The 55,889-nt window shown below is 68.4% G+C and carries 52 protein-coding genes and 3 tRNA genes (1 of these 55 only partly in view); 27 read left to right on the plus strand and 28 right to left on the minus strand.

Annotation, left to right across the window (positions count from 1 at the left end; all coding sequences use genetic code 11):
- The 10 genes from ACIQ6S_RS06120 to asnS form a co-directional block, all read right to left on the minus strand.
- Nucleotides 1–20 carry the 5' end (the start) of a 3-hydroxyanthranilate 3,4-dioxygenase gene (locus ACIQ6S_RS06120; RefSeq protein WP_397607583.1) on the minus strand. It extends 511 nt beyond the left edge of the window, so only the first 20 of its 531 coding nucleotides appear in the window; the start codon lies at nt 18–20; the stop codon falls past the left edge of the window.
- Between the two features lie 28 nt (nt 21–48).
- On the minus strand, nt 49–474 hold the full coding sequence (locus ACIQ6S_RS06125) for a RidA family protein (RefSeq protein WP_397607584.1): 426 nt from the start codon (nt 472–474) through the stop codon (nt 49–51).
- Complete coding sequence (can, locus tag ACIQ6S_RS06130; protein ID WP_297875049.1) at nt 471–1,127, minus strand: carbonate dehydratase; 657 nt, start codon at nt 1,125–1,127, stop codon at nt 471–473. Before can ends, ACIQ6S_RS06125 begins: the two co-directional genes overlap by 4 nt.
- Nucleotides 1,112–2,548, minus strand: coding sequence for an aldehyde dehydrogenase family protein (locus tag ACIQ6S_RS06135; RefSeq protein WP_397607585.1), 1,437 nt, complete (start codon nt 2,546–2,548; stop codon nt 1,112–1,114). Before ACIQ6S_RS06135 ends, can begins: the two co-directional genes overlap by 16 nt.
- A gap of 48 nt (nt 2,549–2,596) precedes the next feature.
- Nucleotides 2,597–3,388 carry an endonuclease VIII gene (gene nei, locus ACIQ6S_RS06140; protein WP_397607586.1) on the minus strand — a complete coding sequence of 264 codons (792 nt, stop codon included), beginning with the start codon at nt 3,386–3,388 and terminating at the stop codon, nt 2,597–2,599.
- A 45-nt stretch (nt 3,389–3,433) separates the two neighbouring features.
- Nucleotides 3,434–3,751, minus strand: a complete 318-nt coding sequence (locus tag ACIQ6S_RS06145; RefSeq protein WP_397607587.1) for a PilZ domain-containing protein — start codon at nt 3,749–3,751, stop codon at nt 3,434–3,436.
- A 23-nt stretch (nt 3,752–3,774) separates the two neighbouring features.
- Entirely contained in the window at nt 3,775–4,548 is a 774-nt protein-coding gene (locus ACIQ6S_RS06150) for an SDR family oxidoreductase (RefSeq protein WP_397607588.1), read from the minus strand.
- A complete protein-coding gene (locus tag ACIQ6S_RS06155) occupies nt 4,545–4,808 on the minus strand; it encodes a hypothetical protein (RefSeq protein WP_397607643.1) in 264 nt (87 codons plus the stop codon). Before ACIQ6S_RS06155 ends, ACIQ6S_RS06150 begins: the two co-directional genes overlap by 4 nt.
- 111 nt (nt 4,809–4,919) lie before the next feature.
- Nucleotides 4,920–5,213, minus strand: coding sequence for a hypothetical protein (locus ACIQ6S_RS06160; protein WP_397607589.1), 294 nt, complete (start codon nt 5,211–5,213; stop codon nt 4,920–4,922).
- Between the two features lie 24 nt (nt 5,214–5,237).
- Nucleotides 5,238–6,638 carry an asparagine--tRNA ligase gene (gene asnS / locus ACIQ6S_RS06165; RefSeq protein WP_397607590.1) on the minus strand — a complete coding sequence of 467 codons (1,401 nt, stop codon included), beginning with the start codon at nt 6,636–6,638 and terminating at the stop codon, nt 5,238–5,240.
- Between the two features lie 131 nt (nt 6,639–6,769).
- Between asnS and ACIQ6S_RS06170 the strand changes: the two genes are divergently transcribed.
- Nucleotides 6,770–7,111, plus strand: coding sequence for a HesB/IscA family protein (locus ACIQ6S_RS06170; RefSeq protein ID WP_397607591.1), 342 nt, complete (start codon nt 6,770–6,772; stop codon nt 7,109–7,111).
- A gap of 94 nt (nt 7,112–7,205) precedes the next feature.
- On the opposite strand, the gene ACIQ6S_RS06175 is transcribed toward ACIQ6S_RS06170, so the two are convergent.
- Nucleotides 7,206–8,504 carry a M12 family metallo-peptidase gene (locus ACIQ6S_RS06175; protein ID WP_397607592.1) on the minus strand — a complete coding sequence of 433 codons (1,299 nt, stop codon included), beginning with the start codon at nt 8,502–8,504 and terminating at the stop codon, nt 7,206–7,208.
- A gap of 322 nt (nt 8,505–8,826) precedes the next feature.
- Here ACIQ6S_RS06175 and rpsF point away from each other — a divergent pair, with 322 nt between their 5' ends.
- From rpsF to ACIQ6S_RS06195, 4 genes are all read left to right on the plus strand, one after another.
- The gene (rpsF, locus tag ACIQ6S_RS06180) at nt 8,827–9,237 is read left to right on the plus strand and encodes a 30S ribosomal protein S6 (RefSeq protein ID WP_397607593.1); all 411 of its coding nucleotides are present in this window, start codon (nt 8,827–8,829) and stop codon (nt 9,235–9,237) included.
- Complete coding sequence (gene rpsR, locus ACIQ6S_RS06185; protein ID WP_297867205.1) at nt 9,237–9,509, plus strand: 30S ribosomal protein S18; 273 nt, start codon at nt 9,237–9,239, stop codon at nt 9,507–9,509. The genes rpsF and rpsR overlap by 1 nt, the downstream gene beginning before the upstream one ends.
- Before the next feature lie 95 nt (nt 9,510–9,604).
- Nucleotides 9,605–10,054, plus strand: coding sequence for a 50S ribosomal protein L9 (rplI, locus tag ACIQ6S_RS06190; protein ID WP_397607594.1), 450 nt, complete (start codon nt 9,605–9,607; stop codon nt 10,052–10,054).
- A gap of 188 nt (nt 10,055–10,242) precedes the next feature.
- Nucleotides 10,243–11,634 (plus strand): replicative DNA helicase, encoded by a 1,392-nt coding sequence (locus ACIQ6S_RS06195; protein WP_297867207.1) that lies wholly within the window; start codon nt 10,243–10,245, stop codon nt 11,632–11,634.
- A gap of 14 nt (nt 11,635–11,648) precedes the next feature.
- Here the strand turns inward: ACIQ6S_RS06195 and alr are convergent, their stop codons facing one another.
- A complete protein-coding gene (alr, locus tag ACIQ6S_RS06200; protein ID WP_397607595.1) occupies nt 11,649–12,788 on the minus strand; it encodes an alanine racemase in 1,140 nt (379 codons plus the stop codon).
- Nucleotides 12,789–12,880: 92 nt separating this feature from the next.
- Here alr and ACIQ6S_RS06205 point away from each other — a divergent pair, with 92 nt between their 5' ends.
- The 12 genes from ACIQ6S_RS06205 (at nt 12,881) to ACIQ6S_RS06260 (ending at nt 24,395) form a co-directional block, all read left to right on the plus strand.
- A complete protein-coding gene (locus ACIQ6S_RS06205; RefSeq protein WP_397607596.1) occupies nt 12,881–14,479 on the plus strand; it encodes a cryptochrome/photolyase family protein in 1,599 nt (532 codons plus the stop codon).
- Nucleotides 14,476–15,237 (plus strand): SDR family NAD(P)-dependent oxidoreductase, encoded by a 762-nt coding sequence (locus tag ACIQ6S_RS06210; protein ID WP_397607597.1) that lies wholly within the window; start codon nt 14,476–14,478, stop codon nt 15,235–15,237. The genes ACIQ6S_RS06205 and ACIQ6S_RS06210 overlap by 4 nt, the downstream gene beginning before the upstream one ends.
- Nucleotides 15,234–16,673, plus strand: a complete 1,440-nt coding sequence (locus ACIQ6S_RS06215; protein ID WP_397607598.1) for a cryptochrome/photolyase family protein — start codon at nt 15,234–15,236, stop codon at nt 16,671–16,673. Before ACIQ6S_RS06210 ends, ACIQ6S_RS06215 begins: the two co-directional genes overlap by 4 nt.
- Before the next feature lie 37 nt (nt 16,674–16,710).
- The gene (locus ACIQ6S_RS06220; RefSeq protein WP_297867212.1) at nt 16,711–18,270 is read left to right on the plus strand and encodes a wax ester/triacylglycerol synthase family O-acyltransferase; all 1,560 of its coding nucleotides are present in this window, start codon (nt 16,711–16,713) and stop codon (nt 18,268–18,270) included.
- The gene (gene msrA / locus ACIQ6S_RS06225) at nt 18,271–18,906 is read left to right on the plus strand and encodes a peptide-methionine (S)-S-oxide reductase MsrA (RefSeq protein WP_397607599.1); all 636 of its coding nucleotides are present in this window, start codon (nt 18,271–18,273) and stop codon (nt 18,904–18,906) included.
- A gap of 24 nt (nt 18,907–18,930) precedes the next feature.
- On the plus strand, nt 18,931–21,546 hold the full coding sequence (locus tag ACIQ6S_RS06230; protein ID WP_397607600.1) for an EAL domain-containing protein: 2,616 nt from the start codon (nt 18,931–18,933) through the stop codon (nt 21,544–21,546).
- A complete protein-coding gene (locus ACIQ6S_RS06235) occupies nt 21,543–22,148 on the plus strand; it encodes a glutathione S-transferase N-terminal domain-containing protein (RefSeq protein WP_397607601.1) in 606 nt (201 codons plus the stop codon). The genes ACIQ6S_RS06230 and ACIQ6S_RS06235 overlap by 4 nt, the downstream gene beginning before the upstream one ends.
- A 300-nt stretch (nt 22,149–22,448) precedes the next feature.
- A tRNA-Val gene (locus ACIQ6S_RS06240) sits at nt 22,449–22,523 on the plus strand.
- Nucleotides 22,524–22,597: 74 nt separating this feature from the next.
- On the plus strand, nt 22,598–23,260 hold the full coding sequence (locus ACIQ6S_RS06245) for a 4'-phosphopantetheinyl transferase family protein (protein ID WP_397607602.1): 663 nt from the start codon (nt 22,598–22,600) through the stop codon (nt 23,258–23,260).
- Nucleotides 23,253–23,570: a GIY-YIG nuclease family protein gene (locus tag ACIQ6S_RS06250; protein ID WP_397607603.1), complete on the plus strand. Its 318-nt coding sequence runs from the start codon at nt 23,253–23,255 to the stop codon at nt 23,568–23,570. The genes ACIQ6S_RS06245 and ACIQ6S_RS06250 overlap by 8 nt, the downstream gene beginning before the upstream one ends.
- 4 nt (nt 23,571–23,574) lie before the next feature.
- Nucleotides 23,575–23,832, plus strand: a complete 258-nt coding sequence (locus ACIQ6S_RS06255; protein WP_397607604.1) for a hypothetical protein — start codon at nt 23,575–23,577, stop codon at nt 23,830–23,832.
- Between the two features lie 47 nt (nt 23,833–23,879).
- Nucleotides 23,880–24,395, plus strand: a complete 516-nt coding sequence (locus ACIQ6S_RS06260; RefSeq protein ID WP_397607605.1) for a YgjP-like metallopeptidase domain-containing protein — start codon at nt 23,880–23,882, stop codon at nt 24,393–24,395.
- Between the two features lie 82 nt (nt 24,396–24,477).
- Here the strand turns inward: ACIQ6S_RS06260 and ACIQ6S_RS06265 are convergent, their stop codons facing one another.
- The 3 genes from ACIQ6S_RS06265 to ACIQ6S_RS06275 form a co-directional block, all read right to left on the minus strand.
- Entirely contained in the window at nt 24,478–25,620 is a 1,143-nt protein-coding gene (locus tag ACIQ6S_RS06265; RefSeq protein ID WP_397607606.1) for an esterase/lipase family protein, read from the minus strand.
- Between the two features lie 111 nt (nt 25,621–25,731).
- Entirely contained in the window at nt 25,732–26,526 is a 795-nt protein-coding gene (locus ACIQ6S_RS06270) for an alpha/beta fold hydrolase (RefSeq protein WP_397607607.1), read from the minus strand.
- 61 nt (nt 26,527–26,587) lie between these two features.
- Nucleotides 26,588–26,971: a TlpA family protein disulfide reductase gene (locus tag ACIQ6S_RS06275; protein ID WP_397607608.1), complete on the minus strand. Its 384-nt coding sequence runs from the start codon at nt 26,969–26,971 to the stop codon at nt 26,588–26,590.
- 58 nt (nt 26,972–27,029) lie between these two features.
- Between ACIQ6S_RS06275 and ACIQ6S_RS06280 the strand changes: the two genes are divergently transcribed.
- Nucleotides 27,030–28,199, plus strand: coding sequence for a WD40/YVTN/BNR-like repeat-containing protein (locus ACIQ6S_RS06280; RefSeq protein WP_397607609.1), 1,170 nt, complete (start codon nt 27,030–27,032; stop codon nt 28,197–28,199).
- 94 nt (nt 28,200–28,293) lie between these two features.
- Here ACIQ6S_RS06280 and ACIQ6S_RS06285 read toward each other — a convergent pair whose 3' ends face one another.
- Nucleotides 28,294–28,896: a TetR/AcrR family transcriptional regulator gene (locus ACIQ6S_RS06285; RefSeq protein ID WP_397607610.1), complete on the minus strand. Its 603-nt coding sequence runs from the start codon at nt 28,894–28,896 to the stop codon at nt 28,294–28,296.
- A 61-nt stretch (nt 28,897–28,957) separates the two neighbouring features.
- On the opposite strand from ACIQ6S_RS06285, the gene ACIQ6S_RS06290 reads away from it, so the two are divergent.
- Together ACIQ6S_RS06290 and ACIQ6S_RS06295 are read left to right on the plus strand one after the other, a co-directional pair.
- Complete coding sequence (locus ACIQ6S_RS06290; RefSeq protein WP_397607611.1) at nt 28,958–30,031, plus strand: efflux RND transporter periplasmic adaptor subunit; 1,074 nt, start codon at nt 28,958–28,960, stop codon at nt 30,029–30,031.
- Complete coding sequence (locus tag ACIQ6S_RS06295) at nt 30,028–33,138, plus strand: efflux RND transporter permease subunit (RefSeq protein ID WP_397607612.1); 3,111 nt, start codon at nt 30,028–30,030, stop codon at nt 33,136–33,138. Before ACIQ6S_RS06290 ends, ACIQ6S_RS06295 begins: the two co-directional genes overlap by 4 nt.
- 61 nt (nt 33,139–33,199) lie before the next feature.
- On the opposite strand, the gene ACIQ6S_RS06300 is transcribed toward ACIQ6S_RS06295, so the two are convergent.
- Nucleotides 33,200–34,054 carry an NAD(P)H-binding protein gene (locus ACIQ6S_RS06300; RefSeq protein ID WP_397607613.1) on the minus strand — a complete coding sequence of 285 codons (855 nt, stop codon included), beginning with the start codon at nt 34,052–34,054 and terminating at the stop codon, nt 33,200–33,202.
- Between the two features lie 101 nt (nt 34,055–34,155).
- Between ACIQ6S_RS06300 and ACIQ6S_RS06305 the strand changes: the two genes are divergently transcribed.
- On the plus strand, nt 34,156–35,109 hold the full coding sequence (locus ACIQ6S_RS06305) for a LysR substrate-binding domain-containing protein (RefSeq protein ID WP_397607614.1): 954 nt from the start codon (nt 34,156–34,158) through the stop codon (nt 35,107–35,109).
- 134 nt (nt 35,110–35,243) lie between these two features.
- A complete protein-coding gene (locus ACIQ6S_RS06310) occupies nt 35,244–35,441 on the plus strand; it encodes a YjfB family protein (protein ID WP_397607615.1) in 198 nt (65 codons plus the stop codon).
- Here the strand turns inward: ACIQ6S_RS06310 and ACIQ6S_RS06315 are convergent.
- On the minus strand, nt 35,432–37,540 hold the full coding sequence (locus tag ACIQ6S_RS06315) for an FAD-dependent oxidoreductase (RefSeq protein WP_397607616.1): 2,109 nt from the start codon (nt 37,538–37,540) through the stop codon (nt 35,432–35,434). The two genes, ACIQ6S_RS06310 and ACIQ6S_RS06315, sit on opposite strands and share 10 nt — an antisense overlap.
- Nucleotides 37,541–37,546: 6 nt before the next feature.
- Complete coding sequence (locus tag ACIQ6S_RS06320; RefSeq protein WP_397607617.1) at nt 37,547–38,590, minus strand: aromatic ring-hydroxylating dioxygenase subunit alpha; 1,044 nt, start codon at nt 38,588–38,590, stop codon at nt 37,547–37,549.
- Nucleotides 38,591–38,702: 112 nt separating this feature from the next.
- Between ACIQ6S_RS06320 and ACIQ6S_RS06325 the strand changes: the two genes are divergently transcribed.
- Together ACIQ6S_RS06325 and ACIQ6S_RS06330 are read left to right on the plus strand one after the other, a co-directional pair.
- On the plus strand, nt 38,703–40,406 hold the full coding sequence (locus tag ACIQ6S_RS06325) for a tetratricopeptide repeat-containing sulfotransferase family protein (protein WP_397607618.1): 1,704 nt from the start codon (nt 38,703–38,705) through the stop codon (nt 40,404–40,406).
- A 53-nt stretch (nt 40,407–40,459) separates the two neighbouring features.
- Complete coding sequence (locus ACIQ6S_RS06330; protein ID WP_397607619.1) at nt 40,460–42,883, plus strand: TonB-dependent receptor; 2,424 nt, start codon at nt 40,460–40,462, stop codon at nt 42,881–42,883.
- Nucleotides 42,884–43,041: 158 nt separating this feature from the next.
- Here ACIQ6S_RS06330 and ACIQ6S_RS06335 read toward each other — a convergent pair.
- From ACIQ6S_RS06335 to ACIQ6S_RS06350, 4 genes are all read right to left on the minus strand, one after another.
- Nucleotides 43,042–43,117: transfer RNA gene (locus ACIQ6S_RS06335), tRNA-Glu, on the minus strand.
- A gap of 23 nt (nt 43,118–43,140) precedes the next feature.
- Nucleotides 43,141–43,216 (minus strand) — tRNA-Ala (locus ACIQ6S_RS06340).
- Nucleotides 43,217–43,262: 46 nt separating this feature from the next.
- Complete coding sequence (locus tag ACIQ6S_RS06345) at nt 43,263–43,763, minus strand: DUF1249 domain-containing protein (RefSeq protein ID WP_397607620.1); 501 nt, start codon at nt 43,761–43,763, stop codon at nt 43,263–43,265.
- 37 nt (nt 43,764–43,800) lie between these two features.
- Entirely contained in the window at nt 43,801–44,619 is an 819-nt protein-coding gene (locus tag ACIQ6S_RS06350) for a pyruvate, water dikinase regulatory protein (protein WP_397607621.1), read from the minus strand.
- A gap of 140 nt (nt 44,620–44,759) precedes the next feature.
- On the opposite strand from ACIQ6S_RS06350, the gene ppsA reads away from it, so the two are divergent.
- Nucleotides 44,760–47,147 (plus strand): phosphoenolpyruvate synthase, encoded by a 2,388-nt coding sequence (gene ppsA / locus ACIQ6S_RS06355; RefSeq protein WP_397607622.1) that lies wholly within the window; start codon nt 44,760–44,762, stop codon nt 47,145–47,147.
- Nucleotides 47,148–47,152: 5 nt separating this feature from the next.
- Nucleotides 47,153–48,079: a mechanosensitive ion channel family protein gene (locus tag ACIQ6S_RS06360; RefSeq protein ID WP_397607623.1), complete on the plus strand. Its 927-nt coding sequence runs from the start codon at nt 47,153–47,155 to the stop codon at nt 48,077–48,079.
- A gap of 33 nt (nt 48,080–48,112) precedes the next feature.
- Here ACIQ6S_RS06360 and ACIQ6S_RS06365 read toward each other — a convergent pair whose 3' ends face one another.
- Nucleotides 48,113–51,058 carry a two-component regulator propeller domain-containing protein gene (locus ACIQ6S_RS06365; protein ID WP_397607624.1) on the minus strand — a complete coding sequence of 982 codons (2,946 nt, stop codon included), beginning with the start codon at nt 51,056–51,058 and terminating at the stop codon, nt 48,113–48,115.
- 36 nt (nt 51,059–51,094) lie between these two features.
- A complete protein-coding gene (orn, locus tag ACIQ6S_RS06370) occupies nt 51,095–51,664 on the minus strand; it encodes an oligoribonuclease (protein WP_397607625.1) in 570 nt (189 codons plus the stop codon).
- A 123-nt stretch (nt 51,665–51,787) separates the two neighbouring features.
- On the opposite strand from orn, the gene ACIQ6S_RS06375 reads away from it, so the two are divergent.
- Entirely contained in the window at nt 51,788–52,261 is a 474-nt protein-coding gene (locus ACIQ6S_RS06375; protein WP_397607626.1) for a DUF2721 domain-containing protein, read from the plus strand.
- 1 nt (nt 52,262) lies between these two features.
- On the opposite strand, the gene tadA is transcribed toward ACIQ6S_RS06375, so the two are convergent.
- The 3 genes from tadA to guaB all read right to left on the minus strand — a co-directional run bounded on the left by tadA (nt 52,263) and on the right by guaB (nt 55,855).
- Nucleotides 52,263–52,739: a tRNA adenosine(34) deaminase TadA gene (gene tadA / locus ACIQ6S_RS06380; RefSeq protein ID WP_397607627.1), complete on the minus strand. Its 477-nt coding sequence runs from the start codon at nt 52,737–52,739 to the stop codon at nt 52,263–52,265.
- Between the two features lie 89 nt (nt 52,740–52,828).
- Complete coding sequence (gene guaA / locus ACIQ6S_RS06385) at nt 52,829–54,397, minus strand: glutamine-hydrolyzing GMP synthase (protein WP_297866258.1); 1,569 nt, start codon at nt 54,395–54,397, stop codon at nt 52,829–52,831.
- A 3-nt stretch (nt 54,398–54,400) separates the two neighbouring features.
- Nucleotides 54,401–55,855 (minus strand): IMP dehydrogenase, encoded by a 1,455-nt coding sequence (gene guaB / locus ACIQ6S_RS06390; protein WP_297866259.1) that lies wholly within the window; start codon nt 55,853–55,855, stop codon nt 54,401–54,403.
- Nucleotides 55,856–55,889: the final 34 nt, after the last annotated feature.

Consider the following 55,889-nt stretch of genomic DNA (forward strand, 5'->3'; position numbering starts at 1 on the left):
TTGAAGGCGTTGCCAAGCATCGTGGGACTCAGGGAGAAGAAGAGGGCATCAGCGGCGTGCAACGGCGACGCACTTCAGTTCGATGGCGATCGGCGTCGGCAGTGCGGTGATGCCGAGGGTGGTGCGGCACGGGGCGGTCTCGACGTCCGGGAAATACTCGGCCCATACCGCGTTGTAGGCCGGAAAATCACGCGCCATGTCGGTGAGGTAGACGGTGACGTCGACGAGGTCCTCCCAGCGCGCCCCGCTGGCCTCAAGCACGGATCGCACGTTCGCGAACACCGAGTGGCATTGGGCGACGATGTCGTACGCCACCAGGCGCCCGTCCGCATCCAACACGTTTCCGGGGACGCCATTCGTCGCCGGATCGCGTGGCCCGATGCCGGAGAGGAACAGCAGGTCGCCCACGCGCCGCGCATGCGGATAGCGGCCGACGGCCTTCGGTGCCGCGGCGGCGTGCACCGCCCCGCTCATGCCAGCACCTCGCGCTTCTGCAGGCGGGCGATGGCTTCGGCGTACGTGGGCTCGACCGCGTCGCCGCTGCGCACGTCCATCGCGAGCTCGCGCACTCGTCCGTCGTGCAGGCTGTACACCCAGCCGTGGACGGAGAGGTTCTGCCCACGCGCCCAAGCGTCCTGCACGATCGTGGTCTGGCACACGTTGCGGGTCTGCTCGATCACGTTCAGTTCGCAGAGTCGCGCATGGCGCAGCGATTCGAGCTCGCACTGGGCGAGGCTGCCCGCATGCTTGTCGGCCACGTCGCCGACGTGGCGGATCCAGTTGTCGGCGAGGCCCACGCGCTGCCCTTTGAGGGCGGCATGCACGCCACCGCAGCCGTAGTGGCCGACGACAAGGATGCAGCGCACCTTCAGCACGTCGACGGCGAACTGGATCACCGAGAGGCAGTTCAGGTCGGTGTGCACGACGACGTTGGCGATGTTGCGATGGACGAAGACTTCGCCGGGCAACAGGCCGCAGATCTGGTTGGCCGGCACGCGGGAATCGGAACAGCCGATCCAGAGGTACTCCGGCGCCTGTTGGCGGGAGAGGCGCTTGAAGAAATCGGGGTCTTCGGCCTTGACCTTGGCCGCCCACTCGCGATTGCTCTGGATCAGGTGGCCAGGCATACCGTCCTCGGTTCGGTGAAGAATCGCATCGCCTCCCAGCCGCCTTCGCGACCCACGCCGGACTGGCGGTTGCCGCCGAAGGGCACGCGCAGGTCGCGCTGCATCCAGGTGTTGATCCACACAAGGCCGACATCGAGCGAAGCGGCGACGCGGTGCGCGCGGGCGAGGTCGTTCGTGAGCACCGTTGCGGCCAAGCCATAGGGCGTGGCGTTCGCCATAGCGAGCGCGTCGGCCTCATCATCGAACGCATGCAGGGTGAGCACGGGGCCGAAGATCTCCTCGGTCGCGCAGCGGCTGCCGATGCCGACGCCGTCGACCACGGCCGGCGCCTGCCACCAGCCGGCGGGGTCGGCGCTGTCGAGCACGCGGCCTTGCGCCAGCACGGCTCCGCCTTCTTCGGCGGCGAGTGCCAGGTAGGCGCGCACTTTCGTGGCCTGCACCGCCGAGGCCAGGGGGCCGATCCGCGCCACGGCATCGGAAGGCGGCCCGGCCGTCCACGAGGGCAGCTCCGCCCGCAGTGCGTTCCGCCATTCATCCAGCCTCGAGCGCGGCACCAACAGCCGCGAGCCACACAGGCAGATCTGTCCGGCGTTCTGGAACGCGGCACGCGCCACCAGCCCGACGGCCTCGCGCGGCTCGATGTCTTCGAAGGCGAGCGTCGCGTTCTTGCCGCCGAGTTCCAGCGAGACCTTCTTCAACTGCTCGCCGCAAAGCGCGCCGATGCGCCTGCCCACCGCCGTGCTCCCGGTGAAACTGACGGCCTTGACCGCAGGGTGCCGCACCAGCGCCTCGCCAACGACGGCGCCTTCGCCATGCACCACGTTCAGCACGCCTTTCGGCAGCCCCACGCGCGTCGCCAGCCGGGCAAAGGCCGTGGCCGTGGCCGGCGTGACCTCGGAAGGTTTGGCGACCACCGCGCAGCCGGCGGCCAAGGCCGGCGCCAGCTTCCACGTGAACAGGTACAGCGGCAGGTTCCATGGGCTGATCGTCGCGACGACGCCGAGCGGCGGGCGCAGCACGAGGTTCAAGCCGGCCTCGCCATGGTGCGCCTCGCTGCCGAAGGTGCGCGCTGCGGCGGCGAAGAAGCGGAGGTTGGCGACGGCGCGGGGAATTTCGATCTCCCGGCACAGCGCGAGGGGCTTGCCGGTATCGCGCGATTCGAGCGCGACGAAGGTCTCGGCGTCAGCCTCCAGCGCATCAGCGATGCGCTCCAGCCATCGGGCACGCTCGGAAGGCTTCTGCGCGGCCCACGCCGGAGCGGCGCGCTGCGCCGCAGCAACGGCAGCCTCGGCATCCGACGCATCAGCCGCCGCCACCTCGGCCCAGGCCGCGCCCGTGCAGGGATCGAACACCGGCAACCACGCGTCGCGCGCCGAGGCTCGATCCTCGCCATCAATGTGCAGGGCGAAACGCGGGGTCATGCGCGAAGCGTAGCCGCTACGCGGCCCGTACGGACAGGTTCGGGCCCCTCAGGCCTGGCAGCGCGGGCACCAGTACAGCCGACGCGTGCCGACCTCCTGCCGCTCGACCGTCGTGCCGCAGGCGATGCAGGGCTCGCCTTCGCGATCAAAGACCATGAAACGGAAGCCGCCCTTGGCGCTGTAGGCCTTCCCCCGGCGCCCGCGGGTGGCGTAGCTGAGGCGCGGAATGCGCAGGCAGGCGTCGGCCAGGCGTTTGCGCTCCTCGGCATCGAGGTCCTTCGGGCGGCGCATCGGCAGCAGGCCGGCGTCGAACAGGATTTCCGAGCGCAGGTAGTTGCCCAGCCCGCCGAGGAAGCCCTGGTCCAGCAGCAAGGCCCCGAGCTGGCGCCCGGCGAAGGCCGGCTCACCGAGGCGCCTCCGCACGGCCGTCACCGTCGTGTCGGCATCGAGCACGTCCGGGCCGAGCTTGGCGAGAAAGGGATGCGCGGCGAGGCCGGCATCGTCCATGAGTGCGATGTCGGAGGCGGAATAGAGCAGAAGCGCCTTGGTCGCCGACTCGAGAACGACACGCAGGCTGCGCGTCGTTTCCGGACGCTCCCCAGCGTCTGCGACGCGCCACAGGCCGTAGAGCTGGTTGTGCGTGTAGAGCGTCAGCCCGTGTTCGAAGCGCGTCAGCAGCGCCTTGCCCCGTGGGGTGATCGACACCACGCGGTGTCCGACCAGCGATCGGGCGCGCTTGGAGAGTGCCGGGAGGTTCAACTCGGCGTGGACGATCGGCGCGCCGACGAGGGCTTCGGCCAGCTCGTCGGCGGCACGGCGGATTTCAGGACCTTCAGGCATTCCTGCATCGTCGACCATCGACGATGCAGGAGACGTCGACGGGACTCAGCCGCGGGCCGCGGCCGGGATCGTCGCGTGCAGCGAGGGCGGCACGGTCTGCCCGTCGTGGTATTCGAAGCCGACATCGCGCGGCCCCAAACGCGCCACGCGTGCGCCAACACCCGGGCCCGGGCCGTTGCGGGTGAGGAAGTACAGGGTCACGACCGCGCCGATGTGCAGCTCGAAACCGGCCGGACGCAGCAATGCACAGCCGCCCGGGGAAAGATCGAGCACCGCGCTGCGCCAGCCGCGGTCCGGGCAAGCCACCAGCACCTCGGCGGCGAAAGGCAGTCGTTCGTTGTCGCGTCGATTCTGGGCGTCCATGGCCTCGTCCCGGGGCATTGCGGTCACAGCGCCTTGGTCCGGCCGCCGTCGACCGCGAGCGTGGTGCCGGTAATGTAGCCGGCGGCGGGCGAGGCATAGAAGGCCACCGCCGCCGCCACCTCGGCGGGCTCGGCGAAGCGGCCGGCCGGCACCACCGAAAGGAACTCCGCTTCCACCTCGGCCAACGTGCGGCCGGTGCTGCGGGCCCGGTTCTCGAGGATCTGGGCGAGTCGCGCGGTCTTGGTGAAGCCCGGCAGCACCGAGTTCACGGTGATGCCGTCGGCGGCCACTTCCGTGGCGAGCGTCTTGGCCCAGGCGGCGACCGCGGCGCGAACGGTATTCGACACGCCGAGGTTCGGGATCGGCTCGCGCACCGAGGTCGAGATGATGTTGATGATCCGGCCGAAACCCTCGGCGCGCATGCCGGGAAGCAGGTGCTGGGCGAGGGCGTGCGCGGCGAGCAGCTGTTGCTGCAGCGTGTCGAGGAACTGGGCCGCACTGGCGTTCGCGATGGCGCCCGGGGGCGGACCCGCGGAATTGTTCACCAGTACCGCCACGGGCTCATCGCCGATCGCGGCGTGCACGTGCCGCGCCAGCGATTCCGGCTGCGAGGCGTCGGCCACGATGAATCCGTGTCCATGGCCGGGCAGGGTGGCGAGCGCGGCGCGCAGGGTCGCCTCGGTGCGTGCCAAGAGCCGCACTTTCGCGCCCACCGCCGCCAAAGCCTGTGCCGAGGCGAGTCCGATGCCTGCCGAGCCCCCACAAACCAGCGCGAGGCGACCGTCCAATGTGCTCACCGCTGCGGCACCTCGAGGGCCCGCATCATCTGCGGCACGAGATCGTCGTCGTGCTCGCCTTCCGGCGGGATCAGGTCCTCGAGCAGGATGCCCCAGTCGGCCACGTCGTCATCGTCCAAGCCATCGAGGGCGCGGAACTCGGCATCCATCAACGCGGCGCGGGCCGTGTCCTCACTGTCGTACACCAACACCTGGCCGTCGCAATCCAGCACGTCGCCCACGCCGGATTCGCGCACCTGCAACCGCGCCCAGACGAGCATCCGCGCCGGGCAGGCCACCCACCAGGCGGTCGTGACGACCGGGCTGCGCTCGTCGTACTCGCCGTCGAAATCGCTCTCGATACCGCTGTTCATGCTCATGGGTGTCTCCAATCAGGGGTACTGGCGCATCACGATCATCACGGCAGCGCAGGCGATGGCGATGGCAGCGATCCAGCCGCTCAAGAAGGCCCAGAAGCCGAAGAAGGCCATGTCGCGGTCGGCGTCACGCGCGTAGCCGCGCTTCATCAGCCAGGCGCTGTAGCCCCATTGGCCGTCTTCGGTGCCCTCGGCGAAGGGCCAGCCACGGTCGCGGTGGTGCCGGTGGGCCAGCAAACGGAAGCCGATGTGGGCTGGGCCGGCGGAGCCGGCCAAGCCCAGCGTCAGGAAGAGGATGAAATCATCCATGGCGCGTCGAACCCGGCCCTGGCATCAGAACGTCGCCAGGCCCGGCGCGCGCGGGTAGGGGATGGCATCGCGGATGTTCGACAGGCCGCAGGTGTAGACCACGAGGCGCTCGAAGCCGAGACCGAAGCCGGCGTGCGGCACGCTGCCGTAGCGGCGGAATTCGCGGTACCACTCGTAGTGCGAGGGATCGAGGCCGAACTGGCGCATGCGGGCGTCGAGCACGTCGAGGCGCTCCTCGCGCTGGCTGCCGCCGATGATCTCGCCGATGCCCGGGGCCAGCACGTCCATCGCCGCGACGGTCTTCCCGTCGTCGTTGATGCGCATGTAGAAGGCCTTGATCTGCTCGGGGTAGTTCATCACCACCACCGGGCGGCCCACGTGCGTCTCGGTGAGCCAGCGCTCGTGCTCGGTCTGCAGGTCGAGGCCCCATTCCACCGGGAATTCGAACTTATGCGGCGCCTTTTGCAGCAGCGACACGGCCTCGGTGTAGTCGATGCGCTCGAAAGGCTCGTCGATGAAGGCCTGCAGGCGGGTGATGGCGTCCTTCTGCACGCGCTCGGCGATGAATTGCATGTCATCCATGCGCTCCTCGAGCACGGCTTTGAACACGTACTTCAGGAAGCGCTCGGCGAGGTTGGCGTCGTCGTTGAGGTCGGCGAAGGCGATTTCCGGCTCCACCATCCAGAACTCGGCAAGATGGCGCGCGGTGTTCGAGTTCTCGGCGCGGAAGGTCGGGCCGAAGGTGTAGACCTTGCTCAGCGCGAGGCAGTAGCCCTCGACGTTGAGCTGGCCGGAGACCGTCAGGAAGGCCTCCTTGCCGAAGAAGTCGCGCGAGAAATCGATGCTGCCGTCGGGCTTGCGCGGCAGGTTCATCATGTCGAGCGTTGAAATGCGGAACATCTGGCCGGCGCCTTCGGCGTCCGAGGTCGAGATGATCGGCGTGTTGACCCAGAAGAACCCGTCCTCGTGGAAGAAGCGGTGGATGGCCTGGGCGAGGCAGTGGCGGATGCGGGTGACCGCGCCAAACAGGTTGGTGCGCGGGCGCAGGTGGGCCACTTCGCGCAGGAACTCGAGCGAATGCGGCTTGGGCTGGATCGGGTAGGTCTCCGGGTCATCGACCCAGCCCAGCACCTCGATCTTGGTGGCTTGGATCTCGAAGCCCTGGCCCTGGCCCTGCGAGGGCACCAGCGTGCCGGTGGCGACCACCGAGCAGCCTGCGCTCAGCTTCGTCACTTCCGTCGAGTAGTTGGCGAGGTCACCGGTGCAGACCAGCTGGATCGGCGCGAAGCAGGAGCCGTCCGACACGTTCACGAAGCTCAGGCCGGCCTTCGAGTCACGGCGGGTGCGAACCCAGCCCTTCACGGTGACGGTGGTTCCCGGGGCGGGCTGGCCGGCGAGGGCCTGCTGGATGCTGATGACGCTCATGCGATGGGCCTTGGACGTGGACCCGCGAGGATACCGTGCGGCCAGCCTTCACGCAGCCTGCAGTGGCTGGCGGGACGGGCAGCGCTACACTGGCGCCCATCCTTCCGCAACGACCCGCACCGAACCCCCGCATGCCCGTTTCGCTCACCCCCGCCGCCATCGATCGCGCCCGCCAGTACATCGCCCAGCAGCCGGGCGGCGCCGGCCTGCGTTTCGGTGTCCGGAAGAACGGCTGCTCCGGCTTCGCCTACGTCGTCGACGTGGCGACGGCCGCCGGTGAAAGCGACACCGTGGTCGAGGCCGACGGGGTGTCGGTGTTCATCGATGCCGCGAGCCTCCCGCACGTCGATGGAACCGAGATCGATTTCGTGCGTCGCGGGCTGAACCAGGAGTTCGTCTTCCGCAATCCGCAGGCCACCGGCGAATGCGGCTGCGGCGAGAGCTTCACGACCCGGGACGATCTGCCCGCCTGAGCCCGCCCCGGAGCGCGGCAAAGGAAAACGGCGCCCGAGGGCGCCGTTTCCATGTTGGTTCCGCGACGCCGGAGCGCCGCCGAACTCGCAACGATCAGCGGAAGGACGAGATCGTCGCCCGCGTGTTGTTGAGGACACGGGCGTTGTCGCTGCGCGTCGACGTGCCCATCACCTGGCCACCATAGGTGCGCAACGGCGACGACCAGTAGTTGATGCGCGGGCAGCTCGGCGAGCAGTTGTACGCCATGATCGTGCGCCAGGCCTTGGTCGGCGACTGGTAGCCGTGGCCATAGGCGTAGGGACGGGTGGTCGGGTCATTGGCGGGGTCGTGACGTGCCGACTGCAGATGGCCGATCTCGTGAGCGAACGAGTAGTAGCCGGTGGTGCAGGTGCGCGACACCGAGGCGAAGGCCGTGGTGGCCGTGGCACCGATGGCCGAGGCGAGGCCGCAGGACGTGCTGTTGTTGAGGACGATCATGGCCACGTCCGCCGTGTTCTGGTTGCGGAGGCTGTGGATGTTGTCCATGAAGCCGTCCGTCGTGCCGCGAAAGCGCGACAGGTCGGTGCTGAAGCTGCCCGACTCCGTGTACGTGGTGGTGGAGAGGCCGGCGAGCTGCAGCGTGATCTGGACACCGCTGTTGGTGTAGCCCTGGTTGCTCTCGGTGATGGCGAGGTTGATCAGGCCGGTGAGATCGCCGCTGGCGTTGGCCGCGGCTTGGGTGGCGACGACCATCACGCGGATCACGGTATTGGCCTTGGCCACGGCCGTCGGGCCCACGGCGGCGTCGCCGAAGACTTCGTTGTAGCGCGTCGGCTCATCCGCCTCCGGTGTCCAGTTCCAGCGCGGCGCGCGGAAGCCGTAGGGACGGTCGGGCAGGCTGAGGCTGCCGCCCGCGTAGGAGTAGGGATGGTCCGGCGGCATGCGCGACTCGTCCACCTTCACCGCCACCTGCGTGCCGTCGTGCAGCGGGAGGATGCGATAGAGCTGGCCTTCCACGCGCACGCTGCCGGTGATCTTGCTGCCGTTGCGCACGAGGATGGCGCTGTTCATCGGATCGTCGGCGATCTCGGTGGCACCGGAGACGAGGTCCGCAGTGTCGGTGACAAGGCCTTGCCACACTTCGACGCCGCCGCTGGTCACGTGGCTGCGCAGGCGCATGGCTTCAACCTGGCGGCCACGGCCGAGGTCGAGCTGCAGGAAGGTGTCGTCGGCGAGGCTCGCGTTGCTGCGCTTGGCCAAGGCGGCGTCAAGCAGGATCGGCTGCGCATCGGCGGTCGATGGGTCGCGGAGGATCGCCTGCCACGCCGCGTCGTTCGGATCCGGCGCCGCAGCGGCGATGGACGAGACGGCAAGCGCCAAGGCGCCGACCGCCCGGGTCAGAATCGGGTTCACGCTCATTTCGTTGGTTCCCCTGGAGTGGCGAAGCCCCATTCCGGCCCGGGTGGGGGCAGCGCCTGAAAGGAAGTGGCCCCGGGCCGGCTCCCTGCCCACGGGGATACGCCGCCTTCACGCCGTCGTCAAATGAAGGTAACTCAATGAAATCAAAGACTTGGATGTAACACTGTAACACCGCCCTTGGGCTGGCATTCACGGAAGCGCTTGATCAGAAACGCTTTTGCCGGAATAATCGCGGGCTGCCCACGGGCAGACCTTGCTCCACGGCAACCGCCGGGGGCTGACCGGCCGCAAGGCCGCCATCCGAAAGGAACATTCCATGCGTCACTACGAGATCGTCTTCATGGTCCATCCGGACCAGAGCGAGCAGGTGCCGGCGATGATCGAGCGCTACAAGGCGTCGATCGAAGCCGCCGGCGGTGCCATCCACCGTCTGGAAGATTGGGGCCGCCGCCAGCTGGCCTACCCGATCAACAACCTCGTCAAGGCCCACTACGCGATGCTCAACATCGAGTGCGGCCAGGCCACGCTCAAGGAACTGGTCGAGAGCTTCCGCTTCAACGACGCCGTCCTGCGCCACCTCGTCATCGCCCGCGATGAAGCTGTGACCGAGCAGTCGGCCATCCTGAAGAGCAAGGACGAGAAGAGCGAGCGCGGCGAACGCCGTCGCCGTGACGAAGACGGCGAAGGTACGGCCGACAACGACAACGACAGCGTGGAGGCTGCCTGATGAAGCCCAAGACCCCCCGCGGCAAGGGCCGCAGCGATGGTGGCTCGAAGTTCTTCCGCCGCCGCAAGTTCTGCAAGTTCACCGCCGAAGACGTGGTGGAGATCGACTACAAGGATCTCAACACGCTCCGCCAGTACCTGACCGAGACGGGCAAGATCGTCCCGGCCCGCATCACCGGTACCAAGTCGAAGTACCAGCGCCAGCTCGCCGCCGCCGTCATGCGCGCGCGCTTCCTGGCCCTGCTGCCGTACAGCGACAGCCACCGCAATTGATCGCGTGCGCCGCCCCCGGGCGGCGCCGCGTGACTCGTCCGAACGGACAGCACCCGCTGCGGGCCCAAGGGCCCGCTAACGTTTAAGGAATAGAAATGGAACTGATCCTCCTGCAGAAGGTCGTCAACCTCGGCGGCCTCGGCGACAAGGTCCGCGTCAAGCCGGGCTACGGCCGCAACTTCCTGATCCCGTACGGCAAGGCCGTGCCGGCGACGGAAGCCAACGTCACCGCGTTCGAAGCCAAGCGCGCCGAGTACGAAGCCAAGGCCAAGGCCCTGCTGTCGGGCGCCGAAGGCCGCAAGGCGCAGCTGGACGGCGTCGACGTGACGCTGGGCGCCAACGCCTCGCCGGAAGGCAAGCTGTACGGCTCGATCACCTCGCGTGACATCGCCGAGGCGCTGACGAAAGCCGGCCACCAGGTCGCCAAGTCGGAAGTCGTGCTCGCGGGCCCGATCCGCGCGCTGGGCGAGTACGACGTGGTCGTGCACCTGCACGCCGACGTCGAAGCCACCGTCAAGGTCGTGGTCAAGGCCGAAGCCGCCTGATCCCTGCCGTACACGGTTGTTGAAGACGGGCGCCTCGCGGCGCCCGTTTTCTTTGGCGCCGTCGCAAAGCGTGAGACGCCAGGCGACGACGATTCCCACCGCTTATCCACAGACTTGTCTGCAACGGCAAAGGCACCAACGCGCCTACGCTGTACGACCGCTGGGACGCCCCGAGTAGAACCCCCGAGATGGCTGCACGACTTCCTCCCCGAGCCTCGATCGATCCCCGCGTGGAGGCGCTGCGCGTGCCGCCGCACTCGATCGACGCCGAGCAGGCGGTGCTGGGCGGCCTGATGCTCGATCCTTACGCGCTCGAGAAGATCCTCGACCTGCTGTCGTACACGGATTTCTACCGCCGCGACCACCAGCTGATCTTCAAGGCCATCTCCGAGCTCTCGGAGAAGAGCAGGCCCTACGACGCCGTGACGCTCGGCGACTGGTTCGAGTCGCACGCGCTGGCCGACCAGGTCGGTGGCACGCCTTATCTCGTCGAGCTGGCGCAGACCACGCCCTCGGCCGCCAACATTCGCGCCTACGCCGAGATCGTCCGCGACAAGTCGGTGCTGCGCAGCCTGATCGAGGTGGGCACGCAAATCGCCGAGGACGGCTTCGCCCCGGGCAACCGCGAAACGCCGGACCTGCTTGCCGAAGCGGAGCAGCGCGTCTTCAAGATCGCCGACCAGAACCGCAGCGGTCGCAAGGACATGGTCTCGCTGAAGGAGGCCATGAAGGAGGCCTTCGAGCTCCTGCAGGTGCGCTACGAGACGCAGGGCACCGTGACCGGCCTGCCGACGGGCTTCACCGATTTCGACGAGATGACCGCCGGCCTGCAACCCTCCGACCTGATCGTGCTCGCCGCGCGACCGGCAATGGGCAAGACCACGCTGGCGCTTAACATGGCCGAGTACGCCGCGCTGAAGTCGAAGAAGGCGGTGGTGATCTTCTCGATGGAAATGTCGGCCAGCCAGCTCGCGTTCCGACTGATCTCCTCGATTGGCCGCATCAACGCGGGGCGCCTGAAGACCGGCCAGCTCGAGGACGAGGACTGGTCGCGCGTCACCATGGCGATGAAGATGCTCTCGGAGTCGAAGATCTTCATCGACGACGAGCCCGCGCTGTCGCCGGCCAAGCTGCTGTCCAAGGCCCGCCGCCTGAAGCGCGAGCACGACCTCGGCCTCGTCGTCGTCGACTACCTGCAGCTGATGCAGGTGCCGGGCAACAGCGAGAACCGCGCCACCGAGATCTCCGAGATCAGTCGCTCGCTGAAGGCGCTGGCGAAGGAACTCAACCTGCCGGTGATCGCGCTGTCGCAGCTCAATCGCGGCCTCGAATCGCGCACCGACAAACGCCCGGTGATGTCCGACCTCCGCGAATCCGGCGCCATCGAGCAGGACGCCGACATCATCCTGTTCATCTATCGCGACGACTACTACAACAAGGACAGCAACGACAAAGGCCTGGCCGAGGTGCTGATCTCCAAGCACCGTAACGGCGCCACCGGCACCGTCAAGCTGAAGTTCTTCGGCGAGTACACGCGCTTCGACAACCTCGCCCGCGATTCGGTGGGCAGCTTCGAATAAGGCGGGCTGGCGGCTCAGCCGCCGACGTACTCGCGCGGGATGCGCTCGTTGAGGCCGGTGAGGATCTCGTAGGGAATGGTGCCGGCCCGCTCGGCCACCGCTTCCACGCGGATCGACTCACCGTCCTGTGCGCCGATCAACACCACCGCATCGTCGTTGTAGGCCGTGCCCTCCGGCCCGAGATCGACCATGAACTGGTCCATGCACACTCGCCCGACGATTGGCTTGCGCAGCCCACGCGCCAGCACCTCGCCCTTGGACGACAGGCTTCGCGGCCAGCCGTCGCCGTAGCCAATGGGAATGGTGATCACCCGGGTATCGGTGCCGGCCGTCCACGTCGCGCCATAGCTCACCGTCGCGCCGGCACGGACCACCTTGAAATAGACGACGCGCGAGGTCAGTGCCAGCACCGGCTTCAAGCCGATCGGGTCGTTCGAAGCCGGGTCGGGCAGGGCGCCGAACAGCGCGATGCCGGGGCGCACCATGTCGAGCCAGCTGTCCGGGAAATGCAGCACGCCACCCGAGTTCGCGAGGTGCCGGATCGGCATCGGCGTGCCCAGCCGTTGGCACAGCGCCTCGACCTGCGCACACACGCCCATGAAGCGTTCCAGCTGCTGCGCCGTCATCGGGTGCCCGGGATCATCGGCGCAGGCGAGGTGCGAGTAGACGCCCTCGATCACGCAATGGGCCGAGGCCAGCGCCGCTGCGAGCAGGGGCCCGGCGCGATCGCTCTGCACGCCGATGCGATTCATGCCGGTGTCGATCTTGAGGTGCACGCGGGCGCGCATGCCAGCCGCTTCGGCGGCCGCCTCGGCGAGGCGGAGCTTGTCGATCGAGGAAACCGTGATGGCGAGGTCGTTCGCGATGAAGTCGCCGAGCTGTCGGCCGTAGACACCGCCCATCACGAGGATCGGTGTCCGCACGCCGGCGCGGCGCAGCGCGATGCCCTCTTCGACGAAAGCGACACCCAGCTGGTCGACGCCCTGGGCTTCGAGGTGTTGCGCCACCGGGATGAGGCCATGGCCGTAGGCGTTAGCCTTGACGATGCCCATCACCGCCCGACCGGTGTGTCGGCGAATGCCCCGCAGGTTGTGGGCGAGGGCGTCGAGATCGACGCGGATGCGGGTGGGGCGCTGGCTGGCGAGGTCGCTCATGGCGCGATTGTAGGGGGCCGGCATGGCGCGCTGCGGGCAGGAAAGGGCCGTCGGCCACGTGCCCTGCACGCCGCGCTGTCCACACTTCGCCCATGCCCACCGCGCCCCGCCACCTCGTTGTCGTCCTCGGCGACCAGCTGAACCTCGACGCGGCGGCCTTCGATGGCTTCGACTCGGCACTCGACGCCGTGTGGATGGCCGAGGTGGCGCACGAGGCCACGCAGGTGTGGTCGTCGAAGCCGCGGATCGCGGTGTTCCTTTCGGCCATGCGGCACTTCCGGGACGCACTTCGCGCCCGCGGTGCCACCGTCCACTACCGGGCGATGGACGATCACCACGCTCCGACGCTGGAGGCGGCGCTGGCCGAAGACCTCGCCCGGCTGCGTCCCGAGGCCGTCATTGCCGTGACGCCGGGGGAATGGCGCTTGGCGCAGTCGCTGCCGGCGGTGTGCCGCGAGGCGGGGGTTCGATGGATCGAACGCGATGACGCGCATTTCCTCGCCAGCCGCGAGGACTTCGCGCGCTGGGCCAAGGGCCGGAAGGAGTACCGGATGGAGTACTTCTACCGCGAAATGCGCCGGCAGCGGGGCGTGCTGATGGACGGCGACCAGCCGGCCGACGGGCAGTGGAACTTCGACCACGACAACCGCGAGGCCTTCGATGCGCGCGGTCCCGGCTTCCTGCCAGCGCCGATCCGTTTCGAGCCCGATGCCACCACCCGCGAAGTCATCGCACTGGTGGAGCGCCGCTTCGCCGCGCATCCGGGGCGCCTTGAATCGTTCGACTGGCCGGTGACGCCCGAGGATGCCGAGGCCGCCCTGCAGGATTTCATCGCGAACCGCCTGCCGCTGTTCGGCCGCTACCAGGACGCGATGTGGACCGGCGAGCCCTGGCTCTACCACTCGCGGATCAGCGCCGCGCTGAACCTCAAGCTCCTCGACCCGCGCCGCGCCATCGCGGCGGCGGTCGAGGCGTGGCAGGAGGGCAGGGCGCCGCTGGCGGCGGTCGAGGGTTTCGTGCGGCAGGTGCTGGGCTGGCGCGAGTTCATCCGCGGCATGTACTGGCTGCGCATGCCCGCCTTCCTCGAAGACAACGCGCTGGACGCGCAGGAGCCGCTGCCGGCCCTGTACTGGACCGGTGCCACCGACATGCGTTGCCTTGCCGAGGCCGTGGGGCAGACCCTCGACCACGGCTACGCGCACCACATCCACCGGCTGATGGTGACGGGGCTGTTCGCCCAGCTCGTCGGCGTCGAACCGCGGCGGGTGCACGAGTGGTACCTCGCGGTGTACGTCGACGCGGTCGAATGGGTCGAGCTTCCGAACGTGCTGGGCATGAGCCAATACGCCGACGGCGGCAAGATGACCAGCAAGCCCTACGTGGCCAGCGGCAAGTACATCGAGCGCATGTCGAACTACTGCGCGAATTGCCCCTACGACCCGGCGAAGGCCATCGGCCCGAAGGCCTGCCCGTTCACCACGCTCTACTGGGACTTCCTCGACCGCCACCGCGAGCGCTTCGAGCGCCACCCGCGCACGGCCCTGCAGTGGAAGAACCTCGCACGCAAGCCCGAGACCGAACTCGCCGCCATCCGCGAGGCCGCCGCTGCGCTGCGGACGAGGCTGCGCGCCGCCCCCACCCCCGACCCCGCATTCCAGACGGGCCCCGTGCCCGAGGAGACGAACCCATGACTTCGACCTGCCTCATCACCGGCGGCTCCGGCGGCATTGCCCGCGCCATCGCGGCCACGCTGCGCGCGCAAGGCTGGCACGTCGCCCGCGCCGGGCGCTCGCTGGAACGGCTCGATCCGGCGGACGGCGACCTGCTGATCGAGGCCGATGTCGCGACGGAGGCCGGTGCGATCAAGGCCGTGAACGAGGCGACCGTCGCGTTCGGCGCGTTGCCCGATGCGGTCGTGAACGCCGCCGGCGCGATCCTGCTGGCGGGCATCACCCGCACCAGCGAGGCCCAATACCGCGACTGCCTCGCCGCCAACCTCGACACCGCGTTCTTCACCGCGAAGGCTTACGTGGCCGCGCTGCAACAGGCGCAAAAGGACGGCGGCAGCGCGGCAGGGCGCCTGCTGATGTTCTCCTCCGTGGCCGCGGGCATCGGCGTCGGCAACCACGCCGCCATCGCGATGGCGAAGGGCGCGATCGAAGCGCTGGTGCGCTCGCTGGCCGCCGACCACTCGGCCATGGGTCTGCGCGTCAACGCCATCGCGCCGGGCCTGATGGCCACGCCGCTGACCGCGAAGCTCGTCGCCAACGAAGCCTCGAAGAAAGCGATCAGCGCGCAGTACCCGCTCGGCCGCCATGGCGAAGCCGAGGACGCCGCGGCGCTCGCCGCCTTCCTTCTCGGTGCGGGCGGCGATTGGATCAACGGCCAGGTCATCGCGCTGGACGGCGGCTTCACCGCGGTGCGGCCGATGGTGAAGGTGTCCGGATGAGCCGCGCGCTCGTCTGGTTCCGCCGCGACCTGCGGCTGGACGACCACCCCGCGCTGCAGGCCGCGCTGGAGGCTGGGCATGCGCCGGTGCCGGTCTACATCCACGCGCCGGAAGAGGAGGCCCCGTGGGCGCCGGGTGCCGCTTCGCACGCGTGGCTGGACCGCTCACTGCACTCACTTCGCGAGGCGCTTCGCGCGATCGGCAGCGACCTCATCATCCGTCAGGGCCCGAGCATCGAGACGCTTCTGGCGCTGGCGAAGGAGTGCGAAGCCGAAGCGGTGTACTGGCACCGCCTGTACGAACCGGCCAGCATCGCCCGTGACTCGGCCACCAAGGCGGCTCTCAAGGCCGCCGGACTGCAGGCGGAAAGCCACAACGGCGCGCTGTTGGCCGAGCCCTGGACGGTGAAGACCGGCAACGGCGACCCCTATCGCGTGTTCACGCCCTTCTGGAAGAACGCGCGGCAGGCGCTGGAGGGCAACACGACGCTCGAGGCCCCGAAGGCCCTCCCGGCGGTGCCGAACGTCCCCGCGCTCGACATCGAGGCGCTCGGGCTTCGCCCGCACGAGCGCGAGGGTGGATGGGATCTCGGCTTCTGGCAGCACTGGCAGCCGGGCGAAGCCGGCGCCGCGGAACTGCTCGAGGCCTTCATCGACGGCGCACTGCACGGCTACAAGGAGCAGCGCAATTTCCCCGACCGCACCGGCAGCTCGAAGCTGTCGCCACACCTGCATTTCGGCGAGATCTCGCCGCGGCGCATCGTCGCCGCGCTGCAGTCGGCCCGCGTGCCGGCCAAGTCGCAGCCGGATCTGGACCACTACCACTCGGAACTGGGCTGGCGGGAATTCAGCCACCACCTGCTGTTCCACTTCCCGCACACCAGCGACGACAACATGAACCCGCGGTTCAAGGAGTTCGCATGGGCGGAGGTCGATCCCGCCCATCTCGAGGCCTGGCAGCGCGGCCGCACCGGCGTGCCGATCGTCGACGCCGGCATGCGTGAGCTCTACGCCACCGGCTGGATGCACAACCGCGTGCGCATGGTGGTGGCCAGCTTCCTGACGAAGAACCTGCGCTACCACTGGATCCACGGCGCACGCTGGTTCTGGGACACGCTGGTCGACGCCAGCCTGCCGAACAACACCCAAGGCTGGCAGTGGACGGCTGGCACCGGCGCCGACGCCGCGCCGTACTTCCGCATCTTCAGCCCCACCTCGCAGGCCGAGAAGTTCGATCCGAAAGGCGCCTACATCCAGCGCTGGGTGCCGGAATTGGCGAAGGTCCCGGCGGCGGCGCTCGCCGAGCCCTGGACGCACGGCGAGTTGCTCGCCCGCCTTGCCCCCGGCTATCCCCGGAAACCCATCGTCGACCCCAAGGCCAGCCGCGCAGAGGCGCTGGCCGCCTATTCCGGCCCGAAGTCCTTGCCGCACGACTGACAAGCGCGGCATCCTGCCCCCAACAGGGGAGGGGACGATGGCGACGCGGAAATCCACGCGGGACACGGCATCCAGCGCACCGGCCAAGGCCCGGACGCCCGCGCAGCGCACCGGGGCACCGGAGCCGTCGGCCGAAACACCGCCGCCACGCCGCCGTCGCCGCGAGCCGATGTCGCGGGTCGACACGGCGTGGTTGCGCATGGAGCGCAGCACCAACCTGATGATGATCACCTCGGTGATGATGTTCGAGTCGCCGCTGGCGCTCGACCGCCTGAAGAAGGTCATCAAGGATCGATTCCTCGCCTATCCCCGCTTCCGCCAGAAGGTGGTCGAGACGGCGATGGGCCCGCACTGGGAAAACGATCCCGATTTCGACATCGACTGGCACGTGCGCCTCTCGGCCCTGCCAGGACGCGGTGGCAAGCGCGAGCTCGAACGCTTCGCCAGCCACATGGCGAGCACGCCGCTCGACCAGACCAAGCCCTTGTGGCAGTTCCACCTGGTCGAACGCTATGGCGGCGGCTCCGCAGTGGTCTGCCGCATCCACCATTGCTACGCCGACGGCATCGCCCTGGTGCAGGTGCTGCTCTCGATGACCGACGTCGAGGCCCAGCCGCAGAAGTCCGAGCCGCTGACGAAGCGCTGGTTGAAGAAGGAAGAGCACGCCAAGGTCGCTCAGCGCGTCGGCGCCATCGGCCGCTACGTCCAGATGGGCGAGAAGGTGCTCGAGAAGGGCATGGATTTCGCCCGTGATCCCTCGCTGGCCGGCGTGCTCGCCAACGAGGGCATGGAGCTCGCCAAAGAACTCGCTTACGCGCTGGCGCTCGAGGACGACCCGTCCACCGTGCTGAAGATGCCGCTGGGCGTGAGCAAGCGCTGCGCCTGGGCCGAGCCGCTCACCCTCGCCGACGTGAAGGCCGTGGGCCGTGCGTTCCAATGCACCGTCAACGACGTGCTGCTCGCTTCCGTCGCCGGTGCGCTGCGCAGCTACCTGATCGAGCGCGGTGAAGTCCTCGACGGCCGCAACATCCGCGTCACGGTGCCGGTGAACCTGCGCCCGCTGGAACACGCCAAGCAGCTCGGCAACCACTTCGGCCTCGTGTTCCTCGAGCTGCCCGTGGGCGAGCCGAACCCCGTGGCCCGGCTGCAGAAGGTCGCGGCGAACATGCGCCAGCTGCGCAAGTCGCGGCAGGCGATCATGGCCTTCGGCCTGCTGGCTGCGCTGGGCATGGCGCCAGTGCCGCTGCAGCGCGTCGCGCTGGAGCTGTTCTCGCGCAAAGCCACCGCGGTTGCGACGAACGTGCCGGGACCGCAGAGCCCCCTGTACCTCGCCGGCAGCAAGATCAAGGACATGATGTTCTGGGTGCCGCAAACCGGAGGCATCGGCATCGGTGTCTCCATCCTCAGCTACAACGGGCGGGTGCATTTCGGCCTCATCGCCGATGCGAAGCTGATGCCCGACCCGGACTCGGTGATCCGCCGATTCGAGCCCGAGTTCGAGAAGCTGGTCTACCTCGCGCTGATGGCGGGCTGGGAGCACGACTTCGGCCCAGAAGACGCCGAGGCGCTGATGCCCCTCTCCGACGAGCCCGCCTGAGTGGCCGCGTTCTGCCCGATTCCCGGCCAGGGCCTGCAGGTGGCCCCCGACCAGGTGCCGATGCCGGCCGTGGACCTCGCACGCGACGACGACATGGGGGTAGCCGTGCTGGCTGGCGGCTGCTTCTGGTGCACCGAGGCGGTGTTCGCCGCTCTCGACGGCGTGCTCAACGTGATGCCCGGCTACATGGGCGGCGATGCGGCCACGGCGAACTACGACGCCGTGTGCAGCGGGCGCAGCGGCCATGCCGAGGCCATCCGCATCAGCTACAACCCGGCGAAGCTCAGCTTCGGCGCGCTGCTCCGGGTGTTCTTCACCGTCGCCCACGACCCGACCCAACGGAACCGCCAGGGCCACGACGTCGGCACGCAGTACCGGTCGACGATCTTCCCGCTCGACCACCGCCAGCAACAGGTCGCGGCCGGCTACATCGCCCAGCTCGACGCCGCCGGCGTGTTCGCAGCCCCCATCGCGACCACGCTCGAGCTCCATGGCGCGTTTTTCCCCGCGGAGGCATACCATCACCGGTACGCCGAGCGGAACCCCGGCCAGCCGTACGTGGCAGCCGTCGCCCTGCCCAAGCTCGATAAGCTCTACGAACACTTCGGGACATGGACCCGGCGTCAGCCGGATTGATTGCCTCACCTGGAGATCTTCAGGATGACGCTCCAGAACCATCGCGCCCCTGCAGCCGTGCCGCAGCACCACCGATCGCCGGTCGAGGCCTCGAGCATCCTCGGGGCTGCGCATGTGGCGATCGTCGTGCAGGGCCCCGACGGGCAGATCGTCCACTGCAATGCCGATGCGGAACGCGTGCTCGGATTGAGCCGCGAGCAGATGCTGGGGCGCGACTCGCTCGATCCGCGCTGGGGCGCCATCACCGCGGACGGGGCCACGTTGCCGGGCGATCGCCATCCCGGGCCGGTCGCACTGCGCACCGGCGAGGCGCAACTCGGCGTCACCATGGGCATCCGGCTGCCGAACGGCAAGCGCCGCTGGTTGCTGGTCGACTCCGACGTGTTCGAGGCCCCTGGGCTCGGCACCTGCGCGGTGTCGAGCTTCATGGACATCACCGAGCGGCGTCGACTGGAAGCCTGGCAAGCGCTCACGTTGAACTTGATGGACGAGATGGGGCGCCGGGCGCCGCTCGAGAGCCTGCTGCTTCGACTCGTGGGCTTCGTGGAAAACCAACTCGCCGGCGCCCGGTGCTCGGTGCAATTGCTGTCGGAGGATCGCCGACGGATTCAGGCGAGCCACTCGCCGTCATTGCCTAGCGCTTACGTCGCTGCCCTCGAGGGCCTTGAGATTTCCCCGTCGGCCGGCTCCTGCGGCGCCGCGGCCTCGCTGGGAAAGACGGTCATCGTCCCCGATGTGTTCAACCATCCGAACTGGGCGCCCTACCTGTTCCTCGCCGAAGCCCACGGTTTCCGCGCCTGCTGGTCGGAGCCGGTCTTCGACGACGAAGGGCGTCCGATGGGAACGTTCGCCGTCTACTACGACGAGGTGCGCGAGCCGGAACCGGACGACCTCATCCTGCTCAGGCAATCGGCCAGCCTCGCGTCCTTGGTGATCCAGCGCGCCTCGGCCCACGAGGATCTGATGCTGGCCGCGGCGCTGTTCGAACAGGGCACGGAGTCCGTCGTGGTCACCGACGCCGGGCATCGCATCGTGCGGGTGAACCGTTCGTTCGAGCGCCTCACGGGCTTCACCTCCGAGGAGGTCATCGGCCGACGTCCTCCTGACCTGCACGCCGCGTCGCCGCTGGCCACGCAGGGCCGCAGCATCGAGGAGGACGCGGAGTCGGAAGGCCATTGGCAGGGCGAACTGCTGCTTCGCCGCAAGGACGGCGCCGTGGTGCCGGTGTGGTTGTCCGTCGTGGCGCTTCATGGGCCGGACGGCCAGATCAGCCACTACCTGCGCACCGCCGTCGACCTTCGCGAAACCAAGGCGCAGGCCGAACGCATCCGCCAGCTGGCTTTCTTCGACCCGCTCACCCGGCTCCCGAACCGCGCCCTGGTTACCGATCGCCTGCGCCAAGCGCTGGTGAGCGCGGAGCGGCGACGTCAGCCGCTCGCCGTGTTGTTCATCGACCTCAATCGCTTCAAGGAAGTGAATGACACGCTCGGGCACGACATCGGCGACAGCGTGCTGGCTGCCGTCGCGCGACGCTTCGCCAACGTGGTCCGCCCCGACGACACCTTGGGCCGGCTGGGCGGCGACGAGTTCATTGTGATCGCCGATGGCGCGAGCGAGCCCGAAGCCACGCTTTGCGCCGAGCGGCTGATGGAGGCGCTGGCCGAACCGATCGTCGCGCAGGACCAGCCCTTCGCCCTCGGGGCCAGCGTCGGCATCGCGATGTACCCGGGTGACGGCCAGGCACCCGAGGAACTGATGAAGCACGCCGACATCGCCATGTATCGCGCCAAGAGCGCGGGCGGCGGCTTCCGTCTTTACCAGCCGGAGATGAGCAGTGGCCTCGGCGAGCGGGTGGCGCTGGCCCGCGATCTCCGCTACGCGCTGATGCGCGGCGATGCCCTCAGCCTGCACTACCAGCCGCAATTCGAACTCGCCACCGGCAGGCTGAGTGGCGCCGAAGCCTTGATCCGCTGGAACCATCCCACGCTGGGCCCGATCTCGCCGGCGTCGTTCATCCCGCTCGCGGAAGAGCGATCGATGATGCTCGACGTCGGTGAATGGGTGCTGCGCGCGGCCTGCCGGCAATTGGCGGCTTGGAAGGCGCAGGGCAGGGCGCTGCCCGGGCGGCTGGCCATCAACGTCTCGGCCCAGCAGCTGGACGCGCCGGACGCACTGGCCCGGGCACGCCGGACGATGGAAGCCCACGGCATCGGCGCGGACGAGATCGAGATGGAGCTGACCGAGAGCGCGCTGATGCGCAACATCGACCACGCCCTGGCGGTGATGCGGGAGCTGCGCGATGCGGGAATCGCCCTGTCGATCGATGATTTCGGCACCGGCTACTCGTCGCTCGCCTACCTCAAGCGCTTCCCGGTGGATCGCCTGAAGATCGACATGAGCTTCGTGCGTGACATGCTTTCCGACCAGAACGATTACGCCATCGTCGGCAGCATCGTCGGCATGGCGCGCCCGCTGCGCCTGGCCACCGTCGCCGAGGGCGTGGAGCACCCGGGCCAAGCCGATGCCCTTCGCGAACTCGGCTGCACGCACGCGCAGGGCTACCTGTTCGGACGGCCCGTTCCGGCCTCAGAATTCGCCGACCGCTGGCTTCCCCTCTCTCCGTTGGCTCCCACTCCATGAAGCTCTTCCACAGCCCTGCCAGTTGCTCGCTGTCGCCCGCCATCGCCCTGTTCGAAGCCGGATTCCCGGTGGAACTGGTGAAGGTGGACCTGCGCAACAAGACCACCGAACACGGCGCCGACTACCGCGCCATCAATCCGCTCGGCTACGTGCCCGCCCTTCAGCTCGACGATGGCGAGATCCTGGTCGAGGGCCCGGCGATCGTGCAGTTCATCGCCGACCTCGCACCGGCCAGTGGGCTGGCGCCAGCCAATGGCACGCGCGAGCGCTATCGCCTGCAGTCGGCGCTGGCCTTCATCAACAGCGAACTGCACAAGGGCATCGGCGTGCTGTTCGCGCCCGGCCTCTCCGACGAGGAGAAGGCCGGCATGACGAAGCGCATCCGCTTCCGCCTCGACCAGCATGAGGCGCAGTGGGGCGAGCGCACGTGGTTCGTCGGCGAAGGTTTCACCGTGGCCGACGGCTACCAGTTCGTGGTGCTGAACTGGCTGCAGTTCGTGGGCATGGACCTCGCCGACTGGCCGAAGCTGGCCGCGCATGGCGCACGCGTCCGTGCGCGCCCCGCCGTGCAGGCCGCGATGAAGGCAGTGGGCCTCGGCTGAGTCGGAACCGCTTTTCCCCAACGCCTGTGGATAGCTGTCTGGACAGTTCCGGGAATGCGGCCGGAGCGGCTGGCGCGGCAAGGGTGTCAAGCGGTCTGCTGGTTTTTTGACCAGCATCGGAAGGCGGCTTTCCGCTTGTCCACATGCGTTGTGGATAAGCGTCTGGACAGCCTCTGGAGCAAGCACAGCGCGGCCTTACGGAATCGGCGTGTCAAGGCGGTTTGCTCAAGATTTGACCAGCCCGCGGAGGAAATTTGACCGCCATGGGGTGATGCCCGTATCCTTCGCGTCCCGATTTACGGGCGGTTAGCTCAGCGGTAGAGCACTGCTTTCACACGGCAGGGGTCACAGGTTCGAAACCTGTACCGCCCACCAGAACAAGGCGCCCCCGGGCGCCTTTTCTTTTGCCCGGCATCTTCGCCGCGACCGAACGAATGGAGCAGAGCAGGGTGGTCCCCATCGCGTTCTCCGTCCGCTTCTTCGATCTCGATGCCGTCCTCGTGGACGACGCGCTGTTGTCGAGCGACGAGCGCGAGCGTGTCGGCCGCAAAGCGACGCCGCTCCTGCGCCAGCGCCAAGCCGCCTCGTTCCAGTGCCTGCGCCTCACCTTGGGCGAAGTGCTTGGCGCCGATCCGTCGTCCCTGTGCTTCCGCATCGAAGCCAACGGCAAGCCGGTGCTGGCCGGCGGCGGGCTGCACTTCAACGTGAGCCACAGCGGCGGCGTGGGCCTGCTGGCCTGGGGGCCGCGCGAGCTGGGTGCCGATGTGGAAGCCCTGATCGCCCGCCCGAGCGACAGCCTCGCCGAGGAGATCCTGGCCATCCCCGAGTTGGAGGCCTGGCGGGCACTGCCCACGACGCTTCGCCAAGCCGCACTGACGCGTGCGTGGGCGCGGAAGGAGGCGACGCTGAAGGCCATCGGCAGTGGCCTCCGCATCGCGCCGCGTACGATCGAGGTCGGCGGGTTCTGGCACGAGCCCGACGCCCCGACGGCCGCGACGACGCTCCGTTGGACCCACGAGCACGAGGGACGCCGCTGGCTGGGTTTCGAGGGCTTCAATGGCGTGCCCGAGGGCTACCGGGCGGCCGTGTGTATCGAGGCCGAGGGTGACTGAGGCGGAACGCTGGTTCGTCTACGTGCTCCGATGCCGCGGTGATCGCCTGTACTGCGGCATCGCCAAGGACGTCGAGGCGCGATTCGCCGAGCATCGGGCAGGGAAGGGCGCCAAGTTCACCCGCGCGTTCCCTCCGGAAGCCATCGTCGCCGCGATCACGGTCGCCGGTAAACCCGAGGCACTGCGGGAGGAACGGGCCTTCAAGGCGCTGGCTCGCGTCCGCAAGCTGGAGCGGATGGCGGAATGGGGTGAACGCCGGTCAAACCGCGACCCAACGCACGCCAAGACAGACGCCCACATCGGACCCTAGGCACATGCTCCCGCCGGTCTTCGGCCCCGCTCTAGGGCCCACGCTGCCCATCGCCCCGTTCCGGCCGACGCCCATCGGCACGCCGGAAGCGCTGGCGACGCCGGCTCCCGCGGCCCAGCCCGTGCCGCCCGTGCGCTCGCCGGGCATCGACGAAGTCGGCGCCATGCTCGCGTCGATGGTGCAGCAGCTCGATCCCGCCCGCACGACGGCCGCGAACGCTGCGAAGATCTACAGCGCGGTGTCGAAACTTCCGCCGGGCTAAGCGGATACCGCGCCCCCACAAAACACCGTCGGTGATTTCGGCTCTTCATGCAGGCATTGAAGTACCTCGTTGGCTATCCCGAACCGGTGCAGGAGCGGGTGCGCGCCTTGATCGAGCAAGGCCGGCTGGACGCGATGCTGGCGCAGAAGTATCCGGATCGGCACGCCGTTCGCAGCGATGGCCAGTTGTACGAGTACGTCCAAGAACTGAAAGACCGGCACCTTCGCCAGTCGCCTCCGTTGGGCAAGGTGGTTTACGACAGCAAGCTGCAGGTGCTGAAGCACGCTCTCGGAACGCACACCACGGTGTCGCGGGTACAGGGAAGCCGACTGAAGGTGAGCCGCGAGATCCGCATTGCGGCCTTGTTCAAGGATGCGGCACCGGAGTTCCTGGAGATGATCGTGGTGCACGAACTGGCGCATATGCGGGAGAGCGACCACAACAAGGCGTTCTACCAGTTGTGCACCCATATGGCGCCGGAGTATCACCAGTGGGAATTTGATCTGCGGCTGTATCTGACGCAGCGGGAGTTGGGGGTGCAAGACAGGGCACACAAACCTTGAATTCCGAATGGCCCGATACCCATCACGCCTCAAGCAGTAGTTCGCATAATGAATATTATGTAATTTCGTACAGGGGCGATGCCTAGAGTCCCGCAAGGATCCGCCGCACGTGCTCGGTCACGTCCGGATGGCCCAAAAGCCTCAGGTGCCCAACGTCGTCGAACACCCGTCGGCTGCGGACCGGCAACTCAGACGGAGATACGGATCGAGCCAAAGCGCTGGCGACCGGGACCAGCCCGTCCCCCCAGTGCTCGTGCGCGGCCCGAGGACCACGCCGTGTCTGGCACCCGGCCACGAGATGCAAATGCACGCCGTCGAGCGACGATGGCCATGACGGCACGGCGGCGTCCCCGAGTTGGCGAATCGCGATGCTGCGAAGGCGCCCCAGCATTACCCATGGTGCGGAAAACCGGTTGAGCGCTAGCAGCGTCTCGATCGATGCGCCAAGCCTCTCCAAGGGAGCCCCCTCGTGCGGCGTCCCCAGGCAAACCACATGCCCGAGGCGTTGCGGCCAGCGGTGCCCGTGCTCGACACCCGCGGCGATGGCGCTACGAACGACCAGACCCCCCAGGCTGTGGGCGACCAGATGCAGGGGCCGGTCGGTACCGGCGGGCCGCAACTCGCGCCGCTCGAGGATCTTTGCCAGACGGCGACCGTTCTCTTCGATTGCCAGGCCGGAGTTGTATCGCGCGTAAAGCGGCCGTAGCTCGTGGGCCATCGACAGTGCACGACCTAGATCGACCGCGTCTGCCGTTTCGTCTTGCCAATGGCGATCGTGCATGCACAGGCCATGGACGAAGACCACGTCACCCGCTGCGGCCGTTCGACGCGCCACGCGCGACGAACGGTGCGGATGAAGGCGCATGGGCAGCACCGTCGCCGGGGCCACCCGATCGAGCCGGTCGCCGAGGACCCCATTGAGCGCCGCTTGGACGCCCAACGGCACGGGAGGCGAAAGGCGTCGGCGGGTGTCAGACCCGAGGCGAGGCGCCAGTAGGGACAGCAGACGATCGCCGCCCTGCCCTGCAAGGCCCGCAACGCCGCGGACACTCGCGTAGATGGTCCGCGCCAGGGGCCGCCCGATCCCCCATGGGGTGGTCGACAGCACCGCCATGTGCACGGCTTCCGCCAGCGTGGCGGCGGCGACGGTGCCGGCCACGCCGATCTGGAGCGCGCCACGGGCGGCGGCGAGGTTGCGGGTGGCGGTGGTTCGGCGCGGGCTCACCCGGACAGTAGTGCACGAAATGGCCGCGCCGTCGACGGTCGGCTTTAGCAGAGGCCGCGCCACGTATTGAACAACATCGAGCCGCGATGCGGAGTCGGCTTGCTTGAATTGTCAGGCGCTACATGCCGCCAAGAATGGCTGTACTTCTTCCAGAAACAGCTCTGGCACCTCCGCAAATGAAGCGTGGCCACATGGCAGAGCTTTGAACTGCGCTGAAGGTATGCATCGCGCTGCCACCCTTCCGTCTTTTCCGGCTGGAATCACGGGATCGTGTTTGCCGAAGAGCAGCAATGTGGGTGCCTTGATCTTCGGCGCAACGGTTCGAAGGTCGTTGTCCGGCGTGGCGAAGCCACGCCAGACGGCACGATTGAGCGTGATCTGTGGTGCTGCGGCCTGTATTGTGGACGCGCGCTCCAGCATGGCCCGTGTCGTGGCTGTGCGGTGCTTGAGATACAGACTTGCAAAGCGGCGGGGCGAAAGAGAAAACCGGCTGCCCTGCAGCTTGCAGAAGTTGCGCGAAACCAAACTCGGGGTCGTGAATCCCCCCGGGGCAACCAGCACCAAGCCGCGGACGAGTTCGGGTGACTCTGCGGCGAGACGTGCAGCGGCATTGCCGCCAAGGGAGTTTCCAATGAAGCAAGCGGGCGGCAATGCCAGCGCTGCCAGGAACTCACGCAGGACTTGGTAGAAGAACAGCACCCCAACCCATTCAGGCTGTTGTGGAAGAGCCGATTGACCGTAGCCCGGCCAGTCAAGCGCGAGAACGCGGTAGGTTTTTGAAAGCGCGGGAACAACGGCCTCGAAATCCTTGCTGTCGCCGGGGTTGGCGTGGAGCAAAACAAGCGGGACACCCTGCCCATGCTCGGTGTAGTGAACGGAGCCCGTCGGTAGCTTGATCGATGGCATGCCACCTCCTCAGCGAACGCCTGAACAACGCTGCCACTTTCGGCGAGGATGGGTCATCGCTTCAAGGGTGAGCCGGAGACTCGGCGAGAAGCCTCCCGACCCACGCCCCCAAAACGAGATCGTCGACAACGCCGAAGTGCGAGAAGCGCACCCGGCCTTGGCGATCGATCAGCGTGAGGCTCGGCGTGCCGCGCCAGCCGTAGGCGCGCAACGTGCGTGGCAGCGGATCGCCGTCGTCATGGGCGTCGACGAACACCGGGAAGCCGATGCGGTACTCGTGCAGAAACACGATCAGCGCCTGCGGGTGCATGGCGAAGTGGTGCTCAAACGCGCTGTGCGCGCGAATGACGGCGAGTGGTGAACCGTTTTCAGAATCGTGCGGGAACCGGCGCCCCGCCTCCACAAACGTCCTGTCTGTCCCGGAAGTCACACGGGCATCAGGCACGGGCGCTGCAGTGCCCGGGTCGGCAGGATGGTGGCCTGATCGCCAAGGAACGTCCCGGATGCGCCTCGCCCCGCTGGCCCTCGCCCTCGCCCTGTTCGCCCCCAACCTGCCCGCCCAGGCATCCCATGACACGGCAACGCCTGCGGCAACCTCGCCCATCCACGTGGACTCACGTTGGCAAGCACTCCCGACCGAGGCGTATCGCGGCAAACAGGACGACATCGTGTTCGTCGACGCCGAGAACGGCCTCTACGCGAACGGGCTAGGTCGCATCTTCCGCACGAGCGACGGCGGCCGGCACTGGGACAAGGTGCATGACACGCCGGGCACCTACTTCCGCGCACTGGGCATGATCGATGCGCAACACGGCTTCGCCGGGAACATCGGCACCGACTACTTCCCCGGCGTCACCGACACCCGCCCGCTGTATCGCACGGCAGACGGTGGACGCACGTGGACGCCGGTCGACGACCCGACGGTGCTGGCGATGCGCGGCGTCTGCGCCATCGACATCGTGCACGAGCCCTTCATCAACGCCGGCGAGCTGGGCCATCGCACCGTGGTGCATGTGGGCGGCCGCGTCGGCGGCCCGGCCCACCTGCTGCGCAGCCTCGACGGCGGCGCCACGTGGTCGATGATCGACCTCTCCGCCCAAGCCGGCATGATCGTCGACGTGAAGTTCTTCGATGCGCAGCGTGGCCTCGTGTTCGCGGCGACCGACGCGGCCATCGAGCAGGCGAACGCCCTCATCCTGCGCACCGAGGACGGCGGGGCGACGTGGACGGCGGTGTACCGTTCGACGCGCGGCTTCGAGATCACCTGGAAAGGCGCCTTCCCGACCCCCGAGGTGGGCTACGCGACGATCCAGTCCTACGATCCCGACCCGGCAAGGTCGCAGCGCTACGTCGCCAAGACCACCGACGGCGGCCGCACGTGGACGGAGATGCCCCTCGTGGACGATGCCGGTGTGCGCGCGTTCGGCGTGGGCTTCCTGGACGCCGAGCGTGGCTGGGTTGGCAGCAACAAGGGTGGCTTCGAGACCCGCGACGGTGGGGCCACCTGGACGGCGGTCGACCTCGGCCGCGTGGTCAACAAGATCCGCGTCCTGCACACGCCGGATGGGCCGCTGGCCTACGCGATCGGTGCCGACGTGTACCGCTTCGGCCCGCCGCTGGCCGACCTGCCGGCACCGCCCGCCCCGGCGCCTGCGCCGGTCGCCAAGCCCTGAGCCACGCCGCGCGGGCGAAACGCGCGGGGCGAACCTCGCAAAGTGCTTGCGCCGGACACGCTGAAGGGCGGATCGAGGCCTGCGTGCCGTGGCGTCACCAGCCACGCACGACCGGCGCGACGATGTCGGCGGCCGGCGCGAAGGCGCCCGGGGGCTGGAAGTCGGTCATGCCGTCGATGGTGAGCCGCGACCAGCCGTGGACCACGGTCCAGATCGCATTGGCGCGCTTGAGCAGGTCGATCTCGTCGAGGATCCCCGGGGCCGACGCGGCCGCCGTGGCTGCCACGAGCCGGCCGAAACAGGCCATCGCCGCCTCGTGCAGGGGGAGGTGCTCCATCAGCGCGGGTTTGTCGATGCCGAACATCACCCGGTAGAGATGCGGGAACTCCACGGCGAAGCCGGTGTAGAGGTCGCAGAGCCGGATCAGGCGCTCCTTGGCATCGGGTTCGCTGTAGGCATCGAAGCGCTCCGTCATCTGGACGAAGCCACCGGCGGCCACCTCCGCGAGGATCTCGTCCTTGGATGCGAAGTGCCGGTACGGGGCGTTGGCCGTCACCCCGGCCCGCTTCGCCAGTTCCCGCAGGCTCAAGGATTCATAGGCGCCCTGGTCCAACGCCCTCCGGGCGACCTGCAGGATGGCCTCCCGGAGATTCCCGTGGTGGTAGGCGTTTCGTGGTTTCCGGACAGGCTTGGACATGGCTTGACGATAGCGCGAATCGCGAGTGTACACTATACACATTGTGTACATCGGACACTTTATGCGCCAGCGTGCCCTGCCCCTTCGCCTCGCCGCGTGGATCGCGGCCTCCCTCGTCATGGCGGGCTGCTCCGCCGACCCGGACCGTCGCGCCGAGGCCTCGGCCGCGACCGCGGTGCCGGTCGTGGTCCAGACGCCGCGGCCGGCCTCCGCGTCGCTTCCTGTGCCGGCGATCGGCCGCCTCGAGCGCGCCGAGGAATCGACGCTCGGCTTCCTCTCCGGCGGCGTGGTCGATCGCATCGACGTCGATATCGGCGACGTCGTGCGCAAGGGCCAGGTGCTCGCGACGCAGACCCCGACGACCGTCGATGCCGCGCTCCAGCAGGCGCAGGAGCAGCAGGCGCAGGCCCACCGCGACCGGGAACGCGCCGCCGAACTGGTGCAGAAGCAACTGCTGCCGCGCCAGGTCCTCGACGACGCCACGACCCGCCTCATCGTGGCCGAGGCCCAGGTGCGCAGCGCGGTGTTCGCCGCCCGCAACGCGCGGATCGTCGCGCCGGCGGACGGGGTGGTCAGGCAGCGCCTGGCCGAACCCGGCGAGGTCGTCAGCGCCGGTGCGCCCATCCTCGTGGTGAGCGGCGGCGATGCGGGATGGCGGCTGCGCGCGACGGTCGCGGACCGCGACGGCCTCCGCCTCCGCGTCGGCGATCGGGCGAGCATCCGCATCGACGCGATCGGCGGCCTCCCGTGGCCGGCGACCGTGTCGCGGATTGGCGGCGAAGCCGACGCGGCGAGCGGCGGCATCGCCGTGGACCTCGCGCTTTCGGCGCCCACCGGCGAGGACGCCGCGGCACTGCGCAGCGGCCTCGTGGCCAGCGCGCGGATCGATGCATCCGCCGACACGGGACTCGCCGTGCCGACCTCGGCCCTCGTCGCCATCGAGGACGGGCGGGGGCGCGTGTTCGTCGCGAGGGACGGCCGGGCGGTGCCGCTCGACCTCCGACTCGGGGAGGTCGGGTCCGAGCACGTCCGCGTGCTCGAAGGCCTGGACGCGAACGACGCGGTGGTGGTGGAAGGCGCCGCCTACCTCGCCGAAGGCACCCCGGTTTCGACCCTGAGCGACGGTGCGCCGTGAGCCCCTGGTCCTTCGCCGTCCAGCGCTGGCAGTTCACCAGCGTCGCCCTGCTCCTGCTCGTGGCCCTGGGCGCCTTCGCCATGGCCTCCATCCCGCGCCAGGAGGACCCCACCTTCCCGATTCCGCTCACCACGGTGGTGGTCGTGTATCCCGGCGCCGATCCGATGGACGTCGAGCGCCTCGCCATCGACCCGATCGAAGACGCGCTCGCCGAACTGGAGGACGTCAAGGAGATCCGCTCCACCAGCGAGAGCGGGCTTGGCGTCATCCAGATCGAATTCGAGTGGACGGTGACGCCGGACGACAAATACGACGAGGTGGTCCGCGAGGTGAACGCACTCCGCGGATCGCTGCCGGCGGGCGTGCGTGACATCACCTTCCGCAAGGCCAACCCCGGCCTCGTGAACATCCTGCAGGTCGCGCTGGTCGCACCGGCCCTCGACGGTCGGCGCCTCAAGCAGTTGACCGATGATCTCGAGGAATCGCTGGAAAGCGTGCCCGGCATCCGCCGCGCGGAGTCCTGGGGCTTTCCCGCACCGGAAGTTCGCGCCACGCTCGATCTGCCGCGCATGGCCGCGCTGGGCATCGACGTGGCCACGGTCGATGCCGCGGTGGCCGGCGAGGGCGCAAGCATTCCCGGCGGCGCGGTCGACGTCGGCCAGCGCCGCTACAACCTCAAGGGCACCGGCGACTACGCCAGCGTCGAGGCCATCGCGAACACGGTGGTCGCGACACGCAACGGGCGCCCCGTGCTGCTCCGCGACATCGCCGACGTGCGATGGGCCACCGAGGAACCGACCTACCTCGCGCGCTACAACGGCGAGCGCGCGGCCTTCGTCACCGCCAACATGAAGGACGGCTTCAGCATCTTCGACGTCCAGGCCGGGCTCGACCGGCGGCTGGCCGAGTTTCGCGCCACCCTGCCCCCGGGCGTCCGCCTCGAGGTCGGCTTCGAACAGGCCGACAACGTCGCCCATCGGCTGAGCCGCCTTGGCCTCGACTTCGGCATCGCGCTCGCACTGGTCTCGATCACCCTGCTCCCCCTCGGGTTCCGCGCCGCCGGCATCGTCATGGTCGCCATCCCGCTGTCGCTGGCCATGGGCGTGGCCGCGCTGTGGTTCCTCGGCTTCTCGCTGAACCAGATTTCGATCGCGGGCTTCGTCGTCGCGCTCGGCCTGCTGGTCGACGACGCCATCGTCGTGGTCGAGAACATCGCGCGGCACCTGCGTGAAGGCGCCGACCGCGTGCGCGCCGCCATCGATGGCACGCGGCAGATCGCGTTGGCCGTCCTCGGCACCACGGCGGTACTGATCCTCGCCTTCCTGCCGCTGCTCAACCTGCCCGAAGGGGCCGGCAAGTTCACGCGCGGCCTGCCGCTGGCCGTGGTGATGACCGTGGCGGCCTCACTGCTGGTGGCATTCACCGTGGTGCCCTTCCTCGCCAGCCGTTTCCTGCCGCGCGAATCGCACGGCGAGGGCAATGCCCTGCTGCGTGGCCTGAAGTCGGCCATCCACCGCGTGTACGCCCCGGTGCTGGCCAAGGCGCTGGTCGCCCCGAGGCGGGCGCTGCTGCTCTGCACCGCGCTGTTCGTCGCGTCGCTGGCTCTCGTGCCCTTCCTCGGCTTCTCGCTGTTCCCGGCCGCCGACAAGCCGCAGTTCCTCGTCAAGATCGACGCCGCGGAAGGCGCCTCGCTGGACTCGACCGATCGCGCCCTGCGCTTCGTCGATGGCGTGCTGGCCGGGACGCCGGGCGTGGTCCACCGCATGGCGAACCTCGGCCGCGGCAACCCGCTGATCTACTACAACGAGTTCCCCGAGGAGACGAAGACCACGGTCGGCGAGGTGTTCGTCTCGCTCGATCGCTGGGACGGCGCCCGCTCCGAGGCCCTGCTGGAAGACCTGCGCCGGCGTTTCGCGGCGTATCCCGACGCGCGTATCACCGTGGCGCAGTTCCAGAACGGCCCGCCGATCGAGGCCCCGATCGCGGTGCGCGTGGTCGGCCCCGACCTCGCGACGTTGTCCACGTTGGCCCGCGACGTCGAAACGACGCTGGTCGCCGTTCCGGGCGTGCGCGACGTCGACAATCCGCTGCGCCTGCCGCGCATCGACCTCGATCTCGGTTTCGACACCCTCGAGGCGGGCCTGCTCGGTGTGCCGAGCCTCGACCTCGACCGCATGACGCGCCTTGCTACGGCCGGCGTCGAAAGCGCGCGGTTCCGGGATGAACGCGGCGACGACTATGCCGTGCAGCTGCGACTGCCGACCGGCGCCCATCCGACGCCCGAGGTGCTGGACGACCTGTACTTCACCAGCCGCAGCAGCGGCGCGGCGATCCCCTTCCGGCAGCTGGCCGAACCCCGGCTCGTGAGTGGCCCGAGCGAGATCCAGCGCCTCGACCGCGAGCGAATGGTCACGGTCACGGCGAATGTGCGGCAGGGTTTCGTGTCGGGCGATGTCTCGGCGGCCGTGTACCGGGCGCTGGACGCGAAGGACTGGCCCGCGGGCTACCGCATCGAGGCCGGCGGCGAGGCAGAGGCAGCCGCCAGCAGCCTCGGTGGGCTCGGCACCGCGGTGATCATTGCCACCTTCGGCATCCTCGCCGTGCTCGTGCTCGAGTTCGGCAGCTTCCGCAGCACGCTGATCGTCCTCGGCGTCGTGCCCTTCGGCATCCTCGGCGCCCTGGTCGCCCTGTTCCTCGCCGGCTACCCGCTGAGCTACATGGCGATCATCGGCTTCGTCGCCCTCGTCGGCATCGAGACCAAGAACAGCATCCTGCTGGTGGACTTCACCAACGAACTGCGCCGCGGCGGCATGGCGCTTGATGCTGCGATCGCCAAGGCCGGCGAACAGCGCTTCCTGCCGGTGGTACTCACCTCGGTCACGGCCATCGGCGGCCTGCTCCCCTTGGCCGTGAGCGGATCGGCACTCTACGCCCCCCTCGCCATCGTTCTGATCGGCGGCCTGGTGAGCTCGACGCTGCTTTCGCGGGTGGTCACGCCCCTGATGTACAAGCTGCTGCCGCCAGCCATCGACGTCGACGTGCCACCGATCCTTTCGTCCCCACCGACGGCAGGCGTCGCCTCGGGGCGGTCGAATCCGACGGGCTGACGGAAGGCGTGCCCCGGCCGGCCGGGGACACCCAATCGCGGACGCCCGATCCGCCGGGTCGTCAGCGCCAGACGTGGGCGTGCCCGCGGACGAAGTCGGCGAACCCCCGGGGCGGACGTCCGGTCAGGGTCTGCACGCCGTCGGCGAGGCCCGCGCCCCAGCCGTTGCGCACGATCGCGTTCAGGCTGGTCAGCCAGTCGACGACGGCGGGCGGCATGCCGGACGCCGCCATCGCATCGCGGGCGGTGTCCAGAGGCACGTCGACGTACTGCACGGGACGACCGAGTTCCTGCGAGATGAGCGCCATCTGCTCCGCCTCCGTCAGCGCCTCGGGGCCGGTCAGGTCGTAGGTGCGTCCTTCGTGCGGGGCCGGGTCGGCCAACACCACGGCCGCAGCCGCCGCGATGTCGCGGACATCGACCACCGCCATCGCGCCTTCGCCGTGCGCGGCGTAGAGCGTGCCGGCGCGGATCGCCCCAGCGTTGAAGTTCACGTGGTTCTGCATGAAGAAGGTCGGCCGGAGGATCGTCCACGGCAGCCCGCTCTGCATGACGAGACGGTCGATCTCGCCCTGCACGCGGGCGATCGCCATCGGACTGTCCGGGTCGGCGCCCGCGCCCGAGGAACGCACCACGTGGCGGATGCCCGCGTCACGGGCGGCCTGCAGCGCGTTCGCGGCCCACGCGAGCATGTCGGGGGCCAAGGGCAGCAGCAGGAACAGGGTGTCGAAACCACGCATCGCCTCGGCGAGCGTGTCCGGCCGGGCGAAGTCGCCGACCACGACGGGCACGGGCGAGGCCTCGCTGGAGGGCTTCGAACGGAGCGCCGTGACGTCGGCGCCCTGGCGGAGGAGTTCGGCCACGAGGGCCGAGCCGATAGTGCCGGATGCGCCGGCGACGAGGATGCGATGGCTCATGACGATGTCCTTGCGGGTGTTGGGGTGGCAGGCATCCTGATCCGCTCGGGGAAAGACAGAAAGCCATAGAATGGAAATTCATCTTCAACCTGAATTTGAAAATGAGCGCCCCCAAGCTCCAGCGTCTGGTTGCCTTCGTCGAGTCCGCGGCGAACGGCGGGTTCAGTGCGGCCGCACGCCGCCTCGACCTCACGCCCGCGGCCGTCAGCAAGAGCGTGCAGCGGCTCGAGGACGAGCTTGGCCTGCGCCTGTTCAAGCGTTCGACGCGCCAGTTGCGCCTGACTCCGGAAGGCGAACGCTTCCTCGCGCAGGTCGCCCCCGGCCTTCGACAGCTCGACGAGGCGGTGGCCGAGATGGCGCAGGACGCCAGCCTGCCGCGGGGCCGTGTGCGCATCTCCGCGCCGCCGGGGTTCGGGCGCCGCTATGTGCTGCCCTGCCTGCCGTCCCTCGCCGCGCAACACCCGCAACTGGACATCGAACTGAGCCTCGAGAACCGCAAGGTCGACCTGATCGGCGAGGGCTTCGACATCGGCGTGCGCGGCGGAACCCTCGAAGATTCAGGACTTGTCGCACGCCGTGTCGCACGCTTGCCCCTCGTGCTGGTGGCGTCGTCCACCTACCTCCGCCGGCACGGCGCTCCGCCTTCCGCCGACGCCCTTTCCAGCCATCAGTGCATCGGCATACACCTCGATGGCGGCGCCGAGATTCCGTGGCGGTTCCGCCGCGGCGACCGCAGCCACGATCTCCGCCCTCGGGGTGTGCGCCTGTGGCTCTCCGACCCCGAGGCTGCGCTCGACCTCGCGCTGGCCCACGGCGGCATCGCCCAGGTGGGTCTGCACCACGCGATGCCCGGCCTGCGCAGCGGGCGGCTGAAAGCCTTGCTCCTCAACGAGCATGACCCCGGCGACCGCGAGATCGCCGTGCACTACGCCCACCGGCAATACCTCGCCCCGCGCGTCCGGGTGGTCGTCGATGCGCTCGTGGACGCCCTCGCCGGCCACGACGATCTGCAGGTCGCACCCGGCCAACTCCCTGGTGCCTGGGTCGCGGGTTGAGCGCCGGTCGGGACAACCTGCTCATGCGCTGCGCCGTGACGGCGAGCGCGTGAACCCGCGAGGCTTGGTAGCGGCGGTCAAGTTTCTGCCGCGTCGGCCGATTCACACTTCGATCCGAGAGGAACCATGACGACATGGACCCGATTTCCGCTGCCATCGTCCGCAGCGCGACGGTGCTCTCACAGGCGCAACTCAACCAGCAGGTGAGCTACGCCGTGCTTCGGAAGGCGATGGATGCCGAAGCCAGCACCGCCGCGATGCTGTTACAGGCCATTCCGCAACCGCCCCCGATGAACGGCACGAGCGGCGGCCTGGTGGACACCTACGCCTGATCGTGGTGGAAATGCCGGCGGAAGGCCACCTCGCTTTCGCGTGGCGCGCCAAGTTCCTGCGCGTGCCGGTGGCCGGCGTAGACGGCGTGAACGATCATGCCCGGGGCCTGGGCGTCGCCGATGCAATCGACCGTCACGATGCCTGCATCGCGCCATTCGGACTCGCGCTCGCGCAGCGCCAGGTACAGGGCATCCTCGGGTGACCGGGCGGTGACAAGCAGCACCGCGCCGCAGGCGAGGTGCTCCTGACGACCTGTCCAGACGTCTTCCAGGGTAACGCGGCCGGACTCGGCGGCGACGAGGTTGACCGACACCCGGGTTGCCACATCGAGGGCTGCCAGTCGCTTTCGTACGTGGCGGTACTCGAGGGTGTGACCACCCCAGGCGCCAACCACATCGTCAGGCGTGGCCAGAACGACAGGGTTGCCGCGTGCACGCAGGGCCTCCGCGGCCACGCCGGCGTAGTAACCGTAGTCGTCATCGAAGACCAGCACGCGACCCTCGGGCCAGCGGCCATCCATGAGGTCATCCAGCGTAAACACCGGCGGATGTGCCGACACCGCAAGCTTCGCCGCGACAGGATCGGCCACGCTGATCGCGCCGCCCAGTGCGGCGATGCCCAGGCCATTGCTGCGGCCGTAACCGTCGCGCCGCCAATGGCAGCCGGTGGCGATCACCACATGCTCGGCGCCGAAATCCAACACGTCCTGCGCGGTCATCGGCGAATCAAGGTAGGTGGCCACGTTCGGCATCTTGCGGATCTGCCCCAACCGCCAGTCGCGCACGCGGGACCATTCCGCCAGCCCCGGCAGTCGCGCTTCGCGAGTCACCCGCCCACCGAGCTCTCGGCGTGCTTCAGCGAGGCTCACGTCGTAACCGCGCTGGCCGAGCGCCCTCGCCGCTTCGAGGCCCGCCGGACCGCCGCCGACGACGAGTACCCTCGCCTCGCGGTGCTTCGGCGCGATGCGCTCCGGGTGCCAGCCCTTGCGCCATTCCTCGCCCATGCTGGGGTTCTGCGTGCAGCGGATCGGCGAGATGGTGTTGTCGCCGGACACGCACACGTTGCAGCCGATGCATTCGCGGAGGTCGTCGAGGCGGCCTTCCTCGATCTTCTTCGGCAGGAAGGGATCGGCGATCGAAGGCCGCGCGGCGCCGATGAAATCGACGATGCCGCGCCGGATCTGCGAGACCATCGTGTCCGGCGAGGTGAAGCGCCCGACCCCGACCACCGGCTTGCTGGTCGTGCGCTTCACGAAGTCGACGAAGGGTTCCTGGGCGCCCTCCCCCGCAAACCGCGAGGGCACGGAATCGTTGTACCAGGCCGCCACGTTGACGTCCCAGAGGTCGGGCAGCTCGGCCAGCATGGCGACGATGTCGCGCGCTTCGGCGAGTTCGACGCCTTCCGGCCCGAGCATTTCCTCGGTGGCGAAGCGCAGCGCCACGCCGCAGCGGTGGCCGACTGCCTCGCGGGTGTCTTCGAGCAGTTCGCGCAGCAGGCGCACGCGGTTCTCCAGCGAGCCGCCGTATTCATCGGTGCGATGGTTGCGGCGGCGCTGCAGGAAATGCATGGCCAGCGAAAGGTCGTGCGCGGCGTAGACGTACACCACGTCCATGCCGGCGCGCATCGCCCGAACCGCGGCCTCGCGGTGCCAGCGCCGGTAGTCGCGGATGTCGGCCTTGTCCATGGCCCGCGCCTGCGTGGGGTAGCCGTACTTCGAGGGCTGGTGCGAGGGCGCGATCAGCACTTCGCGCGAGAACAGGTTCGAGGCCGTGGGGCCGTTGTGCGTCAGCTCGATCGCGGCCAGCGCGCCGTGCGCATGCACCTTGTCCGCCATCAGGGCCAGTGCGGGGATGTCGCGATCGTCCCACAGTCGTGCTTCGACGAAGGGCGTGAGGTCGCCGCTGGGGTGGATCTCGCATTCCTCCGTGCTGATCACCGCCCAGCCGCCTTCGGCCTTCACCTCGCGCATGGCCGCATGCGCCAATGGCATGGCGTGGCCCATGCCGTTGCAGTGCGGCACCTGGAAGAAGCGGTTTTTCGCCACCACGGGGCCGATGGCCATCGGGGTGAACAGCACGTCGTAGCGCGGGTCGCGCATCCGGGCTCAGTCCTCGCCGACTGCGGCGTAAGCCGCGCGCAGCAGGTTCTGGAAGTGCCACACCCCGCTCTCGCGCTTCGGGCACAGGCGGCCGGCCTCGTAGGTGCCGGAGGCGAGGCCCTTCTGCACCGCCTCGCAGATGCCGATGTCCTCCTCCTGCACCTCATGGCTGAAGTCGCGGTCGGCGGCAATGCGCGCCTGCGCCTGCTCGTCCTCCAGATAGTAGTAGTCGAACTCCACGCGGCAGCGGTCCGGGCCCAGCGGCAGGATGCGGTTGGTCTGCAGGCGCCCCGGCATGATGTTCAACATCACGTTCGGGTAGACGAAGTAGTAGAAGGCATCGCCGTCGCCGTACATCGCGCCGCCGTCGCGGATCGGCGAATGCTGCAGCGAGTGCCAGGCACCAAGCTGGGTGTCGTAGGCGCGGTAGTCGAGCACCTTCGACAGCCCCGGATGCACGTGCGGCAGGTGGTAGCCCTCGAGGAAATTGTCGACATACACCTTCCAGTTGCAGGCGATGTCGTACTGCTCGCGTCGCAGGAAGCGCATGGCCGAAAGGTCGATCGGGGCGATGCGCTCGGCGATGCCTGCGTACACCTCGTCGAATGGCGGCGTGGCGGGGTCGATCGCGACGAACACCAGACCCTGCCATTCGTGAACCCGAAGGGGCGGCAGGCGGATGGCGGTGACGTCGAAGTCCTCGGCGCCCTGCATCTCCGGGGCGGATTTCAGCTGCCCGTCGAGCCCATAGCTCCAGCCGTGGTACTTGCAATGCAGGGCACGCGCGCCCTTGCCGTTGCAGAAGGCCAGCGGCCCCGCGCGGTGCCGGCAGACGTTCGGGAAGGCACGAAGCACCCCGTCCCCGCCGCGCACCACAAGCACCGGCACGTCGCCCACCCGCTCCACCACGTGGTCGCCGGGCTCGGCCAGCAGGCCCTGGTGGGCCACGAGCTGCCAGCTGCGCGCGATGATGGCGCGGTGGTCACGCCGGAGCGCCGCGTCGCCCACGTAGTAGCGAGCCGGCAAAGCGGTGGCACGCGTCAGCGCCACGTTCGTCTCCATCCCCATTGTCCCCCCCATCAGTCATGCCCGGTCCCGGTGGACGGCTATGCTCGCATGCCGTTAGATTGCCGTGACGAAAAAATGAAAGGCACGGCAGGCGATGCCAGCAGAGCCCCACGCGACGAGCGTACCGCAGGCCCCGAGCCGGCCCGATGCCGGCGTCGCCGCGTCGCCGCCCGGCCGACTCGCGCGACAGCTCGACGCCGCCAAACGCAACCCGCGATTGATCGCCGCGGCCAACGCCTTGCAGGCCAATGCCCTGCCCGACGCCGAAACCCACCTGCGCGAGCACCTGGCTGTCGCGCCCGACGACGTCGCCGCGCTGCGGATGATGGCGGAGCTCGCCGCCCGCCTCGGCCGCCAGGAAGACGCCGAAGCCCTGCTCGAACGCTGCCTAGCCTTGGAACCCGGCTTCGATGCCGCGCGGCAGAACTACGCGATGGTCCTGCATCGCGGCAACAAGCCCGAGCAGGCGCTGGCCGAGATCGAACGCCTGCTCCGCACCCAACCCGGCAACGCGCACTACCGCAACCTCAAGGCCGTGGTGCTGTGCCGGATCGGCGACTACGCCCCTGCCATCGCGATCTACGAGGGCATTCTGCGCGAGCACCCCGGGCAGGCGAGGCTATGGCTGAGCCTCGGCCACGCCTTGAAGACCCACGGCGAGAGCGCACGCGCCATCGAAGCCTACCGTCGCGGCCTCGCGCTGGAGCCCGGGCACGGCGAAACCTGGTGGAGCCTCGCCAACCTCAAGACCTTCCGCTTCAGCGAGGACGACGTCGCGACGATGCAGCAGCAGCTCACCCGCCGCGACCTCAGCGACGACGACCGGCTGCAGTTGCACTTCGCGCTCGGCAAGGCCTACGAGGATCGCACCGAGCCCGCCCTCGCCTTCACCCACTACGACGAGGGCAACCGCCGCCGGCGGGCGCAGTTGCACTACTCGGCCGATGACACCACGGCACGCGTGGCCCGCATCGAAACCACCTGCACGGAGCCCTTCTTCGCCTCGCGCCGGGGTTTCGGCAGCCCGGCGCGCGACCCGATCTTCATCGTCGGCCTGCCCCGCTCGGGATCGACCCTGATCGAGCAGATCCTCTCCAGCCACTCCCGGGTGGAGGGGACGATGGAGCTGCCCGAAGTGATCTCCATCACCCGCGAACTCCGCGGCAAGGGGCCGGATGGCCGCCCCCAGCCCTACCACGAGGCCTTGGCCGCGCTCGGCCCCGACCGCCTCCGCGAACTGGGCGAGCAGTACCTCGAGCACACGCGCATCCATCGACGCAGCGACGCACCGCTGTTCATCGACAAGATGCCGAACAACTTCCAGCACATCGGCCTCATCCACCTGATGCTGCCGAACGCGACGATCATCGACGCCCGGCGCCACCCGCTGGCCTGTTGTTTCTCCGGCTTCAAGCAGCACTTCGCGCGCGGCCAGGCGTTCACCTACTCGCTCGAGGACATCGGCCGCTACTACCTCGATTACGTGCGCCTGATGGCGCATTACGACGCCGTGCTGCCCGGCCGCGTGCATCGCGTGCACTACGAGGCCATGGTCGAGGACACCGAGCACGAGGTGCGCCGCCTCCTCGACCACTGCGGCCTGCCCTTCGAGGACGGCTGCCTGCGCTTCTTCGAGAACACCCGGCCCGTGCGCACCGCGAGTTCCGAACAGGTGCGCCAGCCGATCTACCGCGATGGCGTCGACCAGTGGCGCCATTTCGAACCGTGGCTCGAGCCGCTGAAGGCCGCCCTCGGCCCGGTGCTCGATGCCTACCCCACCGTTCCACCGTTCCATTGAGCGCCACACCACCCACCACCGCGCCAGCCTTGAACGTCCACAGGGAGTCGACCATGAGTCAACGCATCCATCCGCCCGGCGCCAAACGGCATCGTCCCTTGCCGAATCGCGGCCGGCTCGCCGTCGCGATCTGCCTCGCCTTCGGTTCCGCCGCCTTCGCCCAGGCGCAAGAGACCGAGCGCACCGCGACGCTCGACGCCATCACGGTCACCTCGCAGAAGCGCAGCGAGAACCTCCAGGACGTGCCGATCAGCCTGCAGGTGCTGGACGCGCAGAAGCTCGACGAGCTCAACATCACGAACTTCGAGGATTACGTGAAGTACCTGCCCTCGGTCTCCTATGAGACGGGCGGCCCGGGCTTCGCGAAGATCTACATGCGCGGCGTCGCCAGCGGCGGCGACGGCAACCACTCCGGCTCGCTGCCGAGCGTGGGCGTGTACCTCGACGAGCAGCCGGTGACCACCATCCAGGGTCCGCTCGACATCCACGTCTACGACGTCGAGCGCATCGAGTCGCTCTCGGGCCCGCAGAGCACGCTCTACGGCGCCAGCTCGCAGGCCGGCACGTTGCGCATCATCACCAAGAAGCCGGACACGTCGGGCTTCGAGGCCGGTTACTCGGTGGGCGTGGACAAGACGTCCAGCGGCGGTTCCGGCCACGTGGCGGAAGGCTTCGTCAACCAGCCGCTCGGCGACAGCGCCGCCCTGCGCGTGGTCGCGTGGAAGGAGAAGGAGGCCGGCTTCATCGACAACGTGCGCGGCACCCGCACGTATCCGTCGTGGGACGCCGATTCCGGCGGCAACGGCACCGAGAACAACTTCGACCTCGCGCGCGACGACTACAACAGCATCGACACCGAGGGTTTCCGCGCCGCGGCCCGCTTCGAACTCGGCGACCGCTGGACCATCACCCCGACGGTGATGCACCAGCGCCAGGAGTCGCCGGGCTTCTTCGCCTTCGACCCGCAGGTGGGCGACCTCGCGGTCACGCACTTCAACCCGGAAGGTGGCGAAGACCGCTGGACCCAGGCCGCGCTGACCATCGAAGGCAAGATCGGCAACTTCGACGTCACCTACGCCTACGCCAACCTCGACCGCGACGTCGACACCGAATCCGACTACAGCGACTACGCGTTCTGGTACGACACCCTCGCCGGCTACGGTGCGTACTTCTACGACAACGACGGCGCCTTGGTGAATCCGTCGCAGTACATCCAAGCGGTCGACGGCTACAAGCGCGACAGCCACGAGATCCGCTTCAGCTCGCCGCAGGACAACCGCTGGCGCTTCGTCGGTGGCTTCTTCTTCCAGCAGCAGGACCACGACATCCAGCAGCGCTACAAGATCGACGGCATCGCCGACACCCTGACGGTGACGGGTTGGCGCGACACGCTGTGGCTGACGAAGCAGTTCCGCCAGGACGACGACAAAGCCGTGTTCGGCGAGTTCGCGTTCGACATCAACGACAGCCTCACGGCCACGATCGGTGGACGCCACTTCCGCGTCGACAATCGCCTGAAGGGCTTCTTCGGCTTCAGCGCCGGCTACAGCAGTCGTACCGGTGAAGCGGCCTGCTTCGACCAGACCGACTTCAACGGCGCGCCCTGCATCAACCTCGACAAAGGCGTGAAGGAATCGGGGAACATCGGCAAGGCCAACCTGAGCTGGAAGATCGACGACGACCGGATGCTCTACCTCACATGGTCGGAGGGCTTCCGTCCCGGAGGCATCAACCGCCGCGGCACCTTGCCGCCCTACCTGTCGGACTACCTGACGAACATCGAGTTCGGCTGGAAGACCACGTGGATGGATAACCGGCTGGCGTTCAACGGCTCGCTGTTCCGGCAGGACTGGGAGGACTTCCAGTTCAGCATCCTGGGCGCGAACGGCCTTACCGAGATCAAGAACGCCAACCAGGCGCAGATCGACGGCCTCGAGATGGACCTGAACTGGGCCGCGACCTACAACCTCAACCTCAGCGCCGCGGTCGCCTTCTACGACGCCAAGCTGACCGAGAACTACTGCGGCTTCACCAACGCCAGCGGCGTCCCGGTCACCAACTGCCCGACGCCCGAGGCCCCGCGTGGCACCCAGCTGCCGGTGACCCCCGAGTTCAAGGGCACGGCGCAGGCGCGGTACAGCTTCGACCTCGCCGACGGTGAGGCCTATTGGCAGCTGGCGGCCTCCCGCGTGGGCGAGCGCACCTCGGACCTGCGGCTCCGCGAACGCGCGATCCTCGGCAACCTCGCCGCGTACACGACGGTCGACTTCTCGATGGGCTACCGCCGCAACGACTGGTCGCTCGACCTCTACGCCAGCAACATCGCCGACGAGCGCGCCGAGGTGTCGAAGTTCACCGCCTGCGCGGAGACCGTCTGCGGTGCCCGAGGCGTGGTGCCGGAGTATCCGAACGGTCAGGTCTACACCAACACCATCCGTCCCCGCTCGATCGGGCTGCGCTTCTCGCAGTCGTTCTGATCGACGCCGGTTCACGGTGATCGCGTGAGAAGACGCCCCGGCGAGCCGGGGCGTCTTCTTTCCGGGATGCGGCGAACGATCCCGCAATCCCGACGCACCAAAACGCGCGCAAAAACAAACGGCCCGCATTGCTGCGAGCCGTTGGAATCAGCGTGAGCTGGCGTCCCCACGGGGATTCGAACCCCGGTCGCCTCCGTGAAAGGGAGGTGTCCTAGGCCTCTAGACGATGGGGACGTTTAGAGGGTTCAACAAAGAAGTGGTGGAGCTAATCGGGATCGAACCGATGACCTCTACAATGCCATTGTAGCGCTCTCCCAGCTGAGCTATAGCCCCACCGATTCAGGAGAGGCGCGCATCATATTCAGCAGGATCGGCCACGTCAAGCATCCGTCATCGATTGATTCGCTTCGATGTCATCTTCGGCTTGGTGGAACAGCGTCGAACGCGCGTGACCGAGGCTTTCCAGGTAGCCCAGCCACTTGCTCAGGAAGCTGTTCATGCGCAGCCGGTGACCCATCATCACCTTCGGTGAGGGTCGCAGGCCGAGCACATCCTGCCAATGGCGACCCACGTAGCAGTTGGTGGCTTCCGCCTGCCGGGAATCGAGGTAGGCGCGCAGCACCGCGGAAGGGTCGGGCGCGCCCGTGACTGGATCGGTCATGGCGTAGGAGAGCCGGAGTTCCACCGTGTGGGCGTGCCGCGCCAACAGCTCGATGTGGACATCCAGGCCATCACCCACCCGCGAGACATGGCGACCGACGGGCGCGTGCTTGAGGTCGATGATCCGGGCGATGCGCTCGAAGTTCTCGCCGTACAGGCCCATCAGCCACGCGAAGCGGCCGATGGCGGGGTACGGGAGCTCGCTGCGGTTCTGGCGCATCGTTGGAATGTAGAGGCGCCCTGCCCGGCCTTCAACCTCAGAAATGGCTGCGCTGGAAGCCGAACTTCGCGACGATCTTCGAGGCGATCTCCTCGATCGACGTGTGCGTCGTGCTGAGCACCGGGATCTGCTCGCGCTTGAACATGCCCTCGGCGATCGAGACCTCGCGACGGCAGACCTCCAGCGTCGCGTAGCGCGAGCCGGGCTTGCGCTCCTCGCGGATCTTCTGGAGCCGCTGCGGGTCAATGGTGAGCCCGAACAACTTGCGCCGGTGGCGCCGCAGCTTCTCCGGCAGGCGGTCGGCGTCCAGATCGTCGGGGGTCAGCGGGTAGTTCGCCGCGCGCAGGCTGTAGTGCAACGCAAGGTACAGGCACGTCGGCGTCTTGCCCGAGCGCGACACCCCCACCAGCAGCACGTCGGCCTCGTCGTAGTCGAGGTCGGTGCCGTCGTCGTGCGTCAGCGCGAAATTGGTCGCGTCCATTCGGCGCTCGTAGGCGTCGTGGTCCACGAGCGCATGGGCCTGGCCCACCTTTGGCTGGCGGTTCTGGCCCAGCTCCGCCTCCAGCGGCGCCATGAAGGGCGCGAAGACGTCGAGGATCAGGCCGCCGCTCTCGGCCAGGGCGCGGGCCAGCTCGCTGTCCACGACGGTGTTGATGACGATCGGCCGGCTTCCGTGGCGCTCGCCACCCGCGCGGATGGTCACCGCCGCTTGCCGCGCCTTTTCGAGCGTGTCGACGAAAGGCAGGCGCTGGCGCTCGAACGGCTGCCCGGAAAACTGCGTCAGGAGGCTGTTGCCGATGGTTTCGGCGGTGATGCCGGTACCGTCGGACACGAAGTACACGGGGCGGATCGCCATGGGCAACGGCTCGGCAGGGGCGTGGGCCTCGATTCTGCGTTGAAACCGACCGGAAATCGCCGGGGCGGAAGGTCAAGCTTGTCCCCGGGGCGTCGGGCCCGGAAAATAGGCGTTTCCCCTCGCGGTGTGCCGGAGCTGCCTTGAACGTCCACGTCCTTTGGCTGAACGACCTTCGTCTGACCGATCTTCCGCAGGTGGGGGGCAAGAATGCCTCGCTCGGCGAGATGATCGGCCACCTCGCCCAGCTGGGCGTCTCGGTGCCCGGTGGTTTCGCCACCACGGCTGACGCGTTCCGCGAGTTCATCGCCGAGAACCACCTGCACGAGCGCATCTACTCGAAGCTCGGCACTCTCGACGTGGAGGATGTCGACGCCCTCGCGGCGGCCGGCAAGGAGATCCGCGGCTGGGTCATCGACGCCCCGCTGCCGAAAGCCCTCGACGCCGCCATCCGCGACGCCTATGCACGCATGTGCAATGAAGCGGGTGCGGCCGAGATCGCGGTCGCGGTGCGCTCCTCCGCTACCGCCGAGGACCTGCCGGACGCCAGCTTCGCCGGCCAGCAGGAGACCTTCCTGAATGTCACCGGCGCCGACGACGTCTTGCACAAGGTGAAGGAAGTCTTCGCCTCGCTCTACAACGACCGCGCCATCGCCTATCGCGTGCACCACGGCTTCAAGCATGAGGACGTGTTCCTCTCGGCCGGCGTGCAGCTGATGGTGCGTTCGGACGTCGGCGCTTCGGGCGTTCTGTTCACCCTCGACACCGAATCCGGCTTCCGCGACGTGGTCTTCGTCACGGCCAGCTACGGTCTTGGCGAGACGGTCGTCCAGGGTGCCGTGAATCCGGACGAGTTCTACGCCTACAAGCCGAACCTCGAGGCCGGCCGCCCGGCCATCCTTCGCCGCACGCTCGGCAGCAAGCAGATCCGGATGGTCTATTCCAAATCCCCGGGCGAGCGCGTGCGCACCGAGGACACCCCGGCCGAGCTGCGGGGCCGTTTCTCGATCAGCGACCACGACATCGAAGAGCTGTCGCGCCAGGCGCTGGTCATCGAGAAGCACTACGGCCGCCCGATGGACGTGGAGTGGGCGAAGGACGGCATCACCGGCAAGCTCTACATCGTGCAGGCCCGCCCGGAGACGGTGAAGTCGCGCGCCCGTGCGACGCAGATCGAGCGTTTCCGCCTGCAGCAGCGTGGCGAAGTCATCGCCCAGGGCCGCGCCATCGGCCAGAAGATCGGCACTGGCATCGCCCGCGTGATCCGCAGCGTGGCGGAGATGAACAAGGTGCAACCCGGCGACGTGCTGATCGCCGACATGACCGACCCCGACTGGGAGCCGGTGATGAAGCGCGCTGCGGCCATCGTGACCAACCGCGGCGGCCGCACCTGCCATGCCGCGATCATCGCGCGCGAGCTGGGCGTACCGGCCGTCGTCGGCACCGGTGATGCGTTGAAGGTGATTCCGGACGGCACGCCGGTAACGGTGAGCTGTGCCGAGGGCGACACCGGCTTCATCTACGCCGGCCAGCTGCCGTTCGAGCGGGTCGTGGCCGACCTCGACAAGATGCCGCCGGCCCCGCTCAAGATCATGATGAACGTGGGCAACCCGGAGCGCGCCTTTGATTTCGCGCAGCTGCCGCACCAGGGCATCGGCCTCGCCCGCCTCGAGTTCATCATCGCGCGCCAGATCGGCGTGCACCCGCGCGCCCTGCTCGAATACGACAAGCAGCCGGCGAACATCCGTGCGCAGATCGATCCGCTGATCGCCGGCTACGCCGACCCGGTGAGCTTCTACGTCGAGCGCCTCGTCGAGGGCATCGCCACGCTGACGGCGGCCTTCGCGCCCTACCCCGTCATCGTCCGCCTGTCCGACTTCAAGTCGAACGAGTACGCCAACCTGATCGCCGGCGCGGCCTACGAGCCGCACGAGGAGAACCCGATGATCGGGTTCCGCGGCGCCTCGCGCTACATCCACAAGGACTTCAAGGACTGCTTTGCGCTGGAGTGCAAAGCCGTGCGCAAGGTCCGCGACGAGATGGGCCTGAAGAACCTGTGGGTGATGATCCCCTTCGTGCGCACGCTCGAGGAAGGCCAGGCCGTCATCGACACGCTGGCCGCGAACGGCCTCGTGCAGGGCAGCAAGTCCGGCAACCCGGACGGCCTGAAGGTGATCATGATGTGCGAGGTGCCCTCGAACGCCCTGCTGGCCGACGAATTCCTCGACATCTTCGACGGCTTCTCGATCGGCTCGAACGACCTGACGCAGCTCACGCTCGGCCTGGACCGTGACTCCGGCATCGTCGCCAACCTGTTCGACGAGCGGAACCCGGCGGTCAAGAGAATGCTGTCGATGGCGATCTCGGCGGCCCGCGCCAAGGGCAAGTACATCGGCATCTGCGGCCAGGGCCCCAGCGACCACCCCGATCTCGCCGAGTGGCTGATGGACCAGGGCATCGAGTCGGTGTCGCTGAACCCGGACACCGTCGTCGACACCTGGCTGCGCCTCGCCCAGCACAAGAAAGGCTAAACGCGGTGACGCCGATCCTGCCGACCTCGACCGCGAAAGCGGTCGGGCTCTGGGCCAAGCTCCAATCGCGCCTGCAGAAGGCCGATTGGGCGGGCCTGCTGGAAAGCTGGGGACTGAAACTCCTCTCCGTCGTCCTGATCCTCGTCGTCGGTGTCTGGATCGCGCGCAAGCTCAGCAACGGCCTCGCCCGCGTGTTGGAGCGCTCGAACGCCGATCCGATCCTGGTCGGCTTCCTGCGCAACATCGCCTACTTCGGCCTGCTGATCGTCGTGATCATCGCGGCGCTGGCACAGGCGGGCGTGAACCCCGCCTCGCTGCTGGCGGTGCTCGGTGCGGCTGGCCTCGCCATCGCGCTGGCATTGAAGGACTCGCTGTCGAATTTCGCGTCGGGCGTGATGCTGATCCTGCTGCGGCCGTTCAAGGCCGGCGACTACGTCCAGATCGCCGGGCTGGAAGGCACCATCGAGCAGGTCCGCGTGTTCCAGACGCAGATGCGCACCATCGACAACCGCGTGATCGTGCTGCCCAACAGCCAGATCACCACGGCGCCGATCGTGAACTTCACCGGGCGCCCGACCCGCCGACTCGACCTCGTGGTGGGCGTCGGCTACGACGACGACCTGTCGGCGGCACGGGCGGCGCTGCTGGACGTGGCGAACGCCAACGAGCGCGTGCTGAAGGATCCATCCGCCGACGTGCTGGTGTCCGCGCTCGGCGAGAGCAGCGTGCAACTGACGCTGCGGGCGTGGGTGGCCACCAGCGACGTGCTGGCGGCGAAAAGCGAGCTGCTGGAGGGCCTCCATCGCGAGCTCCGCCAGCGTGGCCTGTCGATCCCGTTCCCGCAGCGCGACCTGCACGTGTACCACCACGGCACACCGCCTTCGGGCCTTCCGAAAGCGGTGCAGGACGCGCTGGACGACGGCGACCGCTGAGTCGCCGCCGTCCGCCGGGCATCGCCCGGCGGCTCAGGTCTCGACGCGGTTCCGTCCGGCGCGCTTCGCGGCATACAGCCGCTCGTCGGCGCGATAGATCATCCGCTCGTGGTGCGTGAACCCCGTGCGGCTGGCCAGGCCGATGCTCGCCGAGGCGCGCGCACCGGGGGCGAAAGCACTGGTGTCGATGGCTTCGATGCGTCGGCGGATGCGTTCGGCGGAGTCGGCGGCCTGTTCAAGCGTGGCGTCGACGAACAGCAGGGCGAACTCCTCGCCACCCCAGCGCGCGAGGTTGTGGTCGCCGCCCATCACGTCCGACATCACTCGCGCGACCTCCTGCAGCAGCTGGTCGCCGGCCGCATGCGAGAAGTTGTCGTTGATGTCCTTGAAGTGGTCGAGGTCGAGCACGCCCAGGCACAAGGGCTTGCCGTCGCGCTGTGCCTCCGCGAAGCAATCCGCGAGACGTTCTTCCATGTGCCGGCGGTTCGGCAAGCCGGTCAAGGCATCCGTGCGCGCCTGGAGCTCGTAGGCGCTGCTCTGCTCGCGAACGGTCTCGGCGAGACGCTCCAGCTCGGTGTTCTGCCGCGTCAGCGTCTGCGTACGTTCCTCGACCATACGGCTGAGTTCCCGCTCGCGCTGTTGCAGGGCGTCCACCCGGAGTGCATAGCCCCAGTACAGGCCAAGGGCGAGCAACAGCCCGCCTAGCACGAGGAAGAGCGGCTGCTCCCAGAAGCGCGGCTGCACTTCGACATCGATGCCGATGACATCGCTGCTGGTGCCGCTACCGCGGGTTTCGGCGCTGACTTCGAACCGGTACTTGCCGGGCGGAAGGTGGTTGAAGCGCGCCGAACGCACCGCGCCGCTGTCGGTCCAGCCCTCGTCGAGGCCGGCCATGCGATAGCGGTAGCGGATCTGCTCGGGCATGCGGTAGCTGAGGCTGGCGAAGTCGATCTCGAGCCGGCTCTCCGCCGGGCTCAGCACGAGGCGCCCATCGGCCGGGCGGGGCTGCGTATCGACGCGGATGCTTTCGATGATCACCGGCGGCGGGGGGCGCTGGTAGCGCGCCAACTGGTCCGGCTGCACCACGCTGACGCCACGCGCGGTGGCGATCCACAGGCTGCCGTCGTCCGCGCGGATGGCGGCCGGGCCGGCACCCCCATTGCACTGCGCACTGGCGAGGCCATCGGCCTCCGCGAAGCTGAGCGCATCCAGCCGCTCGCGCCGCCCCGCGATCACTTCTTCCAGCTGCTGCCTCGGCACCTGCAACACGCCGCGGTTCGAGGTCAACCAGAAATTGCCGTAGCCGTCTTCGACCACCTGGAACAGCGTCGCGACAGGCAGGCCGTGGCGCACGCCGACGCCGCTGAGGACGTCGTCCTTAAGGCGAAGAAGGCCGCGATCGGTCGCGAGCCACAGGCTGCCCTCGCCATCCTCGTGGATGCCAAACACATCCTGCGCGTCGAACCACTGCCGGATCGGTACCTCGCGGAAACGCTCGCCGTCGCGGACCGCCAGCCCGTTCGAAGTGCCGATCCAGAGCCGCCCATCGCGCCCTTCGTGCAGGGCGACGACGAAGTTCCGCGGCAGCCCGTCGCGTTCGTCGAAGCGGTCGATGCGGCCATCGGCGCGGCGCCGGAACAGGCCCGAACTGGTGCCGATCCAGAGGTCGCCATTCCGGGCCTCGAAGATCGCGCGCACCTGCGGTCCCAGCAGGCCGTCGCCGGCACCGAGCTGGTTGACCACCTTGCCGTCGCGCAACTGGTAGAGGCCCAGCGAATACATGCCCACCCACACGCTGCCATCGCGGCCATGCGCGAGGCTGAGCACGGCTTCGTTACCGATGCCGCCCTCCTCACGCGACACCGGCTCGATGCGACCGTCCTTCCAGCGATCCAAGCCGCCGCTGCTGCCGATCAGCACGCTGCCGTCGGGCAACTGCAGCACCGATCGCACGTAGTTGTCGGCCAGTCCCTGGTAGGTGTCATAGCTGCCGAAGGGGGTGTCGGCGAAGCGCAGCAAGCCGGCATTGGTACCGACCCAGATCGAGCCTTCGCGGTCGACGAACAGGGCCGGCACGCGGTTGTTGGGCAGGCCGCCGGCGCGGCTGAAACGCTCGAGCCCGATGGGCTTCGCGCGAAACACGCCGCGGTTCACCGTGCCCGCGATCAGGCTGCCCTGTGGATCGATGGCGAGGCTCGGCACGGCGTCATCCGGGAAACCGGCCTCGTGCGCGCGGAACTCGCCGTTGCGGCCACGCCACACGCCGTGGTGCGTACCAAGGAACAAGCCGCCATCCGGTGCCGCAACGATGGCATAGACCGCACCTTGGGGCATGCCGTCCGCGGTGCCGAAGGCTTGGACGCGGTCCTCCTCGATGCGCACGAGGCCTTCCGCGCTGCCGGCCCAGACCACGTCGTTGGCATCGATCATCAGTGCGAACATCTGGCCCGATGGCAGGCCCTCGGCGACACCGAACGGCGTCGCCGTTCCGTCCGGCGCAATGCGCACGAGGCCTTTGCTCTCGTGTGCCACCCAAAGGCGACCCTGCGCATCGAACTCGGCGCGCATGGTTTCCTCCTGCGCGAGCCCTTCGGCGACACCGACACGACGCCATTCGCCCTCCTCGCGGATCATCACGCCGCCGCGCGACGTGGAGACCACCAACTTGCCCGGCACGCGGGTAGAGATGCTGCGGATGCCCTGGTCGGTGAAGGCTTCGACGTTCTGCGGCCCGAACAGCGTGAAGTCCTGGCCGTTGTAGCGGACGAGGCCCTCCCACGTGGCGAGCCAGAGGTAGCCGTCCTCGGTCTGGGCGATGTCATTGACCTGGTTGTGCGGCAGGCCGTTGCGCGTGGTCCAGACGTCGCGCGCGTAAGCCGCGAGCGGTTTCGAATCCATCGCATTCGCCGTACCCGCGGCGAGCCCAAGGAACAGCGCCAGCCAACAGGCCAGCGCCGGTGCCAGTGCAACAATCCGCATGCCTCCCTCCCGGTGCGTCGCGGATGGGCGCGCCGGTCAGCCGATCTGGCCGCCGAGCGCACCCATGTGGCGACGATAGTGCCTGAGTTCCTCGATGGACTCCCGCGCGTCCGCCAAGGCCGTGTGGGCGCCCTGCTTCTGCATGCCCTCGAGGACGCCGGGCGCCCAGCGGCGCGCGAGCTCCTTCACCGTCGAGACGTCGAGGTTACGGTAGTGGAACCACTTCTCGAGCCGCGGCATCAGCCGGGCGAGGAAGCGCCGGTCCTGGCAGATTGAATTGCCGCACATCGGCGACTTGCCGGCGGCGATCCACGGCGAAAGGAAATCGCAGGTCAGCGCCTCGGCCTCGGCCAACGAGTGCGTGCTGGCCAGCACGCGATCCCACAGCCCGGACTTCCGATGCGTTCCGCGATTCCATTCGTCCATCGCCTCCAGCGTGGCGAGGTCATGGCGGACGGCCAGCGAGGGCCCCTCGGCCAGCACGTTGAGATCACGGTCGGTGACGATCGTGGCGATCTCGATGATGGAATCGGACATCGGGTCCAACCCGGTCATCTCGAGGTCGATCCAGATCAGGCGGGCGTCATCGGCGGCGGGCTTCGTCATCGCCGGAGTGTAACGATTCCGTTCAGGGCTCTGGCCGCGCCCCCTGCCGCGCATCCCCAGAATTGACGCCGTTTGTCAGTCTCCCAGGAGCTGCGCGATCATCCCGGCGTTCCGGAGACTCCGATGCCGCTGACCGATACCCTCGCCCACCCCACCGTCATTGGCGCGATGCTCGCCCCCGCCCTGTTGATGGCCGCTACCGGATCGCTGCTGATTTCGGCCAACGCCCGGCTGGCCCGCGTCGTGGACCGCCTCCGGCTGCTGGTGCTCGGCGAGGGCGATCCCGACGGCGAAGCCCCGCCCCTGTCCGAGCACGAGACACAGATCGCCGAACATCGCCGCCGCGCCGCGCTGGTGCTGCGCGCCTGCTGGATGCTCTATGTGGCGCTCGGATGCTTCATCGGCACCAGCCTCGCCCTGGCCGGCGGCGCGCTGGTGGAGGCTCGCATCGGGATCATCGCCACCCTGCTGGCCATCCTCGGCATGGGTTGCCTCCTCGGGGCAGCCGTCGCGATGGGTCGCGAGGTGAGCATGGCGGTGCGCAGCCTCGACACCGAACTCGACATCGCTTTGGCGAAGCGCCGGCGCGGCGCTTGATTCACGCCTTCGCGCGTTTGGCGCGGAAGTAGTTCGTCAGCATGCTCGACGCCTCCTCGGCCAGCACGCCGCCCTCGACCGCCACGCGGTGGTTGTGGCGAGGGTCGGCGATGAGGTCGAAGACGCTGCCGGCCGCACCGGTCTTGGGGTCGCTCGCGGCGTAGACGACCCGCGCGATACGCGCATGCACCATGGCCATCGCGCACATGGCACACGGCTCGAGCGTCACGTAGAGCGTGGCACCAAGCAACCGGTGGTTGCCGAGCACCTGCCCTGCCATGCGCATCGCCACGATCTCGGCGTGGGCACTCGGATCATGCTCGGTGATGTTCCGATTGCCGCCCTCGGCCAGCACTGAACCGTCGGCAGCGACCAACACGGCACCGACCGGCACCTCGCCGTCCTCGCGCTCGGCCTTGCGGGCGAGTTCGAGGGCACAGCGCATCCAGTGGGCGTCGATGGCTTCCTGATTCTGCATGGGACTCAACCGCTAATTGGGCTCCCCCGGACCGGCCTTGCGGCCGGTCAGCTCGGCGATCGCGCGCCAGAGGCGCGCAAGCGATCGCCTCACTCCCATTCAATGGTCGCGGGCGGCTTGCCGGAGATGTCGTAGACCACGCGGCTGACGCCGCGCAGTTCGTTGACGATGCGCCGCGCCACCACGTCGAGCAACTCGTACGGCAGGTGCGCCCAGTGCGCGGTCATGAAGTCGATGGTCTCGACGGCGCGCAGCGCGATCACCCACTCGTAGGCGCGGGCATCGCCGACCACGCCGACCGACTTCACAGGCAGGAAGACCGCGAAAGCCTGCGAGGTCTTGTCGTACCAGCCCGCCTTGCGCAGCTCTTCGATGAAGATGGCATCGGCGCGGGCGAGGATCTCGGCGTACTCGCGCTTCACTTCGCCGAGGATGCGCACGCCCAGGCCCGGGCCCGGGAACGGATGGCGGAACACCATCTCGCGCGGCAGACCGAGCTCGACGCCGATGCGGCGCACCTCGTCCTTGAACAGCTCGCGCAGCGGCTCGACCAGCTTGAGCTGCATGCGCTCCGGCAGGCCGCCCACGTTGTGGTGGCTCTTGATGACGTGGGCCTTGCCGGTCTTGCTGCCGGCCGACTCGATCACATCCGGGTAGATCGTGCCCTGCGCCAGCCACTTCACGTTGGTGAGCTTCTTCGATTCCTCCTCGAAGATCTCGATGAAGAGACGGCCAATGATCTTGCGCTTGGCCTCCGGGTCCTGCACGCCGGCCAGCTCGCCGTAAAAGCGATCCGCCGCGTTGACGCGGATGACCTTGACGCCCATGTGCTGGGCGAACATCGCCATCACCTGGTCGCCTTCGTTCCAGCGCAGCAGGCCGGTGTCGACGAACACGCAGGTCAGCTTCTCGCCGATGGCTTTGTGCAGCAGCGCGGCCACCACGGACGAATCGACGCCACCGGACAGGCCCAGCAGCACCTCGTCATCGCCGACCTGGGCACGCACGCGGGCGATCTGGTCCTCGATGATGTTGGCCGCCGTCCACAGCGTGGCGCAGCCGCAGATCTCCGCCACGAAGCGGCGCAGCTGCTCGGTGCCCTGCTTGGTGTGCGTCACTTCCGGGTGCCACTGCACGCCGTAGTAGCGGCGGGACTCGTCGGCCATCGCGACGATCGGCACGCTGTGCGTGCGCGCGGTGATCTTGAAGCCTTCCGGCAGGCGGGTGACGCGGTCGCCGTGGCTCATCCACACATCGATGCGCGGCGGCGAGCCCGGGTGGTCCTTCTGGTCATCCAGCAGGCGGCAGGCCGAGGCGACTTCCACTTCGGCGTAACCGAACTCGCGGTCGTGGCCGCCTTCCACCAGGCCACCGAGCTGCATGGCCATCGTCTGCATGCCGTAGCAGATGCCGAGCACCGGCACCTTCAGGTCGAAGACCGGCTGCGGCGCGCGCGGCGAACCGGCTTCCGTCGTCGACTCCGGGCCGCCCGAAAGGATGATGCCCTTCGGCGCGAACTTGGCGATGTCGGCCGGGTCGTGGTCCCAGGCCCAGATCTCGCAGTAAACGCCCAGCTCGCGGACGCGGCGGGCGATCAGCTGCGTGTACTGCGCGCCGAAGTCGAGGATCAGGATCTTGTCGCTGTGGATGTCGGTCATCGCTTACTGCCGGTAGTTCGGCGGTTCCTTGGTGATCTGCACGTCGTGCACGTGGGCCTCGCGGGTGCCAGCGTTGGTCACGCGGACGAAACTCGGCTTGGTGCGCATCTCTTCGATGCTGGCGCAGCCGACGTAGCCCATCGAGGCGCGCAGGCCACCGGCGAGCTGGTGCACCACGTTGGCGAGCGGGCCGCGGTAGGGCACGCGGCCTTCGATGCCTTCGGGCACGAGCTTGTCGGCGTCGGAGGCGTCCTGGAAGTAGCGGTCCTTGCTGCCCTGCTGCATGGCGCCGAGGCTGCCCATGCCGCGGTAGCTCTTGTAGCTGCGGCCCTGGAAGAGTTCGATTTCGCCCGGCGATTCCTCGGTGCCGGCGAACAGGCCGCCGATCATGATGCTCGAGGCACCGGCGACGATCGCCTTGGCGATGTCGCCCGAGTAGCGGATGCCGCCATCGGCGATCAGCGGGATGCGGCCCTTCAGCGCGTCGGCCACCATGCCCACGGCGGTGATCTGCGGCACGCCCACGCCCGCGACGATGCGCGTCGTGCAGATCGAGCCCGGGCCCACGCCCACCTTCACGGCGTCGGCGCCATGCGCCTCAAGCGCCAGCGCGGCATCGCCGGTGACGATGTTGCCGCCGATGACCTGCAGGTGCGGGAAGGTCTTCTTCACCCAGGCCACGCGGTCGAGAACGCCCTGCGAATGGCCGTGCGCGGTGTCCACCACGATGACGTCGACGCCGGCGGCGACGAGGGCCTCGACGCGCGCTTCGGTGTCACCACCCACGCCGACGGCCGCGCCGACGACGAGGCGCTCGCTCGAGTCCTTCGCGGCGTTCGGGTTGTCGCGGGCCTTCTGGATGTCCTTGACGGTGATCAGGCCGCGCAGCGCGAAGGCGTCATCGACGACGAGCACCTTCTCGATGCGGTACTGGTGCAGCTTGGCGAGCACTTCCTCGTCCGTGGCGCCTTCGCGCACGGTCACGAGGCGATCCTTGCCGGTCATGATGCTGCTCACCGGGGCGTCGAGGCGGGTCTCGAAGCGCATGTCGCGGCCGGTGACGATGCCGACGAGCTGGCCGTTATCCACCACCGGCACGCCGGAGATGCGGCGGGCGGCGGTGAGCTTCAGCACCTCGCCCACGGTCGTGCCCGGGGTGACGGTGAACGGCTCGCGGATGACGCCGGCCTCGAACTTCTTGACCTCGGCGACCTCGGCGGCCTGCCGTTCCGCGCTCATATTCTTGTGGATGATGGCGATGCCGCCGAGCTGCGCCATCGCGATGGCGAGCCGCGCCTCGGACACGGTGTCCATGGCGGCGGCGACGATCGGGAGGTTCAACGAGAGGCCACGCGTCAGGCGGGTGGCGAGGGAGACGTCCTTGGGCAACACGGCCGAATGGGCCGGGATCAGGGAGACGTCGTCGAACGTGAGGGCTTCCGCCTGGATGCGCAGCATGGACTGCTCCGGAACTGGGAAGCGCGACATTCTA

It is taken from the genome of Silanimonas sp. (assembly GCF_044377035.1).
Classification (GTDB): Bacteria; Pseudomonadota; Gammaproteobacteria; order Xanthomonadales; family Xanthomonadaceae; genus Silanimonas.

Excerpts from the sequence above, each read along its gene's own strand:
- ACIQ6S_RS06260 (WP_397607605.1), top strand. The coding sequence starts at position 23,880 with ATGCAGGCATTGAAGTACCTCGTTGGCTATCCCGAACCGGTGCAGGAG.
- ACIQ6S_RS06305 (WP_397607614.1), top strand. The coding sequence starts at position 34,156 with ATGAGCGCCCCCAAGCTCCAGCGTCTGGTTGCCTTCGTCGAGTCCGCG.
- ACIQ6S_RS06195 (WP_297867207.1), top strand. The coding sequence starts at position 10,243 with ATGGCTGCACGACTTCCTCCCCGAGCCTCGATCGATCCCCGCGTGGAG.
- ACIQ6S_RS06210 (WP_397607597.1), top strand. The coding sequence starts at position 14,476 with ATGACTTCGACCTGCCTCATCACCGGCGGCTCCGGCGGCATTGCCCGC.
- ACIQ6S_RS06345 (WP_397607620.1), bottom strand. The coding sequence starts at position 43,763 with ATGCGCCAGAACCGCAGCGAGCTCCCGTACCCCGCCATCGGCCGCTTC.
- ACIQ6S_RS06375 (WP_397607626.1), top strand. The coding sequence starts at position 51,788 with ATGCCGCTGACCGATACCCTCGCCCACCCCACCGTCATTGGCGCGATG.
- ACIQ6S_RS06330 (WP_397607619.1), top strand. The coding sequence starts at position 40,460 with ATGAGTCAACGCATCCATCCGCCCGGCGCCAAACGGCATCGTCCCTTG.
- rpsF (WP_397607593.1), top strand. The coding sequence starts at position 8,827 with ATGCGTCACTACGAGATCGTCTTCATGGTCCATCCGGACCAGAGCGAG.
- alr (WP_397607595.1), bottom strand. The coding sequence starts at position 12,788 with ATGAGCGACCTCGCCAGCCAGCGCCCCACCCGCATCCGCGTCGATCTC.
- ACIQ6S_RS06125 (WP_397607584.1), bottom strand. The coding sequence starts at position 474 with ATGAGCGGGGCGGTGCACGCCGCCGCGGCACCGAAGGCCGTCGGCCGC.
- ACIQ6S_RS06135 (WP_397607585.1), bottom strand. The coding sequence starts at position 2,548 with ATGACCCCGCGTTTCGCCCTGCACATTGATGGCGAGGATCGAGCCTCG.
- guaA (WP_297866258.1), bottom strand. The coding sequence starts at position 54,397 with ATGACCGACATCCACAGCGACAAGATCCTGATCCTCGACTTCGGCGCG.
- ACIQ6S_RS06220 (WP_297867212.1), top strand. The coding sequence starts at position 16,711 with ATGGCGACGCGGAAATCCACGCGGGACACGGCATCCAGCGCACCGGCC.
- tadA (WP_397607627.1), bottom strand. The coding sequence starts at position 52,739 with ATGCAGAATCAGGAAGCCATCGACGCCCACTGGATGCGCTGTGCCCTC.
- ACIQ6S_RS06270 (WP_397607607.1), bottom strand. The coding sequence starts at position 26,526 with ATGCCATCGATCAAGCTACCGACGGGCTCCGTTCACTACACCGAGCAT.
- ACIQ6S_RS06255 (WP_397607604.1), top strand. The coding sequence starts at position 23,575 with ATGCTCCCGCCGGTCTTCGGCCCCGCTCTAGGGCCCACGCTGCCCATC.
- ACIQ6S_RS06235 (WP_397607601.1), top strand. The coding sequence starts at position 21,543 with ATGAAGCTCTTCCACAGCCCTGCCAGTTGCTCGCTGTCGCCCGCCATC.
- asnS (WP_397607590.1), bottom strand. The coding sequence starts at position 6,638 with ATGAGCGTCATCAGCATCCAGCAGGCCCTCGCCGGCCAGCCCGCCCCG.
- ACIQ6S_RS06315 (WP_397607616.1), bottom strand. The coding sequence starts at position 37,540 with ATGCGCGACCCGCGCTACGACGTGCTGTTCACCCCGATGGCCATCGGC.
- ACIQ6S_RS06170 (WP_397607591.1), top strand. The coding sequence starts at position 6,770 with ATGCCCGTTTCGCTCACCCCCGCCGCCATCGATCGCGCCCGCCAGTAC.
- orn (WP_397607625.1), bottom strand. The coding sequence starts at position 51,664 with ATGACGAAGCCCGCCGCCGATGACGCCCGCCTGATCTGGATCGACCTC.
- ACIQ6S_RS06280 (WP_397607609.1), top strand. The coding sequence starts at position 27,030 with ATGCGCCTCGCCCCGCTGGCCCTCGCCCTCGCCCTGTTCGCCCCCAAC.
- ACIQ6S_RS06160 (WP_397607589.1), bottom strand. The coding sequence starts at position 5,213 with ATGGATGATTTCATCCTCTTCCTGACGCTGGGCTTGGCCGGCTCCGCC.
- ACIQ6S_RS06145 (WP_397607587.1), bottom strand. The coding sequence starts at position 3,751 with ATGGACGCCCAGAATCGACGCGACAACGAACGACTGCCTTTCGCCGCC.
- can (WP_297875049.1), bottom strand. The coding sequence starts at position 1,127 with ATGCCTGGCCACCTGATCCAGAGCAATCGCGAGTGGGCGGCCAAGGTC.
- ACIQ6S_RS06365 (WP_397607624.1), bottom strand. The coding sequence starts at position 51,058 with ATGCGGATTGTTGCACTGGCACCGGCGCTGGCCTGTTGGCTGGCGCTG.
- ACIQ6S_RS06215 (WP_397607598.1), top strand. The coding sequence starts at position 15,234 with ATGAGCCGCGCGCTCGTCTGGTTCCGCCGCGACCTGCGGCTGGACGAC.
- ACIQ6S_RS06325 (WP_397607618.1), top strand. The coding sequence starts at position 38,703 with ATGCCAGCAGAGCCCCACGCGACGAGCGTACCGCAGGCCCCGAGCCGG.
- ACIQ6S_RS06205 (WP_397607596.1), top strand. The coding sequence starts at position 12,881 with ATGCCCACCGCGCCCCGCCACCTCGTTGTCGTCCTCGGCGACCAGCTG.
- ACIQ6S_RS06300 (WP_397607613.1), bottom strand. The coding sequence starts at position 34,054 with ATGAGCCATCGCATCCTCGTCGCCGGCGCATCCGGCACTATCGGCTCG.
- guaB (WP_297866259.1), bottom strand. The coding sequence starts at position 55,855 with ATGCTGCGCATCCAGGCGGAAGCCCTCACGTTCGACGACGTCTCCCTG.
- rpsR (WP_297867205.1), top strand. The coding sequence starts at position 9,237 with ATGAAGCCCAAGACCCCCCGCGGCAAGGGCCGCAGCGATGGTGGCTCG.
- ACIQ6S_RS06155 (WP_397607643.1), bottom strand. The coding sequence starts at position 4,808 with ATGCTCGTCTGGGCGCGGTTGCAGGTGCGCGAATCCGGCGTGGGCGAC.
- ACIQ6S_RS06310 (WP_397607615.1), top strand. The coding sequence starts at position 35,244 with ATGGACCCGATTTCCGCTGCCATCGTCCGCAGCGCGACGGTGCTCTCA.
- rplI (WP_397607594.1), top strand. The coding sequence starts at position 9,605 with ATGGAACTGATCCTCCTGCAGAAGGTCGTCAACCTCGGCGGCCTCGGC.
- ACIQ6S_RS06285 (WP_397607610.1), bottom strand. The coding sequence starts at position 28,896 with ATGTCCAAGCCTGTCCGGAAACCACGAAACGCCTACCACCACGGGAAT.
- ACIQ6S_RS06350 (WP_397607621.1), bottom strand. The coding sequence starts at position 44,619 with ATGGCGATCCGCCCCGTGTACTTCGTGTCCGACGGTACCGGCATCACC.
- nei (WP_397607586.1), bottom strand. The coding sequence starts at position 3,388 with ATGCCTGAAGGTCCTGAAATCCGCCGTGCCGCCGACGAGCTGGCCGAA.
- ACIQ6S_RS06230 (WP_397607600.1), top strand. The coding sequence starts at position 18,931 with ATGACGCTCCAGAACCATCGCGCCCCTGCAGCCGTGCCGCAGCACCAC.
- ACIQ6S_RS06290 (WP_397607611.1), top strand. The coding sequence starts at position 28,958 with ATGCGCCAGCGTGCCCTGCCCCTTCGCCTCGCCGCGTGGATCGCGGCC.